We start from the raw sequence: 57,671 nt of genomic DNA, 5'->3' as shown, positions 1-57,671 counted from the left end.
CTGCCGACAGCGATCAACACAGCATCTGTTTCGACCTCTCTGCTTTCGCCATCGTGATTCCCAACCACAGTAACGATCACTTTATTTCCTTTTTTCCCCAGCTTCGTAGCTCGGGACTGCGTCAAAAATGTAACGCCGTCAGCAACCATGCGATCGACGAGAAACTTTACCATTTCCGGTTCCTCGCGCGACAAAATCTGATCGGTCATTTCCACCTGGGTCACTTTCACGCCGAGTCGGCTCAGGGCAGAAGCCATTTCCGTGCCGATGGGTCCGCCGCCGATGACGACCATCGAGTCCGGTAATTTTTCCAGTTCAAAAATATTTTCATTAGTGAGATAGGGCACGTTCTCTATTCCCTCGATCGGCGGAACAAACGGACTTGAGCCGGTGGAAATAATGAATTTATTTGCCGAAACAACTTCATTGCCAATTTGCACGCGATGGTTGTCCAAAAATTTCGGTGGGCCGATGAAAACTTTAATGCCCATTTTTTCAAAGACTTCAGGTTTTTCTTCCTGATATACATTCTCGCGAATTTTTCGCACATGAGCCATGACGTTATCAGTATTCAACTCGAAATTTCCGTTTGCTCGCAAACCATATTTTTCCATTGTTTTCACAAAATGAGCGATTTCGCTGGATTTGATCAACGCCTTGCTGGGCACGCAGCCGTACCAGGTACAATCCCCGCCGATTTTTTCTTTTTCCACCAACGCCACTTTTTTGCCCAATTGGTTGCCCAGATTTGCCGCGCTGATACCGCCGGAACCGGCGCCGATTACCATTAAATCAAAATCATAATTCGCCATAATAGCCTCTCTTTTTTCCTCCGAAAACTCGAAGTTATTTTTTCAATTTTTATCTTTGAGCGCTGAAGTTTTTGCGGTCAAAAAACTTTTTTATTTTTCTGCTTTATTAAATTTCCAGATGCGCGGCACAATCATCATGATTGTCAGCGCCGCCATCGTGCTGATGAAAAAGCTCAGCGGCAACGATATTTTTGAAACCAACATCCAGTGCAGTAATCTCTCGGCGCCGACGAACAGAACAATCAGCGTACCAGCCGCAAAAAACCAACTGCGAAATTTTATCGTTTTCCCGCACTCGGGACAGGCAAATTTGCCAAATTTGTCCCACGCATTTAATATCGAAACAGGTCCGATTTCTGCGCCACATTCCGGGCAAATCCCGGATTTATTTTCATTTACCATTCTCTCACCTAAAAGTTAATTTCCCACAGTCTCGTTCGCTAAATCTGCGGTTTGTTTATTGCTTTTCAATTTTTTGTAGATTGTCGGAACAAACATGAGCAGAAAGAAGAATCCCAGCGCAGCAAAAAATTGCACCGAAATCACATTGTCCAACGAACTGCCCAACACCGCGTTAATGAATCCGCCCGGCGCCATGCCGATGAACGAGGCCCAGAAAAAGTCGCGAAACTTCATCTTCGACAGACCGCCGCCAAAATTCACGGCATCGTACTGAAAAAGCGGGATCAGGCGCATGAACAGCATCATGCGAAAGCCGTTTTTTTCAATGTTGCTGTCAAATTTTTTGATTTTTCCCTTGTGTAGCCACGCAAAATTCTCAATAAATTTTCTCCCGAAATACCGCGCAATAAAAAATGACAGTGATGCCCCCAGAGTCGCACCAATTAAAATATAAAGAGTTCCCATCCATTTACCGAATGTCAAACCGCCGGCGAGGGACATCATTCCGACAGGAATAATCAAAACCGCGCCGCGGAGTGCATAGATTAAAATAAATATCACCGGCGCCCAGATGCCAAAATGGAGAATAAAATTGCGAATTTTTTCAGGTTTGAAATCAGATACTTCCAGCGGCGTGAAGCGAAACAGCGCCACAATCGCTACAACAATTCCGACGAGAACGAGCGGCCGCAGCCATTTTGCATTCGATTTTTTTTCATTTGTTACCATTTAAAGCTCCCTTTTTTCGCCATTTCAAAAGTTTCAAACCTTTGAAATGGTTCTCTTATTAATCTATTGTTTTTCACAAATTAAGGCTTCATAAATTTCGTGTTCGGATGCGCCTGTTTCCACTGACTCCAGGGCACTTTCGACGACGTAATTTCGTCCAGCACAACATCCGCGTATTTGCCGCTGATGCAGAGCAGAGAAAAAAAGAACGACAACTTTTTAGTCATCATTTTGCTCCTCCAATTGTTTGGTGGGAACAAACTGTTCTTCAAAAATTGTTTTCAAAAAATCGAACAACTTTTGCCGGTAATAATAGTGCTCTCTGATATTTCTTTTCTTCAAAAATTTCCACAACTGCACCAGATCGTCGTAAGTATCGATGTCGTTTTTCACTTCAATTTGCGAAAGCGAAAGTTCGTTTTGTTGAATGCGTGCGATGGTCTGACGCAATACCTTGTCGGTGCTCCAAATAATATTTTCGAACAAAACTTTTCTCGGTTTCTTCATTCCGATTAAATAATAGCCACCGTCCAGGGACGGTCCTAAAGTCACGTCGGAATTTTCCAACACCGAAAACGCTCGAATGATCGTCGTCAAATCGATGGTGGGAATGTCGCTGCCGATGAGAACAACTTTTTCAAATCCTTTCTTGAGAATTTGCTTGATCGCATTGTGCATTTTCTCACCAAGATCGTCGCCCTGTTGCGCATAATATGCCATGTCATTGCCCAGCCAATCTCTAAATTGACCAACCGCGCTTGGGGGAGCGCAAAATATCTTTACCTGGCAAAAATCGACGTTCCTGAATTGGTCGACGAGTTCTTCGACCATCACACGGTACAATTTCAAAATCTGCTCTTCGCGCAAAGGCGGATTGAGACGGGTTTTAACCTTGCCCGATTGAGGTGCTTTGACGAAAATTAGCAGCGCATTATTTCTTTTCATTTAAAGACCAATCGTAATTTAGAAATTTAATTTTCGGTTGATTTTTTAAAATGTATTCCTGATCTAATTTAGGCAAATATTTGAAAATAAAAGCCAGTACGAATTTTTCTTCTTTCGAGTAATCAACATTTTGAAGTTTTTCGCTTTGATAATTGGAAAAATCCCCGCGATACCAGTCAAAAATAGACGACAAAAACAGTTGATTTTTGTTTTTATTCAATCTCACTTTTTCCGCATCCATAATAAATTTCTTCGCCGCGGCATCGAGTCTTTGATCCAGATTTTCTGCCTGGAACGCGCGATTTTCCAATTTGGGACAGCCGACAGACGCACAAACCAGAACAAAATGAATGCGCGGATCAGCAAATTTTTTGCGCAAGATTTCGTGCTCAATCTGATTCAGCGTCAAATCTTTTCCCATGACTTTGTGCCAGGCGCGATCCCAGACATTTCTGATCTGGCGAATACTGCTCTTCGGGAAACGCGCGCGAGCGAGCAATCCGCCGTATTGAATGGGATAATTTTGCAGGATCGCCTCCAGCGTCAACGCGTTGTAGGCGTTGATCCAGAATGCTTTTTGTTCATTTGTCGCCCAGTTTTTAAATTCGTTTGCGTCAACGCGCTCCAATTTAGTCAAATATTCTGTGAGCGGATCGTGATTTTTCTGCAGTGCGGCGTAATCCACCCATCCCTGCGAAACATACTTTTGCAGAATGGCGTCAAACAACGAGTGATCAAATTTTTCCGCAGCAGCAATAATATTCCACATTATCATTGTCATGATTCCCATGATTAATGTTCGTTTTTTCATTTTCTCTCCGAATGTTGAGAATTCTTTTTTTCTATTGCTGCTCAAAGATAACTAAATCCCACCGCGAAAACTGTAACCTGCTTCACAAAATGGGCAAAAAAATCTCTTTGATGAATTTTTCTGTCACATAAATTTTAATTTTTTGAAAAGCGAAATCATTTTTCAAAAATCTGTCCGGCTGAAGATACTCCACAAACGCCATGCTGCACCAACTCACGCCGCGCAAACAGGTCAAATACCAAAAGACATCGACCTCACGGCGCAATTCACGATAATCCGCGCCGCTCATTTCAGCATACTTTTTTAAAAATTTTTCAATCTGTTCCGCTGAAAAACGAAAATTGGTCTTCCAGAATGTCGTCGTGGGCACAAGAAAATGGCTCAAATCCTGCGCCGGAATGGAAAACAGCGCCTTTTCCCAATCCACCAATTTGATTTGTCCCGAATTGTCATCGATCAAAAAATTACTCGAATTCACTTCGGTATTCGTGAGCGCTAATCTTTGCCAAGGCACTGGTTCATGATATTCGTCAATAATCTTCTGCACAGAACCAAAAACATCTCGCAATAATTTTTTGATTTTCAAATCGCCAAGTGGACTGTGCAAATAAACCGTCGCCATACTCTGACACTCGCGAAAAATTTCCCGCGCCGGCTGGTCCGCGACGATGAGCGGGCTATTTTCCGAATAGCCGATCTGATGAATTCTGGCAAACACATCCACGGCTTTCAGGTAATCTTTCTCGTATTCCAGCCATCGTCCGGGTACAAATTCCATCAGCAACATACCGAAAGGAGATAATGCAAACGAATCATCGCAAAAATAAGGTTTCGCCGTGACGCCGGTTTGTTCGAGCAATTTCAGCGTCTCAAACTCGTAGCGAATCTGATTTTTCAAATGCATCTGACTACCGGTGTTCAGCCGCAACACGGTTTTTTTTCCCGGCGATTTGAGCAGGAAATTGACGTTGTATTCCCCCTGCGCCAGAAATTCCACCGCAATTTCGCGCGCGTCACTGACGCCCATTATTTCCTGAACCCGTGAGATTTCCAAATATTTTTTCGCGATTGACAAAAAAGAGTGGGACATTGCATTTCTCCGCTGATAAAATCGGTTTCGAGTTTCAGCTTTTTAGTCAACTGAAAACTCCGATCTCTGAACTCTAAAACTTATACCATTTCGCCAGCGATTCCGCCGACGCGCCTAATTTCCAGGCAATTTGCAGCATCCAATTGCGCACAAGGTTTTTGATTATTCCTTCCTCGATCCAGCGTCTCGCTGATGTGCGGATGCGCAGGGGCAAAATGGCGATTTTCCCTTCTTTTTTTAACCGAGTACAAAAATCCATGTCTTCCATTAGCGGAATTTCTTTGTAGCCGCCCATGCGTTGGAAAACATTCCGCCGCACGAAAATGCCCATATCGCCGTAAAAAGTCTGCAAAACGTGATTCTTGTGATTAGACACAAACTCCGCGAAACGAAAAAACCAGCCGTCGGCGTCCAGGCTGTACTCGAAAGCGCCGCCGACAACTTCGGGATCAGAAAGAATCTTTTTCAGTGCCGCCACTGAATCCGGATGAGGAAAACAGTCTGCGTGGATGAACCAGAAAATATCTCCATTTGCCCTTTTTGCGCCCGCATTCATTTGCGCACCTCTCCCCCGCCGTTGTGAAGGAACGACTTTTGCCAGCGGCGCGGCTAATTCGGCAGTCCCGTCATGGCTGTCCGCGTCGGCGACGATGAGATCAAGATCAGAATCCAGATTTTTCAAATATGCGAGTAGCGACCGTATATTTTTAGCTTCGTTGAGCGTGGGGATGACCACCGATATTTTCAATATTAGTTCTCTCCTGCGATCAAATAGGCGAAGAAAGTTTCCGCTGGATATTTTCCTTCAGCGCGTGGTAATTCATGGGATGAATATGCAACAATTCTCCGTCCACAACCCACGCCGGGATTATGGTTATTGGTAATTGCTTAAGCGAACCAGATATTTTCGCCGGTGAGACTCGCTTGATTTTCACATCCAGTTCCTTTGACAATCTTTTTTCTATCTCCGTCATGATTTTAAACGAAATACAATTTTTATCAATAATTAGCTCAATAGTCATTGCTTCCTCAATATTAGCAGCTTCCATCCGCAATGGCAAAATTAATCGTCAAGGAACGAACTGTCGCTTAAAATAGTGAAATTCGCCCGAAAAAGCAACAATATTTTTTGCACGGATTTGCTTATTCTCAAATCTATTAAAATCGACCCATCTGCGCTTTGATAGCCGACTTCAATTTTATCTTTCAAAAGATAAACAATTCCGACGAAAATATCTGTAAACCAGTTCACAAAATTGACAATAGTTGTCACGCGTAGCTTGTCTTCCGGCTGATTGAAAGTAATGAACTTTGTCATCTGAGAAATAATTGGCGGGTTCATTTCAAATCAAGACGGTGACTTACTGAGAAAGCTGAAAAGTCGGAAGCGGATTGACAAAAATGGCGAGAATAACTGTACTGGATTTAACTTTTTATTTTTAAAACGGAAATAATCCTTGAAAATATCCGGTGTAGAGATGCTGCAATTCTTCCAAATCGTCCTCAATAGACCAGGGTAGTTCTTTGGCAAAGGCATCTAACGAAATTACAGCGTTCGCCAGCGCGTCCTTCATGATTGCCGGGCGCAAACGACGAACAATGCCGCTATTCACTTTTTGAATTTCCAAATACAATGTGCGTAATTCTCGCAACTCGAAATCTCCTTTGCGTCCGCTTTTTTCCAGAAAATACTGGCCGATGAGATAAGAACCGACGGAACGAAACACAGTCTCGTCAATAGAAGCAAAAGGCAGATGAAAACGAACCATCGGTTTGAGGACTTCCATGACCGGGCAACCGCTCGTTACCATAAAAATTCCCAGCATGGACCCCAGACCGCGCTGCACCGTTGTCATTTTAAAGTAAGTGCGTTGCGGAGTCTCAATTTCGACTCCGGCTTCATCGTAAGAATCCACCGACTTGAAAAATTCAAACAGATCGACAATACTGACAGCGATGGGGCATCGTGGCTGAACTTCTGGCTTCAGCGGGCAATTCTCGCATTGTGAGAATTGGAGCTTGGTCCAGGCCGGAAGCTCTTTCTGCGGCGAAGACGGGATGTAATCGAGAGTCTGGGCGTCTAATAAAATGGTGAACCGTTTTTCTGAATCATCTTCAAATGTGAATCGGTAGCGGAATGCTATGACGTCGGACATGGATGCCTCGTATTTTTTTTGAATTCAGAGCGGAAGCTTTACTCATAATATTAAAAATAACGCCCCATTTCAAGCGCTATTTCATCTGGAGTCTCTTTTTTTTGATTTTCTTCGCTGATAACAAATCTCATTTCTCTGCTTGTTTAATATAAACTTGCCCCCAGATTTCTCAAAATCCGCGATATTCTTCAATTACATTATCGTATTTTTAATTGAAGAATGCAACATTCAACGTTTCCAAATGCAAAAAAACGGTTAAAAAACGGGCATAGCGATTCACGCATTTTATCTAATGCAAAATTTGTACCGCTGCCGTCACTATTCCTGTGAAAAATGGATAAAGCCAAATTGAAGGTTTATTTTCGGAATGATAAAAAGCATTTTTTCGTTGACGTTTGGAAAATTGCCATTGGTTGTACATTCAAAGGAGATGTCTCGCTGTAATTTTTTCGATGTAATTAATTGATTTTTAATATCATTAACCTTTCCGACAACAGTTCATTAAGAATGACTTAATCTCACTGAGTTTAATTCCATATTTGCAATTTCCGGAAAATCGGCAAAATTTTTTTTTGATAGAAAACTGTCACCTCGCAATTTTTTGCAACGCTTTTCGATTTGTAAGGTAAATATATTTCGATTCGAAATTGATATAGCCCAATTTTTTAAAATTATTGAGCACTGAACTGGTCATTTCTCGTGTCGCCCCTATTAGATTCGCCAATTCCTGCTGAGTAAGCTTGATATTAATCCGTTCCCCATGTTTGGTTTCCAGCAAATGTTTTTCCGCTAACCTGAGCAAGAGCCGCGCCAGCCGCGAAGGCACATCGCGGAACAGCAACTCTTCCAACCTGTTTTCAATTTGGCGAAAACGGAAACCAATCAATTTATTCAATCGGAGAGATAGTTCCGGTTTATTTTGCAGCAAATCCTCAAAATCCCGACGTCGCATGGTACAAATCAAGCTGTCTTCCATAGCTACCGCCGTAGTCTCTCGCGGCGTTTCATTGAATAAACCCAATTCACCAAAAATCTCCCCAGGCTCCAGCAAAATTATCGTGTATTCTTTTCCTGACTCGTCGATGCGCGAAACTTTCACTCTTCCCTTTTTCAAAAAATAAAGCGACTCGTTGGGGTCGCCTGCCAAATAAACCGGTTGCTTCTTCTTTACCAGTGTATCGATGACTATATTGCTGAGCGATTCCATTTCTTGCTGGTTCAGAGATTGCAGAAGATTAAATTTTTTTAAATACCAAATGCGTTCGTGTTCCATAATCCCTCCCTATTTTATCCTCACAGAGCGAAATACCTTAACTTTGGACAAAATTTTTTCACTCACTCCTGCACTCTTTGAAATTTCAAAAACTTTCAGAAAAATTTTTTTCTTTTTTTAATTATCCCTCTGATCTGAGCACTTAATGACTTCCCTCAAACTCAGTTACTTCAGAGCCATAAACAAAATATCCCCGATGAGTGTCGAGGATATTTTGTTATTGTACGTTTTCATTTTTACAGTTGTTATTCACGTTTTCCCAATTGTACATCGAGCATCACCATGCCGTGCCCAGTGTCGCCCATTCTTTCGAACCATTGAACGACCTGAGAAGCGTTGGCTTCTTCTTCCACCTGCTCGGTGATAAACCATTGCAACATGATAGACGAGGCATAGTCTTTTTCGCTCTCCGCTAATGCAGCCAGATCATGAATTTTTCGGGTGATAAATTTTTCATGTTCGTACGCCGCCTTGAAAGCTTCCTTGGGAGATTTCCACTCTTTTTGTGGCCGGGCCAGTTCGAACAATTCGATTCTGCCGTCTCGCTCCTGCAAATGCTGGAAAAATTTCATCGCATGTCCGAGTTCTTCCTGCGCCTGAGATTTCATCCACTTCGCCATTCCGTCGTAACTTTCGTCATGGAAATAAGCCGCCATTGACAAATAAAGATAGGATGATTCCAATTCATGCTTTATCTGCTCATTGATCGCTTTGACCATTTTTTCACTAATCATAAATCTACCTCTTCAATTAACCGTTAAATTTCGTTATTTACCTAATCAATTTGATTAGCCAAATCAAAAAAAGATTCGCTAATCAGCGCATTAAAACTTAACAAATTTGTCGCTGGACACGCCACAAACAGGGCAGTTGTCAGGCACGTCATCGTCGATATGGGTGTAGCCGCAAATCGGGCAGACGTACACAGATTGGACATCCATGTCTTTGTCTTTTTTCGCTGATTCTTTGGCATCCTGATAAAATTTGGAGTGAATTTTCTCCGCTTCTACGGCGTAGCGGATGGATCTTTCAGCATCTTTTTCACCTTGCAATTTGGCAATGGCATCGTAAGCCGGATACATCTCCTCTACCTCAAAATTTTCGCCGTCGATTCCTGTTTGCAAATTTTCAATTGTGCCCTTGACGTAGCCCAAATTTTTCGCATGATTCTTCGCATGGACAAACTCTGCATAAGCAATGGCTTCGAACAACTTAGCGATGTTGGGGTAGCCATCTTTTCGGGCGACTTCGGCGAAAATCGTGTATTTCATGTGCGCCATGGATTCGCCGGCAAACGCTTCGCTCAATGATTTTTCAGTCATTTTTTTCATAACAATCCTCCAATAAGTTTTGTCATTAGTTGTAATAAAAAATTAAATTTTTCAAAAATAATTCCAGTTGCCATCGAGGGATCACATCGGCCAAAATTGATTATTGCTCCAGATTTGCTCTTTAAGTTCGCGATCGAGATCGCTCAAAAACTGCAAATGAGTCCGTTCCCAATTCGCCAGCCAACGGAAAAGAGCAACTTCATTTTCGTCGTTAGATGTCTCGGCTCGCTCACTGTAATATTGGACGGCTTTCTCTTCCATCGCCATTGCCGCGGAAATCGCCGCCGCTTCAAAATCAGCGCCGCTAATCTCATTGCAAATTTTCTCAATGAGCACTGCTGAGCTCGCGCTATCCGGCGTGTCCTGATATTTTTTTGGTTCAATGGTTCCGTTTTTGACAAGTTTGGTGTAATGATCAGAAAGAATGGCAATGTGCTTTTGCTCTTCAGCGGCCATCGTATCAAAAATATCTTTGACGCTCTCGCTTCCGGTTTGTTTTGCTACTGATTCATAAAATGTTTTGCCATTAATCTCCAGCAAAATAGCACCTTTCAGTATGTCGATCATATTTTCACTCATAACTTCCTCCGATTCTTGCTCTATTTTTTAGATATTTTTGCCATGCAATCTTTGCAAATGCCGATAAAATTTCCGTGCACCTCCTCGACTTTATGCCCCCGTTCTTCGACAAATTCACGAAAAGTACAAGGTACGTCGATATCGATGATTCGATGGCAAACTTTACAAATAAAATGGTGATGAGAGTCAAAATTATATTCGTAATGGGCCTCGGAATCCAAAGTGGACAAAACTGACGCCAGCCCATGTTTGCTCAAAACACCGAGGGTGTTGTACACTGTTGTTTTTGACAGAGTGGGCACTTTTTTGTAGAGCGCGCTATAGATCATGTCCACAGTCGGATGGTTATGATGTTTTTCCAGGTACTCCAGAATTTTGATCCGCTGGAATGTAGGTTTAATTCCTTTCTCGACGAGCATTTTTTTGTATCGTTCCATAGGCCTGCATTTTAAATTAAGAATGACTATCAATTTAAAATGAATATAAATTAAATTAATTTCAAAAGCAAGTATTTTTTTTATCTGTGGGAAAAAAACTTCAACTCGAAAATGCCATTAGTCGGCATCTTCAAAATAGACTGCATGTTCAATAAAATTTAAAGTCACTGAAGAAAATTTGCGTTTGACTATTGACATTCTTGACTTATTTTATTAAATTGAAAATCATTTCGAATTGCATGAGCCTATTTTTCGCTATCAATTAGTCCAATGAAAGGGAATCCGAATGATTTGCGCTGCTTCGCCGATGTTTCCGTTACTGGTTTTCATTTTGAGCGCACTTTTTTTGACGTTTTCAGTTATTCCCAAGCCTTCAGATAATAAAAATCGCCTCGTTATTTTGAACGCTCGCGTGTGGACTGGCGCTCCGGAAAAACCTTTCGCACAAGCCATTGCCATTGAAAATACAACGATCATCGCCGTGGGAAGCAATGCTGAAATACAGCCCTTCGTGGACGAAAATACCCGCATCATCGACGCTGAGGGCAAAATGATCGCGCCCGGTTTCATTGATTCTCACCTCCATCTTTTGGAAGGCGGCTGTCGTTTAGCTTCGGTGCAATTGCGAGATGCAAATTCCAAAAAAGTTTTTGTCGAGCGAGTCGCCGAATTTGCCAAAACATTGCCTTCAGGCGTCTGGATTACCGGCGGCGACTGGGATCACTCGCTCTGGGGCGGCCAATTGCCAGCAGCGGAATGGATCGATAGCGTGACGCGGCACAATCCGGTGTGGCTCAGTCGGCTCGACGGACACATGGCGCTGGCGAATAGCAAAGCGATGGAAATTGCCGGCATTTGTGCCGCGACAGAAGATGTTTCAGGGGGAACAATTGCCCGCGATAGTCAGGGAAATCCCACCGGCATTTTCAAAGACAACGCCATGACGCTCATTGAAAAATTTGTCGCCGAGCCGAGCGAAAAAATGAAAAATCGCGCTCTGCAAAATGCCCAGGCATATCTTGCACAAAATGGCGTCACTTCAGTTCATCACATGGGAACGTGGGAAGATGTGCACGTTTTTCAACACGCGCTCAAGAGAGATCTGCTCACGACAAGAATTTACGCTGCTGTTCCCATTTCTTCGTTCAAAAAATTGCACCAATTCATTCAAAAAAATGGCGCCGGCAATCCGTGGCTCAAAAGCGGCGGATTGAAGGGATTTGCTGACGGCTCCCTGGGTTCGCACACTGCCGCATTTTTCGAACCCTTTCTGGACGCGCCGGACAACAACGGTCTTCTGCTAAATTCACCGGATTCGCTCTACCATTGGATTAGTCAGGCGGATAAATTGGGCTTGCAACCCATTGTTCACGCCATCGGCGATCGCGCCAATCATATTTTGCTGGACATCTACGAACGTGTAATCTCTGAAAACGGAGAACGAGATCGCCGCTTTCGCATCGAGCACGCGCAGCATTTGCGCAGCGAAGATATTCCCAGATTCGGGAAATTGGGAATTATCGCCAGCACCCAACCCTATCATCTCATCGACGACGGCAGGTGGGCGGAAAAAGTCATCGGACACGAGCGGGCAAAAACAACTCACGCGCTCAAATCGCTGCTGGACAGCGGCACAAAATTAACGTTTGGCAGCGACTGGTACGTGGCGCCCCCGAATCCGATCATGGGCATTTATGCCGCAGTGACGAGGCGGACGCTTGATGGAAAACATTCGGATGGCTGGATTGCGGAGCAAAAAATTTCCGTCGAACAAGCCCTCCGCGCCTACACGATCAATGCGGCTTATGCTTCTTTCGATGAAAAAATCAAAGGCTCGCTCGAACCCGGAAAATTAGCCGATCTTGTAATACTGGATCAGGATATTTTTGCTATTCCGCCGGAACAAATTCGCAATGTGCAGGTTGTGATGACTATTGTTGGGGGGAAAATTGTATTTCAAAAATAATGGCAAAAAATTAAAACAAAAAAATCGACACAAATTCACTGAACCCAAACCCAGACCTCAAACGCGTTTTACCCATCGGAGGTGAAAATGAAAGTCAAAATCGACGATGTGATAATTACTGACCGCATTCGTCAAGAACTGCACGATCTCTCTGAGCTCAAAAGCTCCATTCGTCAGGTCGGTCTGCTGAATCCCATCATCATTAATGAAGAGTATGAACTTTTGAGCGGATTCCGCCGTCTGAACGCCTGCCGTCAATTAGACTGGAAAGAAATCGACGCCATCATGGTGCACACCGGCGACGACGAATTGAAAAAAATCGAAGTGGAATACCACGAAAATATCGGGCGAAAAGACTTGACTGAAGTCGATATCCAGGCCTACGAAAGAAAGCGTCAGACACTTTTGAATCCACCTAAGAGATTTCGCTTTTTCAATATTTTTAAATTTATTGTGGAATTTTTCCGCCATTTATTTCATGGAAGAAAAAATCTGAAAACAAAAAATTAGCGGATTCCAGGTAAAAAAAGATTACCTGTCTCGATTTATCAAAAATTTATTTTCTCACCGCCGGCAATGAGAAAATCTACCGATTCTTTTTCGGGATAAGTGTCCGGACAAAATAGCTGGTTAGCAGCGCAAATTTTCAAAAAAATATTTGAACTAAATTTCTGGAAAAAAAATGAATTGGATCACTTCACCGGAAGCGTGGATTGCCTTATTTACACTAACCGCGCTGGAAATTGTTTTAGGAATAGACAATATCATCTTTATCTCAATCATCGTGGGGAAATTACCCCTTCAGGTCAGAAATAAAGCCCGCTCCATCGGGCTGGCGCTGGCAATGATAACGAGAATTTTACTGCTGCTGGTACTGAGCTGGATCATGACCCTTTCTCAGCCGCTGTTTTTTCTCTGGCGTTGGGAATTTTCCGGGAGAGATCTCATTCTGATTGCCGGTGGATTGTTTTTGCTGGCAAAGAGTACTCACGAAATTCACACCGCTCTCGAGGGAGACGAAACCGAATCAGAAGCCACCAAATCAGCCAGTTTCTTCAGCGTCGTCATGCAAATTTCCCTGTTAGACATCATTTTTTCTCTCGATTCCGTGATTACAGCCGTAGGTCTGGCGGAGCAGTTGGCAGTGATGATCATTGCCATTGTGCTCGCTGTGGGAGTTATGATGCTTGCAGCGCGCGCGATCGGCAATTTCGTGGACGCGCATCCAACAATAAAAATGCTCGCACTGAGTTTTTTGATTTTAGTGGGCGTCTCGCTCTTGGGAGAAGGGCTCAATTTTCACATTCCCAAAGGCTACATCTATTTTGCCATGGCATTCTCTTTTCTGGTGGAAATGCTCAATTTGCGCGTCCGAAAAAAAGTCCGGCGGAAACCGGTTAAATTGCACAAAGCTATTGAAAGCGCTTAGTTTTTGTTGTTTGCAGCAATGGGCGCATGGGATTTTAATCGCAACTTTCTTCATTTTTTTCTTGACATTTTCACAAAATTTTGTTATTTTTAATTGCAAAAAATGTCAAAATCGCAAAATTTTGATAATTTTGCAATTGCGGTTAAATTTCTTTGTGCCATGCTCATTCAATGAAGGAGGTGAAACTTTCGGTGGCAGAGCGAGTAACCGGTACGGTCAAATGGTTCAACAAACTGAAAGGCTTCGGTTTCATTACGCGCGAAGACGGAGATGACATTTTTGTTCATTACACTGCGATCCGCGGCGCCGGCTTTCGTGCGCTCGAAGCTGACGAAAAAGTTGAATTTTCTATTGAGGAAACTGAAAAGGGGCCTCAGGCTCAAGATGTTGTGCCGCTTTCTTGAGAGCGACAAAAGAAAAACTTGAAGCGACGTGAACCCCAACAGTGGCAACGTCGCTTTGCTTTTTTTAATGACGCGCTCCATCCTAAAATTCTGCAAAAAATTTGCTAAATTATCAATAAATCGGAGTTCCGCCATGAAAAAACAACCCTATCGATCCATGCCAAATTTTTCAATCATGACCAGACGAACATTTTTGCGAACAGGCAGCGCCATCGGCACGGGCATTGTGCTGGGTACACCGGCGATTTGGGCAAAGGAACAGACCAAAAACCCGGCGCGTCCGAAAACAAATGTGGAAGAGGCGCTGGCGATTCCCAAAACTCCATTTTCGCTACCCGGCAAATTCCCCGGAAAAGTCGTAAAAACTCAAAATGATAGTGCCACCAAAGATGAAAAATTTGACCAGCAAGTTGTCCGAGAAATGGTTTTCAACGGCATTGAAAAATTGACAGGGAAAAGCGCGGCAGAGGGCTTCGGTTTATTTTTCGACAAAAAGGACATCGTCGGCATCAAAGTCAATCCTGTGGGCGCCGGTCTCATCAGCACGCGGCTGGAAGTTGTCCGCGCGGTCATCGACTGGCTTACCGAAAACGGCCTTTCCCGAAAAAATATCGTCATTTGGGATCGTTTCGATTACATGCTGGCGGACGCCGGCTTCACAGCAGAAAATTTTCCTGGCGTCAAAATTGAAGGGCTGCAAACCATGGACGAGGAAGCTGCCATGGGCAAAACGAGCGACAACAGCCGCTGGCTGCGAAAAGACGGCAAACATGTCAGCCTCGACAATTTCGACCAGAAAGTTTACTACTGGGTCGATGTCGAAGGTCCTAAAGATCTCGCCTATTTGAACCAACACGTTGTCAATGGCAAATATTCCTATTTCGGAAAATTACTCACGCAGAAGCTGACAAAAATCATCAATATTCCGGTGTTCAAAAATACGGGAAACGGCATTTCCATGGCGACGAAAAATTTGGGCTACGGCTCCGTTTGCAACACCAATCGTTTGCACCGGCCGTTATTTTTTGACGTCTGCACCGAAGTGCTGGCATTTCCGGTGATCCGCGACAAACTGGTACTGAACATCACCGATGGTTTGCGCGCCCAGTACGATGGCGGCCCCGGCCCTAACGCGAAATTCACTTACACGTACAACACGCTCTTTTTTGCCACGGACCCTTTCGCGCTGGACATGACCTGTCACAATTTGCTGGTGCAAAAAAGAAAAGAAATGGGCGTTAAAGTGAACGAACATCCGCGATTCACCGAATATTTGCGTTACGCAGAGAGGCTGGGAATAGGAGTTGCAGATCCGGCCAAAATTGAAGTTATTTCAGCTTAATTCTGTTTGATTCTTTAAATTTGTTCAAGGAAAAAATAATGAGAAAACCGCTGGTCGCAATTTTTGCTAATATCCTTTTTTTGAAAATTCTCATTTGCTCAGCAACGCCAGCGGACTCGACGATTTTTTTGCAGAAAAAAATCAACGGCTGGGAACGGCAGAATCCGCCGCAAATTTTTGCCGGTACCGCTCTTTTCAATCACATCGACGGCGGCGCCGAGCTATTTCACGAGTTCGGTTTCCGGCAACTTTTCGTTTTGGATTTTAAAAAAGATTCGCTCCAGCTTTCACTGGAAATTTACCAAATGGAAAACCCCACAGCAGCGCTGGGGATTTATTTGCTGAAATGCGGTAAAGAAACGCCAATCGCCGCAGTTCAGGCTCGAAACTCCGGCAACTACCTGCAAATAATCGCCGTGAAAAACAACGACTTCTTTCAGCTAAATAATTTTTCAGGGACAAAAAACGGGCTGAACGAATTGCCGTCTTTGCTCAATCCCATTCTTGATTCCATCGCTGAAACACCGGAGATTCCACTGCTGAAATACTTACCGCAAAAAAATCTCGTCACGGGAAGTATTTTCATTTTTCGAGGTCCCTATGCCCTGGAGCCGATTTTCACTTTTGGCGAGGGCGACATCTTTCAACTCAATGGGAAAATTTTTGGCATTGGTGCCGATTTTGATTCTGCCGGAGTAAAGTTCACCCGTTTGATAATCCCCTACCCTGATTCACTGGCAGCAAAAAAAGCCTACCAAAATTTTTTGACCTTTCACGATCCGTATTTGCAAATCATTCACAACTCCGCTCGAAAAACAGTGTTCAAAGATTTTCGCGGCAAATTCGGCAGCGTGGCGCTGATCAAAGAAAAAATTTTAATCAAAATAAATCTGTCAGCGGAACCTTGATCACATCACCCATGTTAAATATTTTTTTTGCAAACTGATTCGCGACTGAATTTCACACTGATTTTGGAAAAGAAAATTTGAAAGAGAAAATCGGATGACAGAACTGATTAAAATTTCGCTGCTTTTTCTGTTGGGAATTGTCGCCGGGTTCATCAATGTGATGGCTGGCGGCGGCTCCACACTCACTTTACCCATGCTGATATTTTTGGGACTGGACGGCGCAGTCGCCAACGGAACCAATCGCGTGGCAATTTTAGTACAAAATTTATCGGCTGTGCTTTCCTTCAAACAGGAAAATTTCTCCCAGTTCAAAACAAGCCTCAAATTGGCGGCTTTCACGCTGCCGGGAGCGATCATCGGCGCGCTGGTCGCGGTTTCCATCAGCAATGATTTGTTCAAAAAAATATTGGGCATGATCATCATCGGCGTCGTGATCACCATGGTTGTTCCCAGAGCGAAAAAAGATTTCGGCAGTGAAACTGGCAATTACAAGCCATATTTGCTCTACCCGGCGCTGTTCGGCGTTGGTTTTTACGGCGGGTTCATCCAAGCCGGCGTCGGATTTTTGATCATGGCAACGCTGCACTATTTGATGAAATTGAATCTCGTCCGCGTGAACATGCACAAAGTTTTCATCATTTTCATTTACACCATCCCAGCGCTGCTCATTTTCATTTTGACAAAAAATATTGATTGGATTTTCGGAATAGTGCTCGCCGGCGGCATGGCTTTTGGCGGTTGGTGGTCGGCAAAATTAGCGGTAAAACGCGGCGAAAAAGTGGTGCGCATTGTTCTCATGCTTGCCATGCTGATTATGGCATTAAAACTTTTGAAAATTATTTAACCGCTAAAATAATAAAGATTTTTGATTCGTCCCTTTCATTTTTCCCTGAAAAAAATATCAGTTCAAACCCGAGCAATTGACAAAAAAGGGTTCATTTCACCATATTGAAACAAACCCTTTTTTAATGTTAATTTTCCCAAAAATTAGTAAACTAATTGGCCGCCGTGATAGCCGATGGACGCGAATATCGGCAAATCCAGGAACACCAAAATGGGTAAAATTATTTCTATTCCCTGGGGCGATGCCAAAACATTTACGTCATGCAACATGGCTATCAAAACAATAATACTAAACACCGTGCCCAGTACGCTGAGGCCAATCTTCCACCTGATATGAGCCATTGGCTTTCCCAGATAATTTACTTTCCAGGACAGCCAGCCGGTGAGAAACGCAAAAGGGAGAGAAATAGTGCCCAGAACGTGAAGATACAAAATAGAATGTAAAAATGAGATATCGTCATTCAGCAAATAATACCACAAGAGAAAAAGTGTACAGGTTCCGTAAAAAGTCATGGGAAAATGAACAATCGCCGGATGGGGATGGCGTTTGAAAAAAGGGAATTTGTGCAAAAATTTTGCGATAAACTTTGGCAACGGCAGTTCGACCTCCGTGTCCTCGGATTTCGTTTCACCGACTTGTTGGAAACGATGCAGCATTTCCGCGCCGTGCGGCGCCGCCGCAAGCGCTTCCGTCAAATCAGCGCCAGCTTCGTGACGCCCCATGTGTTTGCCGTTTTTCCACAATTTACTTTCCGACACATCGTACACTCTGCCATGCGCCGCGACATAAGCCGTATTGCCATCTTTGCCATTATTTTTCTCTAACTCTTCTTTAGAAAATTCCAAATTGTCCTCCGAAATTTTTGTTGTTTTTTTTTATCAAACAGGGCAAAAAATACATCGTTTACTTTTTCCCCGCTGGTTTCAAAGGCATTACATTGAAAAATACTGTCAACGCCACCGGAAAATAGAGCACAACCAACAAAATGATGGGCACAATCATCGGCGCGAGTTGCGCTTGGCGCTGATATCCTTCGATCAAATAAGCGATAATCAGCAAAATTCCGGTCAAATTGTGAATTCGAATCGTCAACAGATTTGCCGGAGCTAATTTTTGCGGATCACGAAAATTCTTCGTTGCCACGGCGATCGCCTTTGTCAGCCACGGGAGTGTCACCAGACTGAGATAAATCCAGAAACTGGCTATTTTGAAAAGCGGGATAAGAATGATGATCAAATAAGCAATGATCATGTTCAAAGCGTAGAGGAAAACACCGGTTTTAGCGCCGAAAATGACTACCAGCGTTCTCTTTCTGCCGTCGCGATCCTGTGCCTCGTCGGGAATTTCGTTGATGGTGATCATGGAGAACATCATAAATCCCAGCGGCAAAACGACCAGCGCCGCTTCCGGAGAAAAAGAGTGCGCTTGCACAAAATAGGCGCCCAGACCGATGGTCAGAGAAAAATTTATCAATTGGGAAATTTCTCCGAGTCCGTGGTAGCCGTAGCGGATCGGCGGCGCTGTGTAAAAATACGCGCACGCCATGCCAAAAGCACCAATAGCGAAAACAATCCATCCGCGCTCTGCAGATAGAAACAAGCCAATGAGAATAGTGAGAAAATAGCCGAGAGAAAAAGCCTGCTTCATCTGCTCCGGCGTAATCACCCCACCCGTCAACGTGCCGCTGCCGCCGGAATAGGGATTTTTTTCGCGTTTTTTGGCGTCATCAATGGAGTGTTTGTAATCAAAATAGTCATCAGTCATGTTAAGCGCAATATGATTGAAAGTGACGCCCGTGACGACGAGGAAAAAATAGAAAGGAAAAAATTCGCCGGTAATCGCCCATGCTAAAACGCCGCCCAAAATCGCCGGCAGAATACTCGGCGGGACAAAATGGTAGCGAAACGCTTGCCACCACGCTCGGATGCTACTTGCCATAAAATAACGACTCCCGACTTTGTTTTGACACATTTTCCCGCTTTGTAATTATTCCAAATTTCAATATAGAAAATCAAACTTTAAAAATCAATAGCTTTTTCAAGCTCAATTTTTTGAATTGGCAATTGTTTTTGTATATCCTCTATTAAAGCACTTTTCCTTTTGACTAAAATTAGCACAATTTGCCAAAAATATTCTGCCGCGGAACTGACATTGAACCCTTTGCTAATGGCAAACATCAAGTAGAGTATGAAAGTAGCTACAATTTTTTTGCTGAAAATTTTTCTTTGTTGATGAGAATATATCGGTTCTTTTTTTGCCTTTTGAGTTTTGGAGACTTCGCGGCTGAATAATTACGAATATTTAAAAACCCTAAAACTGGAGTATATAATGAAAACGAAAAAATGGAATAAAAATAACATCCCCGATCAAACAGGTCGGGTAATCATCGTCACCGGAGCCAGCAGCGGCATTGGCTTTGAGACAGCGAAAGCGTTGGCTGAAAAAGGCGGAACAGTGGTACTGGCTGTCCGCAATACGGACAAAGGCAACGAAGCTTACGAAAAAATCAGGTCTGCCTTTCCCGTTAAATTAGTTCTGATGCCATTAGATTTGGCTGACCTGAAATCTGTGAAAAAATTTGCCGCAGAGTTCAAGGCAAATTTTGACCGATTGGATTTACTGATCAACAACGCCGGGGTGATGATACCGCCCTACTCAAAAACAAAGGACGGCTTTGAACTGCAAATGGGAACGAATCATTTGGGACATTTTGCGTTAACTGCCCTGCTGTTTGATTTGATCAAAAAAACGCCGAACAGCCGCATCGTAAATGTCAGCAGCGTAGCGCATAAATGGGGAAAAATCGATTTTTCGGACATCAATTGGGAAAAACGAAAGTACAAACCCATGCAGGCGTATGGAGACAGCAAGCTTGCCAATCTCTATTTCACATCTGAACTGAAACGAAATGCAGAAAAAGTAAATCAAAGCGTAATCGTCGCCGCGGCTCATCCGGGCTGGTCAGCGACAGCGCTCCAGAGACACTCCAGTGTTTTTTCGTTCTTCAACAACTTTCTTGCGCAAAGTCCGAAAATGGGCGCCTTACCCACATTGTACGCCGCGATCGCCAACGATGTGAACAGCGGTGATTTTTTCGGCCCGTCGGGACTGCTGGAATGGCGCGGCTATCCGCAAAAGGTTCAATCGAATGAACTTTCCCGTGATGCTTCAGTCGCTGAAAAATTGTGGGAAGTTTCCGAAAATTTAACCAAAATCAAATTTGTGATTGGCAAAAAATAACTGTTACGGATTTTCAGCGCAAATTTTCTCAAACATCAATTACTAAATTTTAGCCGGATTTTGCCGTAAATCTGGCTTTTTTTTGCCGTTCAAATTCTCGCCACCCCTAAAAAAACCGCGTGCAAACTCACGATGATCACCAGAAAAATAATTCTTGCCCGATTTGCCTCAATTTTGCCAAAACGATATTCGATGGAATTCTCATGGCAGGAACCTACGCAGTCGCCGCACAAAGTGCAGGTAAAACTTGGCTTTCTATTTTTGACATCGTTCATCGATAACGCTTGATAGCGGCAGACTCGCGTGCAGGCGCCGCATTCAGTACAGGAATCATTGATCCGAATGCGAAACGGATTAATTTTGCCCAATGCATTTGCCAGCAAACCGATGGGACAATAAACCGTGCAATGAATCATGGAGCCCTTTTTTCGTGAAAGAATGCCCATGATTCCCACACCCAACAAGCCAAACGCAGCTCCGAGAATCGTGGCATAAAATGAATCGACTCCGGCAAGCCGCAACAGGAGCGAAACAGCGACAATCATCAGCAAAATTCCTAATCGCGCCGCATGACGCCACCGCGGCAGAATAGCCGGTTTTCTGGCGCCATTGCTGGCAAAATTATCCCAAGCGCCGATGTAGCACAGATGGCTGCACCAGGCCGGACCTACCAGCAGAATCGTCGTCAAAAACAAGATGGGCATAAAAAATCCAGAGCCGCGAAAGATCGGCCCGGCAACGATCATCGCCGGAATGGGCAAGTGCAACTTTCCGGTCATGAGAAATTTTTCCGCGCCTAACAAACCGATCAATAGCTGTCCGAAAAAGACGACAGAAAAAAATAACCAGATGCGCAAGCGCCATTTTTGCTGCTCTTGGGGATCAAACATTTTTTCCACCAAAAACCCAGCGTACAGCGCTAAAACAGCAATTTCCAACCAGCCCAAAGAGGGAAAAAATCTCTCAGCCAACAGCATCGGATTGGCGACTTTGATTTGCACAATTGCCAACAAACCAGCGGTCAAAAGAATTGAAGCGACTACTCCGCCGTCAATCTTTTTTTTTTTAAATCTGTCTTTCACTTTTTTATTTTCAAAAACAAGCGCTGAAAGGCCTGAAAACAGCGCCACCACAGCCAAAATTATCGCCAATCTCGTCCAGGATTCGCCCATCGCCTGCCTCATCTGAATCAAACGGATCGCCGTTTCGACCCAGATTATCATGGCAAAAACAAGCAATACTTGAAAAACCCGCACTACCCACTGTCTTTTCACGAACAAAAGAAACGGCAAAAACAACCAAAAAATTGCCAATCCTAAAATTCCTCCGCGAGAGAAATGAGCCGCCATCAACAAGCAAGAAAAAATCACCGGAAGTAATCGCACAAACATCATTGTTTCTTTTCCTTTATCATTATAAGTTGCATTTTGAATTTCTTCTTTGCATTCAAAGCATGAGGAATATTCGCCGGCATAATTACAGTCTCTCCTTCGTTTGCAGTTTCTGTATTTTTGCCAACGCTAATCTCTGCTTCTCCGTCCAAAATCTGTACGACAGCATCAAACGGAGCTGTATGTTCGCTCAGCCCCTGCCCCGCGTCAAAAGCGAAAACCGTCAGTGAGCCGGAGCTGTTTTTCACAATTTCTCTACTGACAATTGAATGCGGCGAATAATCCACCAGACTCGCCAGATTAATCGCTTTGCCGCCTGGTAAGTTCCCCAAATTTTCATTGCTCATGTTTTTTCTCCTTCTACGATTTAACAAAATAAGAATAGTACTTGTTTCCCTTTTTCTCGGTCCAGATTGTGCAGCCGCTATTTTTCACCTTTTCCAGCAGCGGCTCCGGTAAAAATGGAGTAATCAATTGATAAATTTCTTCATCATCGAGCTTTTCTACTTCCTGAAGCACTACCGTTACCGGATGTTCCCCTCTTCCCAGCATATCTGTGGCGTCCAGCGTCTTTGCAATTTTTTCGCGATCCAGCCATGTTGGCGAATTCCCGGCAGAATCCGAATCAACTTCGTCTGGGAAATATTCATGAATGCCGGCGTTGACTCGCAATCTGTTCACTACAGACGCCACGCTGATTTTTTCCGTTTCGGCAATCTGACGCAACGTTGTCACTTGCGCCACAGTTTGTCGCAAAATCGGATTATTCAAATTTTCAAAAATCGCCGTGATTTCCCCTAATTCGCTTTCCAACTGCGGATAGGCCTCCAGCAGATCCGAAACTTTTGTCCCTGGCTCAATCGTAATTTTCTTTTGTTCGTCAGACATTTCTCTTTCCTTCAATTTTGTTTAAAACCTTTTGTCATCTTATTTCAAGGGCTACTTTTCATAATTCAATAATCGTTGTTCGCCTTCCAATTTTCTCTTTTCCGTCAAATCCTGGCTCACTTCAAGGGCACCGAGATATTCGCCGTTTTCATTGCGCATGGCGAAATATTCGATCATGATAAATTTCCCGCCCATCTGAATCCAAAAAGAAGCCACATCCTGAGCGCCGGATTTGAAATCGTCCAAAATTTTTTCCACAATGTGCACGCTTGACGGCGGGTGACATTTTTGCACATCTCGCCCCAAAATTGCACGATTGCGAGCGAAAATTCTTTCTTTTCCGCGAGTAAAAAACTTCACTTTGTCATTTTTGTCCACAAATGTCAAATCAAACGGAATGGTGTTCAGCAACGCAGTTAATTCCTCGACAGTGAAACTGCCGCTGGGCAATTGAATTCGTCCGTCTGAAGGAGTGGAGCCAAATTTTTCGTCAGCGATTCCTTCGGGCTTCCATTCATCAGTCGGATCGTAAAGGCAAAAGCCAATTTCCACGCTCTGTTTGTAAATTTCGTACCATTCCGCGTCAGTGAGCGTGTCCAATGTCATGGGAAAGAGAATCTCTTCCTCCTTGCCGATCATGTCGTCCACAGCTTTGGACGCCGGGCGAAAAATCATATTTGTCACTGTTTTTGCTTCTTCCACAGACATTTTCGCTGTCTGTTTGAATGCCTCAAACGCCGCCTTCAGCAAAACGCGGGTTTCGTCATGTTTGCCCCACATCACTTGCGGCGGACCTGTTACGCCATGTTTTTCTAAATAGGGGAACAACAAATTTTCTTTTCGCAGATAATGTTTGTCCACATCAGCCAGTTCATTAAAATGTCCCTGAATCTGCCGCAATAATTCAGCAACGTCATCCGCCGAGTCGAGCTTCTCAACCTGTTCGTACAATTTTTCCAGCTCTGCAATTTTCAGTTGCAGCGCAATATTTTCCTGCTGAAAAGTATGCACCGGATGCCCCGGTTCTGCCTTTTTTGCGCCGGACTGATCAATGGCGCCCTCCAGAGCCGCCGTGTGAATGTCGCACAAACGCAGCACTTCTTCCTGCGGCAGGCCTTCGGAAATCAGTTCCTGTTCCACCTCCACAACTTCATTGTACGGCACTTGCCCCATCAACCGAATCAACTGTTTTCTGACGACTTCCGGCGCCTCGCCTTTGTGCAGTTGCAAAATCATGTGTTTCAATAGCTCTTTTCTTTTCTTTGAATTATTTATTAGTTCGCTCATTTTTCTTTTCCTTAAATTTAATGGCTGGTATTCAAATTATTAAAATCAAATGTTTTATTGTATTACCAATTAATCTCCGTTTTTTTTGCAAAAGAATTTAAACTACGAAGTGCACGAAAATCTTTTTACATTTTTTTCTTTGTGCTCTTCGCGTACTTCGTGGTTAATTATTATCGATGCGGCTTGCCGCGCGTAGGAGCAGCAATCAAATGGTTTTCACTTCTTTCAATTTTCCTTCAACGCTTAATATGTGTTCTTCAACGATTAAATCCGACCTCCCCGACGAAGCTACCGCCTGTTCGACAATCATCGTTAATCCGCCACAGCAGGGAACTTCCATGCGCACGACAATCACCTTTGGAATGGACACTTCGCTAAATATTGCGGCTAATTTCTGGGCGTAAGGTCTGGTGTCATCTAATTTGGGGCAGCCAACCACCACACTCCTGCCGCGCAAATATCGAGAATGCACATCTGCAACCGCCAAAGGGCCGCAAGTGCTCATAACGACCAATTCCCTGTCGCGGAAAAATGGCGCTCCGGGGCGAACGAGATGCAATTGCACAGGCCAGTGCGCTAATTCTGACGTCGCTCCCGAATCCGCGGAATCTTCTTGAACACGCGCTTCTCTGTCCGGTTGTTCAACAATTCGCTGTCTGGCGCCGGGGCAACCCAAGTGCATTTTTTCTTCTGCTGCGCTGATTTTATGCTTTTTCTGCGCTTCTTCCATGCGCCAGACGGCTTCTGCGCCTTGAGTTTGCAGCAAATGTTGACGCACGCCAGCTTCGTCAAACGCCGGCACTTCTTTTTCTTCAATTTTCAATGCTCCGGTGGGACAGGCGCCAATGCAATCGCCAAATCCGTCACAAAAATCTTCTTTGACCAATTTCGCTTTGCCGTCAATAATTTGCAGCGCCCCTTCAGAACAGCCAATCACGCAGTTGCCGCAGCCGTCGCACAAGTCTTCGTCGATGGTAATTATTTTTCGTATCATCTTTTCTCCGGGAAATTCTAATTTTTATTGCCCATAATTTTTCTGTCACCCTTTTATTTCATTTTGAAGATACGGAAAATTTCATCCAATCGCCTTGACTAAAGTCAAGAGAGCACATTTTTTCCTTGACATTTTCATAATTTTTTGCTAAAGTTTATTAGAAAAGCAAAAAACTCGCTCCCTGCCAGATAAATGCTAAAAATCGTCTGACAGCAACATCGTTTATTTTTTAAAATAAAAGCTTCCCCCAAATTAAACCTTTCCCAATTAAGGAGAGAAAAATGCGTAGCTCAAATTTCCGGTTCAAAAACTTTGTACTTGCCATTTTTGTCATCTTGCTTCCTTTGACACCTCTTTTAGGAAGCAATCAAGAAGATTTTGACGTCATCTATTACAGAATAGACGTCAAGATCGACATAGACCAGGAATCCGTCGCAGGAACTGTCGAGACCAGAGCCGTTAGTTTGATCGACGGACTCACTCAATTGAATCTGGATTTGTTTGACAACATGACAGTCAGCGCCGTCTCGGGTGATGCGTCCGGATTTCAGCACGGGAACAATATTCTGGCGATCGACCTGGACAAAAGTTACAATCAGGGCGACACCGTATCCGTGATTGTCAATTACAGCGGCAAACCATCCGCCGGATCAAATTTCAATCCCATGACTTTCGACCGCTCCCGTGACGTGGTAACCATTTCCTCCGAGAGCTGCCCTTTTTACGCCCGAACCTGGTGGCCCTGCAAGGACCGGCCCGACGACAAGCCCGACTCGGTGGATTTTTACATCACAGTCCCTGCCAATTTGACCGTCGCCGCCAACGGCGTGCTGATTAATGTGATTGACAACAGAGACGGCACAGAAACTTTCTACTGGCAAATTCGCAATCCGATCGCGACCTACTTGATCGCCTTTTCCGCTTCGAACTACCAGATTATCGAAGATCAATTTGTCTCGGCAGAAAATGACACTCTGCCCATCAGGATTTACACTTTCCCGGAACATTACAGCAAAGCGCTGGTGGATTTCGACAACGTCAGCGAAATGATTGAGATTTTGTCTTCATATTACGGCCCCTATCCTTACATGAATGAGAAATACGGCATTGTGGAATACGTCGGCTACTGGGGAGGCATGGAATATCAGACAATCACTTCGCTGCAGCCTTATTTAATCCAAGGAAATCACAGTTACGAATCAACCTTTTTGCACGAATTAGCACACCAGTGGTGGGGTGACTGCGTTTCGCCGAAAGATTTCCACCACACCTGGTTGAGCGAAGGATTTGCCGTATTTTCCGAAGCGCTTTATTACGGACATTTGCAGGGAGAGCAGCGCTACCACGATTATATGAATAACGAAAACAATGCGCTCAATTTGTCCGGCAGAATTTACCGCGACGACGTCACAGACCCTAACGCCGTGTATGGCTACATTGTTTACAACAAGGGCGCCTGGGTGATCCACATGCTGCGACACGTGATGGGTGAAGAAAATTTCTGGGAAGCGCTGCACCAGTATCGCCAGCAGTACGAATACAGCTCTGCCACAACCGAAGATTTTCAGCACGTATTTGAAAATGTCGCTGGCGAATCTCTGGATTGGTTTTTTCACGAGTGGATTTACGAGCCCGGCTATCCGTTTTATTACTACGGCTGGTCTCAGAGAGAAAATAACGGACAGTACGAGTTGAAAGCGTTCATCGACCAGATTCAGCAAGACGCGCCGCTGTTCAAAATGCCCGTGGATGTGACAATTACTACCGCGACCAAGGAAACAACGCTTGTGGTGACCGTGGAAGATAGCAGCCAGACCTTTGAATATATTTCTGACGAACCAATTACTGATTTTAAACTGGACAAAAATGACTGGATTTTGAAAAAGACAAAAGTCACCACTCAGCCGATTCTGAAATGTTACGACTACTTTGTAGTGGATTCTCTCGGAAATAACAACGGCCTTGCCGAGCCGGGAGAAACGATATGGCTAAACATCACAGTCGTCAACGAAGGCACCGGGGCCTCGAAAATGGTAGCTGTTCTTGTGAGCGATGACCCGGATCTTGAAATTCCGCGCGTACATAGTGAATTCATTGTTTCGGGTGGAAGCTACGGCCATTTAGAACGCGACTGGGTGGCAATGCTTCCCTTCACAATCAAGGAAAGCGCAGTGCCGCACATTTCCAGTCTGGCCATCCAATTCAATGCCGATGACACCTACACAATGTACGACACCATTGACGTGAAAATCGGCACGCCAAATATCATGCTGGTGGATGATGATGACGGTGAAAATTTTGAGCAATATTTGTCGCAACCATTGTCGCTGGCAAAAGTTTACTACGAAACCTGGGACGTAAAGCAAAACGGCGTTCCGGACTATGATGATATTCTGAAAAATTACCAGACCGTCATCTGGATCACCGGCAATGACCGTACAACGACGCTCACTGCTGAAGAGCAGGATGCGGTGGGAAAATTTCTCGACAACGGCGGCTGGCTGCTGCTTTCGGGACAGGACATCGGCTACGACCTTGTCGCGGACGGCAGTGAGCAAGACTCGCTTTTTTACTCCAATTATTTGCACGCCCAATTTCTGAGCGATTCGGTGAATTCGACAAAACTCATCGGCGTTCCCAATGATCCGATCGCCGGCGGGATGTTTGTTTACATCGAAGATAAGCCGGAGGCTGCCAGCAATCAGCACTCGCCCAGCGCCATCGCGGCTCTGAATGGCGCCGAGACGATTCTCAAATACATTCCTCAAATGACAGCCGGCGGAATTCGCTATTCCGATCCTGCCAGCGGGGCCAAATTGGTTTATCTGGCTTTCGGACTGGAAGGGATCTCCGGACCCTATGAGGACACGGGACAGCAATTGCTGGAAAAAATCATGGCCTGGTTTTCCGGAACCAGCGGAGTGAATCATTTTGAGCAGGGAAAAACACCGGTGAAATATTCCCTGGAGCAAAATTACCCCAACCCTTTCAACTCAGTGACGAAAATCAGATTCAATTTGCCCGACGCCGGCAATGCCAAATTAATCATCTACAATCTGGCAGGTCAGAGAATCCGGGAATTGACCAAACCAGACTCAGCCAATGAATTCATCTGGGATGGCACAGATCAAAACGGAGAGTCGGTTGCTTCGGGAATTTATATCTATGAATTGAAAGGGAAGAAATTTTCGGCTTCGCGAAAGTTAGTGCTGGTGAAGTGAATTTTGAAGCGCCTAAAGTGTGCTACACCTGCAAGGTGTAGTACACTTATCTTTGCCAGCTTATTTACTTCCAAAATTGCACATTTTTGCACGACATTCTTTTGCATTTCCGGTCTGCCGATTTTTTCGTGTTAAACCCCAATTGTTTCATGATAATCTTGCAAAGACTTTCTTTTAATTCAGGGTAACGGGGAAGCGGATCAACCCCACTAATCGCCTGATGAAATTCTTGCGTTAAATATCATTCCCCCACAACCCGCCGCAATTCCTTCTCTTTGAGAACAACAATCCCCTCGCTCACCTCGCGAATGAGTCCTTCTCGCTTAAAAAACTGCAACGCCCGGGAAAGCGTCTCCGGGATGGTTCCCAGTGTGGACGCAAGGTCTTTTTTGGAAATATTTAATTGGCAAAGATGTTGTTCGTTTCGTTGAATGCAGTTTTGCAGCAGGAAATTTGCCAGACGTGCTCTGACATCGTGCAGGGAAATCTCTTCGATTTTTGCCACTAATTGCCGGATGCGGCGCGAGTAAGCGCGCATGATTTGAAAAGAAATTTCAGGGAAGCAGCGCAAGGCTTCTAAAAATTCCTGTTTCGGGAAACGCACCAGAGCGCTGTCTGCAATAGCCTGGCAGTAGGCGGGGAATTCATCGAAGTCAAAAATCACGGCCTCGGCGATCAAATCGCCGGTTTTGTGGATGTGCAAAATTTGTTCGGCGCCATCGGAAGAGAGTTTGTAAATTTTCAACATGCCAAAAAAAACGATGAAAAATGCGGAAGCAGGCTGACCCTCGTGAAAAACATGACTACCGCGCGGCACTTCTTTGATGCTTGCCAGATCAGAAAAAATCTTCAATTGCTCGGGCGTCAGCGATTCAAAAAGGAAAACATCGCTGAGAAATAATTGCAATGTTTCTCCAACATTTTCATCGTTCATCTTTTTTCCCTAAAAAAAAGACGATTCCCACCGCAATGAAGCCGATGCGCAGAAATCGTCTCTTTGCTGTTTTCACAAAATTTTATTTTCCACCGGAGATGGCTTTCATATATTGGGCGCGCACAAAAGCCTGCGACAGCGGATTGTTCTTCTGGTTCAGTTTGCCACGGAAATCAGACAGACTGGAGAACTCGTGCTCGCGCATCCAGTTCTGTACATTTTCCAGCAGCTCTTTGATTTTTCCGGCCCCTTCTTTGTAAAAAAGAGAAACGATTTGAACTGCAGCAGCGCCCGCCAGAATTTGCTTGATCATATCATCCGCAGATTTGATATTTCCGCTGGCGGCGATGTCAATATCCACGGTTTCCGACAACATCGCGACCCAGCGCAGCGCGTAGCTGAAACCGATGGGGTCGTTAAACATGGCTCTGACTTTTGTGGCAATATTTTTCAAATCGATATCCGGCTGCACAAAACGATTGAACAGCACCAGTCCGTTTGCGCCGCGGTTCGCCAGTCCCTTTGCCAGATAGCCGAAAGAAGTGAAATAAGGCGATAGTTTCATGGCAACGGGAATTTTGATTTCCGCTCTCACTTTTTCCATGACGTCGAGATAGACCGCTTCTAAATCGTCGCTGCTCTGGGAAAAATCGTAGGGCAAAATGTAAACGTTTAATTCGAGCGCATCGGCGCCGGCGGCTTCGATTTGCTTGGCATAACTCACCCACCATTTGGACGTGGCGCAGTTCACCGACGCAATGACCGGAATCGAAGTCTGTTTTTTAGCTTGCCGAATAGTCTCCAGATAATCGCGCGGGCCATAGCTCATGTCAATTTCCGCGCGCAAATAGTCCAGCACCTCGGTGTGCATGCCCAGACTGTCTGACACGTCAGATTCTTCAGCACGAATCTGTTCCTCAAACAAAGATTTCAACACAACAGCTCCGGCGCCGGCTTCTTCCAATCGTTTCACCTGATCAGCGGTTTTCGACAGACCGGAACTTCCGACAATTAATGGATTTTTCAGAGATAAACCAAGATATTGAGTCGCGAGATCCATGCGTTTCTCTCTCCTGAAATGAGTGAAAAGTCTATTTTTATTCGTCTGCAAATTCTTTTCAAAATATAACCGTTGCAGTGCAAAAAGTCAAGCTAATTTTAATATTTTAACCTTTTGCGCGCCAAAATGGAAAAATAATTTCACGTTCATTCATTTTGATTATTTTCTAAAGCGAAAGATTCTATGAAAGATGAGAAAAAATCGCTTCCTAATGTTGCAAAGTTGTGAATTATTCCGTATATTCGAAAAAATAATTTTCGAACGCAGATCGTCTCACTGGTAAATTTCGCCAATCATCACGGATAAAAAATCCGCGTCGCTCCGTGTGCATCTGCGTCCTATTTTTCCGTTGATTTAACAGAGCAAAAATAATAATGAAAAGAATCAGCGCGGACATCACAAATTATTTGCAAAATTTGCTCGGCGACTCGTACGAATCTTTCATTCAGGCGAAATCCGAACCGACGGCGATGCGCGTCAATGAATTAAAATCGAACAAAAAGGAAGTTTGCGAGCAATTGGACCGCTGGGGCGTGAATTACTCGCCTCATCCCGTCAATCCGAACGGTTTGATTCTGCTTGAGGACAAAATTCACGTCAGCCATACGCTGCTCTATTTCACCGGCGCTGTGGCGTATCAGGGTGTGGCATCGCAATTGCCAGTGTTGGCGCTGCAGCCACAGCCGGGGGAAACGGTGCTGGAAATGGCGGCTTCTCCCGGCTCCAAGGCGACACAAATCGCCGCGCTGATGGAAAATCGAGGAAAATTAGTCCTGAATGACGTCTCCACTAACAGGCTACAGGCATTGGTCGCTAATTGTCTGCGCTGCGGCGTGATGAATGATGTGACGCTCAATCTCGCAGGCCAGCGGTTGGGCGCGCTGCTGCCGGAATTTTTCGACCGTGTGCTGCTCGACGCGCCCTGTTCCGCGTTGGGCACACTGGCAGAAAATGTCAACGAACTCAATCACTGGTGGTCGCCGCGCGCGATGAAAAAATTTGCCAATGTACAGCAGTTGCTGTTAGTTTCCGCCATCAAAGCCGCGAAAGTCGGCGGGACAATTGTCTATTCCACCTGTTCGGTCGCGCCTGAGGAAAATGAAATGTTGATTCAAAAAATGCTGGAAAATTATCCCGTGGAATTGACGCCGATCTCCTTTGCTGACGCCGGGGCAATTTTCCCGGGATTTTCCGAATATCAGGGGCGCAAATTTTCCGCGGCAATGAAACTGACCTGTCGCACTTTTCCTCAGCGCAACGGCATGGAGGGCTTTTTCATCGCCAGATTGCGCAAAACCGGTGCCATGAAAAAGAAAACTTTACCGCCGCAGACCGAGTGGGTCGAAACAGAACCTTTTGACAGTCCGAACATTTTGCCGGTGCTGGAGCAGCTCTCCGGTTACTGGGGTCTCGACATCGAGCAATTTCAGAAATTTCGATTTCTCATCAATAAAAAACGCCTCTGGATCATCTCTGCGGATTGGGAGCAAATTCCGACGAACAATTTTGTCAAAACCGGGCTGGCGCTGGCGGAAAAACGAGTCCCGGTTTGGAAACTGACCAATGCCAGCGCGCAAATTTTTCAGCCGGCTCGGGTCGCGCGTTTTCTGGAATTACCGAAAGAACTAATGCGAGAATTGTTTCGCAGCGGAAAAATTGACGGAACAGACTACCCCATCGGCTATTTTGCGCTTCGTTTTCAAAGCCGAACGATCGGTATTATTTCCAATTTTCGCGGAGCGCTGCAAATTCATTTGCCCCATCGGTTTAATTTAGTGTTGTGAGTTTTGAGTTTCCGGCTTGCGGAATTGGTGAAGTAATTGTACTTTGTCATTAGACATCGGAAACTTTAGGATTCGCGCCTGTCTTTGGGAGGGGTGAAAACATCAACTTTTGGTGTTGGTTTCATTTTTGCCGGATCGGTTTATTTTGCGCAATAAAATCCTGACGGATTAATTCCAAACAAAATACCGCTGGTCATAGAACTTGAAACTTTAGACCCAAACTCTGAACTCGAAACTAGAAACCCGAAACTAAAGAAAAAAGGAAATCAAAACCATGAACGAGGGACTCGTCAATTGGGTGTTGCTGCCGCTGTTGATTTTTCTCGCCAGAATCATGGATGTTTCCATCGGCACCATGCGCATCATTTTCGTGTCGCGCGGTCGGCGAGAAATTTCGGCGGTACTCGGTTTTTTTGAAGTTTTGATCTGGCTCATTGCCATCAGACAAATTTTCAACAATCTGGATAATCCGGCTTGTTTTCTGGGTTACGCGCTGGGATTTGCCACGGGAAATTACATCGGCATGTTCATCGAAAACAAGCTTGCTATTGGCATTCAGGTCGTGCGCATCATCACGCGCCGCGACGCCACGCCGCTGATAAATCGATTTCGCAAACTGGGGTTCGGCGTGACCATTGTCCACGGCGAAGGCGCGCGCGGACATGTGAAACTCATTTTCATGGTCGTTCCCAGAAAAGAGATCGCCCAAATTGTGCACGATATTCAATCGTTTAATCCCAAAGCCTTCTTTTCAATAGAAGACATCCGGAGCGCCGAAGAAGGAATTTTCCCAAACAATCCGGGCGACAGATTCTTTACCCGTGTCTGGCGGCGACTGAAATGGGAAAAGAAGAAGTAGCCTTATCCGACTATTTCAAAAAAATTGAAAATGCAAAATATGAATCGAAAAGGTTTTCATCCTTAATCAGATCAGGCCGGCTGATTTACACATTGAAAAAATGCAGACGATAATTCTCTTGTCCTGGCAGGGGCAACAATATTTTCGTTACGAAATTGCAACTTATTTGTTTTCATAGAAACTTCCGACTTTTTCCATCGCTAATTATCGCTAAAACAATGATTAAAAATTTGAAATATTTAAAAAAGCGCTTGACTTTCTTGTTTTCTTTTATTATAATGAGAAAATTAGAGGGGGAAATTGCTAACTGCAATAAACATCTTTTTTTTACAAGGGGCGTTGTGAAGTCGTGATTTCAGCATCATTTATTTCAAGGTTATAATTTATTTTAAATTATAAAGAGCTGAAATTCAGGTGGAAGTTTGGGAGAGGAAAAGCGCCGGCGTGAGAAAATGCCTCCGCGATGTCAACCATCAAGATGCTTTCTTCCTAAACAAGCCAATTCGAGAAAAAATGACAAAATTTTTTTTGAATCTAAATTTAATTTTGTACATCATATTGTTTAATTCAATTTTATTTTTTATCTAAATTGGCTTTTTTTAATTTGCCATAAAATTAATTTCAAAAATATGCACTTGAATTCAAGAATTATTTTATTATGATGGAAAAAACTTCTTTTCTCTTTTTCTTTTTATTTTTCACCCGAATCGCTCTCTGCCAAAACAACGAACCTGTTTTGCAACAAAATCAATACCAGATAGGTCCGGACCAGCGATTGCTTATTACCGTTCACATTTTCGGTGAAGTAAAAAACCCGGGCGAATATTTGGTGCCGGACGATACCAATGTCCTGGAATTGATTTCCAAAGCAGGCGGACCAACAGAATTTTCCGATTTGGGCAAGATTAAAATCACCCGCGGATTGTTAGATGTTGCAGAAGTGAAAAATCTCATAAAAACTCGTTCGCAAAACAGGAACGACAAGCGTATATATTATAAGAAGCAAATAATTAAGATAAATTTAAAAAAATTGCTCGACAAAGAAGATTATAACATCGCTTTGCCGACCATGAAACCCGGCGATGTTGTTCGCGTGGGACGGAACAAAATGTTCGCTTGGCAGACAATTATTCAGGTGATTTCTCAAATCGCTCTTGTGGCGCAAGTATGGTATTGGTACAGCCGAAGCAACTAAAGAGGTGCTAATTTCATGAATACAAATAATCAGGTGTACCAATTTGATTTTGAAAATTTGATCAGCATTTTAAAAAGAAAAAGATGGCTGGTCATCGTCAGCGTCATTATCGCGCTGGCGCTGGGCGCGCTTTATATCTGGAAAACGAAACCTGCCTATCGTGCGCAGGCAACGATTGTTTTTGAGCAGCATCAGGGGCCAGTTTCCCTGATTAGCCCGTTTCAGACAACTTTACCGGCAACATTTATCACTAATCAGATTGAAGAAATCAAAAGCCGCGCCATGGCAGAGGAAGTAACGCGCAAACTGCCGCCGGGAATTTTAATGACTATTCCCCTGCCGGAAAAACGGGACAAACTGTTTGACCGAAACGAATATCTGGCATCGGAAATTCAGCGGCACATTTCAGCGACGCCGGTTCCCAATTCCGAAGTCATAAAAATTACGGCTGAAGCAAATTCTTCGATCGCGGCAAAAGTTATCGCCAATACCGTTGCCGATGTATTCCAGAAAAGGAATCTGCAAGTTCGCCGAGAGGAAACTTCTAATGTACGCCAGATCATCGAAGATCAATTAGCAATGTTCAAGAATCGCCTCGATAGCGCTGAAATTGCGCTAAAACAGTTCAAAGAAAGAAGCAACGTCACTGTCATTGACAAAGAAGCGGAAGAAATTTTTAAAAGAATCACTGAGGCGGAAATTTTATACAATAAAACAAAAGCGAATTTAGACGCAACGCAGAGGCGTTTCTCTTTCATCAAAACCAAATTGGCTCAGGAAAGAAAAGATTTGGTTCCGTCCATCACTGAAATTTCGAGCCCGTGGGCGAAGAAACTGAAAGAACAATTAGTTGATTTGCAATCGCAATACACCAAGCTGAAGTTGCAAAATTACGATGAAAATCATCCGAAAATACTGGATTTGAAGAGGCAAATTGAACAAACCAAGAAAAATCTAAAGGCCGAAAGCCTCAAAATCGCTTCCGGCGAAAATATAGTGGACCCGATCACGCAAATCCAGCGCTATCTGGAAGAGCTGGTTTCGCTGGAGGTGGAAATCCAAGCATATCAAGCGCAGGTGCACACGCTGCAGTCGGTGATCGCCTCCTACAAAAGGAACCTGAACACGATACCAGACAAGGAATTGCGGCTGGCGAAATTGTTACGCGACAAAGAGGTCAATGAAAAAATTTACACCATGCTGTTGAATAAGCGGGAAGAAGCGCGCATCGCTGAAGCTGAGAAAGTGGGTAATATTCGCATTCTGGATCCGGCGAAGACGCCGCGTTCGCCCTACAAGCCGCAGAAAAAACTGATCGCCTTTGTCGCGCTCGTTTTCGGCTTGACCTTTGGCATCGGCATGGCTTTTTTGCTGGAAGCTCTGGATACTACGCTCAAAACGCCGGAAGAGACCGAACGCGCTATCGGGCTGAAAGTTTTGGCGGAAATACCGGAAATCGAGCCGGACGCTGCACTTTCTCGGGATAAATATTACAAAGCAAAAGAACGGCGCAGTTCTTTCGAAATAGTTCGCCGCTTGATAACCTCGCAGGCACCGGAATCATTCGACGCTGACGCCTTTCGTGGTTTGACGGTAAACTTGCGGCTGGTGAACATGGATTCGCCGTTAAAAACCATTCTCATTACCAGTTCCATTCCCAAAGAAGGCAAGTCGCTCATCGCGGCAAATCTGAGTATTAACGCCGCGAACATGGGGATGAAAACGCTGCTGATCGACGCCGATGTCATGAGCCCGGTGCAGCATCAGATTTTCAAACAAAAAAAATCACCGGGGTTAATTAATTTGATTGCTGTGATTAAAACAAACATGGTTAACCAAACCAATCCGGAAATGGCGAAAACGTCACCGAATAATGGGAAACAAACAAAAGTCATCGATACTGTGGAAGATTTTGGTCCTTTCAACGAGCGGCTTGGCGCATTGGATTATATTTTTAGCCATAATTCTGAATTTATTAGAGCTCAAAACAAAAAAATTATTTCCAGCACCGGCATGCCGAATCTGGATTTGCTGTCGAGCGGATCATCGTCGTATCATTTCTCAGACTTTTTGGCATCGCGCATTCTGCGAAATATCTTTTTTGAACTGGAAAAACAATACGACGCGATTTTCATCGACACGGCTCCCATTTGCGTTTCCACAATCGCGAGGCTCATGAGTTCGGTCGCTGACGGCGTGCTTCTCATCGCCAGAGCAGGAAAAACGCCTCGCAAAGAAATCATTACCGCGCAAAAAACATTAGAGCGCGTTGACGCAAATGTGATCGGCGTGGTTCTGAACGACACCGAAAGAAATGAACAGTTTAGAAAATATCAACGATATTATCAAAAAGCCACCACCATTTAGTTCGCACCATATATCTTTTTTGACTTTCTGAGGTTTTTAGGGTATTTTTTGGCGAAGACGACGGGTTGAAGGGTAAAAAAATAGGAGAAAGCACCATGGGAGTTCTATTTTGGAAAAAAGGGAGAAGTGCATCCAGTCAAGATTTTTCCTGCACAGAAATAAATTATGTTCCAATCGAACAATTCAAACATCGACTGCTTCTGGAGCGCCGACGAGCCGAACGACTCAAAGCGACCTCTTCCATCATGATAGTTTCCATTTTAGATGGCAAAGCAGACGACTTGGTTCTGAGAGAAATCAAGATGAAAAATCTTGTCTCGCAGTTCTGCAAAAATCTGCGCGAAACCGACGCCGTCAGCCTGTTCAACAAGGAGCGCATTGTCATTTTGCTGCCGGAGACGGACCTCGAAGGCGCTCAATATGTCAATAAAATACTGCATCAGCAAATAAATCAATTCATCCAGGAGAATTCTGGCAGAAAAATATTTACACCCGATGAGTTCACCGTTGAAATCATTCCCTTCCCGGACAGTTCATTGGATGATGATATCGATGAGCGCAAAAACAGCGTCAAACTGCCAAATCAGGGGACGAATGATTATGTTTCCGGTTTGTTTTCAAAAAACAAATTTCATTATCAAAACAGTTTGCCAACTTTTATTAATGCCTGCGTCGGCCGCAACGACGGAAGCGCCCTCATCATGGAAATTGCCAATAGAAATTTCATTAATACAGATATTCTGGAAAAAACAATTTACGACCTTCAGTTGGGAATAAAACGGGTGTTCGATTTCCTTGCGGCTCTTCTGCTTCTGATTATTTTGGCGCCGGTTTTTGCCACAATTGCTCTCGTTATTAAATTGACGTCAGAAGGTCCGGTGATTTTCACGCAGAAAAGAGTCGGCTTCAACGGCAAACTTTTTAAATTTTACAAATTTCGTACAATGTACAACAATAACGACGAACACATTCATAAAAAATATATTCAAAATTTAATCAGCGGTAAGTACGATTCCATCAATAACGGCTCTAATGATGACCCGCTATTTAAACTGAAAAATGATCCGCGAATCACGGCGATAGGCCGCTTTTTGAGAAAAACCAGCCTCGACGAACTGCCTCAATTGTGGAATGTTCTGAAGGGCGAAATGAGTTTGATTGGTCCCAGACCGCCAATCCCCTACGAAGTTGAAGCCTACGAGCCGTGGCATTTACGCCGCGTGCAGGAAGTAAAACCGGGCATCACCGGATTATGGCAAGTATCGGGGAGAAACAAACTCACTTTCGACGATCAAGTCAGACTGGACATCAAGTACGTCAAATCCTGGTCATTTTTTCTTGATTTAAAAATTTTATTGAAAACCATTCCGGTATTGATCTTCTTTACTGGCAATTAATTGCTCAAGTGAACCACGCGCAAAATTGCGGAGGCTTATGAACAGGCACAATTCGATTGCGGATGATGTTAAACTCGGAAAAGATGTAAAAATCTACAATTTTGTCAATCTCTACGGCTGCCGAATCGGCGATGGCTCCAAAATCGGTACTTTTGTTGAAATTCAAAAAGGAGCAAAAATCGGCAAAAATTGCAAGATTTCCAGCCATACTTTCATTTGCGAAGGCGTGACTATTGAAGATAATGTTTTTGTCGGACACAATGTGACATTTATCAACGACATGTATCCCAGGGCCACAACTGCCGATGGTGAAATGCAGACCGAAGAAGATTGGGTTTGCATCCCGACTTTGGTCAAAAAAAGCGCATCTATTGGATCCAGTGCCACAATTTTGGCCGGCGTGACCATCGGTGAAAATGCCATCGTTGGTGCCGGAGCGGTGGTCACGAAAGATGTTCCGGCGGACACGATTGTTGTCGGGAATCCGGCGCGCGTTTTGCGCAAAACTAATGAATAGAACCGGCCTTAATTCGTCAAAATAGCGAAAAAACGAAAAATGACCAAGCCGGTCGTGAATCAGGCTAATTTTAAAAAATAGAAACGTTTTGGAAATAGTCAATCCATTTATCCATAAAAATTGGAATGAAAATATTTCTCAGCTTCCGGAAGCATCAATTTTTTTTACTCGCAACTGGGCTCAAGTGTTAGCCGAGTCGTACGGCTACGCTCCTGCCTTTTTTTTGTCTCGCGTCGGCGTCGGCCGGGAAATCGATTTTTTGCTTCCCGTGATGGAAGTGAGGAGCCGATTAACCGGCAGACGCGGAATCGCTCTCCCTTTTACTGATTTCTGCGCCCCTTTTGCTGTTGATCAAAAAACATTTAAAGGGGCGTTTCAGGAAATCATCGCTCACGGAAAAAATCGCGGATGGAAATTTCTGGAAATTCGCGGCGGGAAAAAGTTTCTCACTTCAGAACAGCCCTCTCTGACCTATTTCAATCATCGCCTTCATCTCAGCAGTGAAGAAGAGATGTACAAAAAATTCAGTCAGGGACACCGGCGCAATATCAAAAAAGCAAAAAAAAATAGTCTCGAGATTTGTTTTGAAAACTCGCTAACGAGCGTGGAAGAATTTTATCGGCTCAATTGCCTGACGCGGCGGAAACACGGTTTACCACCGCAGCCAAAAATGTTTTTTGAAAATTTTTATCAATTTTTGGTCGCCGAAAATCTGGCGACTATTGTTAGCGCCAGGAAAGAGAACAAAACTATTGCCGCCTCTGTTTTTTTGCATTTCAATGGAAAGGTAACCTACAAATACGGCGCATCGGATCCAAGATATCTAAATTTGCGCGCCAATCATCTGGTGATGTGGGAAGCGATCAAATATTTTGCCGAGCGCGGCTTTCGGACGTTTGGGTTTGGCAAGACGGAAAACACAAATCAGGGCTTGCGTCGTTTCAAATTGGGATTCGGCACTGAGGAAGAAGAAATAAGTTATTACAAATTTTCGTTTTCTCAAAATAAATTTATCGTGGAAGAAAATCCGGAATCTGGTTGGCACACCGTTGTTTTTCGCAAGTCGCCGCTGCCATTGTTAAAATTAATCGGAAAAATTTTATATCGCCATGTCGCATGATAACAACAAATTACTGCGTTCGATTTTTTACGCGGTGAAACCGTTAGTGCCGCGCACTCTGCAGATTTTTCTGCGCCGCAGATTAATCGCCGGGCAAAGCAAAAAATACAGCGCTATCTGGCCCATTTTACCGGGATCGGAAAAAAAACCGCCGAATTGGAAAGGCTGGCCTGATGGCAAGAAATTTGCTCTCATTCTCACGCATGATGTCGAGAGCGCAACTGGCGTTGAAAAATGCCTGCCCGTCACGGAATTAGAGGCAAAATTAGGTTTCCGCTCATCGTTTAATTTCGTGCCTGAGCGCTATTTCGTTCCCGAATTGCTGCGCAGGGATTTGACTCAAAAGGGATTCGAAGTCGGAGTTCACGGACTCAACCACGACGGGAAACTGTTCGCATCGCACAAAATTTTTTCTGAGCGCGCCAAAAAGATCAACCGTTACCTGCGTGAATGGAACGCTGTCGGCTTCCGCGCGCCTGCCATGCATCACCGGCTGGAATGGTTGCGCGAGCTGGACATCGAATACGATCTGTCCACTTTCGACACGGATCCATTTGAACCGCAGGCTGACGGCGTGGGGACAATTTTTCCATTTCTGCTTTCGTACAAAAATTCCGAAAAAACGATCGTGGAAATGCCCTACACGTTGGTGCAGGATTTCACGCTTTTCGTTCTGATGAAAAAAAATATTCACATTTGGACAGAAAAGTTACAATGGCTCGTCAAGAACGGCGGTATGGTACTTGTAAATGTTCATCCGGATTATATGAGTTTTTCCGACGGAAAAACTAGGTTTGACCAATATTCGGCGCAATTTTATGAAAATTTTTTGCAGTACGTGTCCGAGAAATACAGCGGCGAATTCTGGCACGGGCTGCCGCGAGAAACAGCGATTTGGTTAAAAGGAAATAGTTCGAAAATGTAGTCGCAGAGCGTTCAGAAAGTTTCAATAGGGAATGCTGACATTTTCATCTGTAAAATATTATCCAAAAAATTGTCCGCGAGGAATGTGAGTCGATGTCTGAAAATTACTATAGGAAATAACGATGGGAGAAAATGAGGCTCTCATACAATCCCGTCTATCTACTTCATTAGAGGATCCAAATTGGGATGATTTTCTACAAAATACTCGCAATGGTCACTATGAACAGACCAGTCTCTGGGCACGAATAAAATTAGTAGAAGGCTGGCATCCCATTAGGGTCATTTTTTTGAAGAACAAACAAATTATAGCTGGTTTTCAAATTTTGAAAAGGTGCAAATTCCCTTTTGGAAATATCGGCTATATTAGCAAAGGGCCGGTTGTTAAATCAAATGACGCTCAGTTAAAGAAATTAGTAATAGAAAGATTGCAAGAAATCACAAAAGAGAATCGGATAAGGATGCTTATCATACAACCTCCGGACAATAGTGCAGATTTATCATCGGTGCTCTTTAAATTGGGATTTTTGCCCAATTGTTTAATTGATTTGATTAATGCAACTGTTATTTTGGATGTTAGAAAAAATCTGGATGTACTCGAAAAATCTTTAAAAAGACAGAAGAGACAAAATATCCGAAGAGGATTGCGTTCGGGATTAACAATGAAGGAAGGTAACAAAAATGAATTGAGCCTTTTTTTCGAGTTTATGTTAGAAACTTGCAAAAGACAAGGCGTTTCGCCACATCCGGCAAAGAAAGAATCTTTAACTAAAATGTGGGAACTTTTATATCCAAGAGGTCTCTTAAAATTATTTATGGTAGAATTGTGTGGGGAGGAAATTTCAGGTATTTTGGCGATACCTTTTAGAGACTCTCTATTTCTTTGGAAGTTTGGTTGGTCAGGGAAATATGGAAAACTTAGACCAAATGACTTTCTCTTTTGGGAAACAATAAAATGGGCTAAAAATCATGGTTATAGTTACGTTAATTTTTTGGGTGTTGATTCAGAAGCTAAACAAGTACTTAAAGAATCAGGAAATGTTGCTGACCACTTCAGAAAAACATCAACGTTTTTTAAATTGGCGTTTGGCGGAGAATTGGTTTTCCTTCCCGAAGCTCGTGTTTACATATATAATCCTATTATAAAATGGGCATATAAAAATATATTGCCTATAATTAATTCTAATTCATGGCTCAGCAAAAAAATAACTAGCTGTCAACTGCAATAGTAAAAACATTAACAGGGAAACTTTATTTATGGATACATTAAACAAAAATATTTTCGCAACAAAACAATCACAAAGCTATTGCCAGTTATGCTATTTAGATAATGCAGCGAACCCAATATCAAGAAAAGAAATACTTCTTCAAAGACGAAAACAAGTTAATAGAAGTATTCGACGACGGTGGAAGGAATTACGTAATAGTTACGCTAAAAAAATTAGTTAATGTCAAAAAAAAAGAAGAGTTGGTCCCCATTCAAAAGCACAGTCCAAGTAAGAAATTACAACAGGGCGATTTAGTTAAAGTTCTGGCAGAAGAAGAAATCAGAATAACTTTGGACCAAAAAAACCAACTCAAAGGATGTGTTTTTATGGACGGCATGTGGGATTACTGCGGAACAACCCAACGAGTATTTAAGCGTGTAGAAAAATTCATGGATGAGCGTGATTACTTAATGAAAAAAAGCAATGGCATAGTATTGCTCGAAGGAGCAATTTGTAATGGTACCAAAGCGTTTGGCCCTTGTGACCGCTCTTGTTTCTTTTTCTGGAGAGAGGAGTGGTTGGAAAAGGTTGAGGAATAAATTTATACCGAATAAAATTTTTGAAACTTAAAAAATTTTAAAAAATGATCATTTTGAAAAAAAATAAGGAAGCGGTTGAAAATCGAAGTTGGTGAATCACTTTTGCAAAATAGTGTCTAAAAAATCGGGCGCTGGGAACGAGAACTTACTAAAGCTGCAAAAAGATATTCTTAATTGAAATTGACTACCAACAATAAAGTGAATGAATAAGGAGTGTGGATGATGAAAGTGCGGGCGGAAATCAGTCATTTTATTCAAACCGATTTACTGAACGGCAGCGATAACATTTTATTAAATGCGAACATTGAACTCATTGAAACCGGGATCGTTGATTCTCTGGGAATTATGAAATTACTTTCTTTTTTAGAAGAAAAATTTTCCATCCGCATCAGCGGTGAATATTTGATGCCGGAAAATTTTCAAACCATTGAAAAAATCAGTCAGTTAGTGGAAAAAGTGATGAGCACAACTGAGGTACTGGATGAATTTTGAGCTTTCCGAGCAGCAAAAATTGCTCAAGGAACAAATCACAAAATTTGCGCGCAACGAATTGGATGACAATTTTTCCCAGCGAGAACAGACTGGGGTGTTTTCCCTTTCGCTGTGGAAAAAATGCGCGGATTACGGCATTATCGGACTGGGCTTCCCCGAAGCCGATGGCGGGTCCGGCGCTGACGCGCTCACTTCCCTGTTGGCATTCGAAGCGCTCAGTTACGGCAGTCGCGACAGCGGGCTGGTGAAATCAATGATTACACAGGTGTGCAGCGGTTTGCAGCTTTTGCATTTTGCCGATGAAAAAACGAAGCGTAAATTTCTTCCTGATATCGTTCACGGAAAAAAAATCGCGGCGCAGGCAATCACTGAGAGCGACGCGGGCTCGGACGTAGCTGCCATGAAAACCAGCGCCCAAAAAAAAGGCGATCATTTTCTCCTCAATGGCACAAAAATGTACATCACCAACGGCCCCATTGCCGATGTTGTTTTTGTGATGGCGAAAACTGATGACAATACGCTTGCATTTGCCAATTTTAGCTGGCTGATTGTGGAACAGAATTTCCCGGGATTTTCCGCCGGAAAAAATATGGAAAAAATGGGATTGCGCACTTTGCTCAACAGCGAAGTTATTTTTGCAAATTGCCCGGTTCCGGAAACGAACATTGTTGGCAAAAGAGGACAGGGCATGTTTATTTTCAATGAAATCATGGAATGGGAACGATTGCTCATGTCTGCCAGTCACCTGGGAACCCTGGAAAGATTGCTGGAGAAAACCATTGAATATGCCAACACGCGACAGCAGTTCGGGAAAGCCATTTCAAATTATCAATCGGTCTCACAAAAAATCGTGCAAATGAAGATGAACGTGGAATTGGGCCGCCTGATGCTGTACAAAGCCGGCTGGCTGAAAAGCAATGGCAAACGGGCTGCGCTGGAAACGACAATCGCCAAACTTTTCATCAGCGAAACATTAAAACAAGCCGCCGTTGATGCCCTGCAGGTTCACGGCGCCTTTGGTTACATGAAAGAGAGCGAAATTGAACAGGATGTGCGCGACAGTTTTGCCGCGTCCATCATCTCCGGGACTTCGGAAATCCATGAAAATATTATTGCTCAATTATCCGGACTAAAAATTAAATGAACCGTTTTTTGTTACAGCATGATCTGAAAATGTCTGCTGAACGCTTCCCTGAAAAAACTGCTTTGAAAAAACAAAATTTTCAAATAAATTACCGCCAGTTGGATAAAATCACCGATAATCTGGCGGCGGCATTTTTGCGGGCAGGCGTTCGTCGCGGCGACAGAATCGCCATCGTCGGCAACCACTCCATCGAAGGAGTCAGCGGCATGTTGGCAACGCTCAAAAGTGACGCCGCTTTCGTCATGATCGATCCGGATAATTTGTGTCAGCGCGCCATTGACGTAATTGAAAATTGTGATCCGAAATTAGTGTTGTGCGAAAGTCAGCCAATCCAGGAGCACAAATCATTTTTTTCTCAACTTCCGACAGCACGAAAAATCTGGACTTTTGAATTTATTAAAGAGTTAAAAATTCGCGATTTTGACAGGGAGAAACAAGAATTTACTCCGTTAAATTTATCGCCGGGGAACAAGCCGGCAAGCCAGAACATCGACGCTGATCTGGCGAGTATCGTTTACACTTCCGGCTCCACCGGCACGCCGAAGGGAGTCATGATTTCCCACCGCAACATCATCGACTACGTCAACTGGGCAGTGGACGCGTTTCAGTTGAGCAGCGAAGAAATTATTCTCAACACAGCGCCTTTTCATTTTGACATGTCCACTTTCGATATTTTTGTCACGCTGCGGCTCGGCGCCACGCTGATTATTTCCGACCGCAATCAGCGGCTTTTTCCCGGGAAACTTGTGGAATTGATTGAAAAAGAGAAAGTCACGCTCTGGAAAGGCATCTCCTCCCTGCTCATGTACATGGCTCAATCCGGCGTACTGAAATCTGGCACAATGAAATCGCTGCGACAGGTGCTTTTCGGCGGCGAGGCGCTGGCGCCAAAATTTCTCGTCCAATGGATGAACGCATTTCCGGAAAAACGTTTTTTCAACGTTTACGGGCCCACAGAGGCGACGGGCGTTTCCTGCTTTCATCCAATTGAAAAAATTCCCGATTCGCGCGAGCCATTGCCCATCGGGAAAGCCTGTTCAAACACTGAAATAATCATTTTGAATGAGGCAAATCAGGAGTCAAATACCAGCGAAATCGGTGAAATTTGCATTCGCGGCGCTGGCGTGGCTTGCGGCTACTGGCGGGATGCGGAAGCCACGACAAATTCCTTTGTGCAAAACCCCAAAACGAAGTTGCCGAACGATGTAATTTTTCGCAGCGGCGATTTCGGTTACCGCACCGCAGACGGAATGATTGTACTTATTGGTAGGAAAGATTTGCAAGTTAAATACATGGGCTACCGCATTGATCTGGGAGAAATCGAGAACGCCATTTTGGGACACCCATCTGCGAAAGACGCTGCCGCGGCGCTCACTGAGGTGCCCGGACTGGGAGTAAATGAATTAGGCGCCTTGATTGCAAAGAAGAACGAACTCAGCGGCGAAGAAATCGTTGAATTTTTACAGGAAAAATTACCGCTTTACATGATGCCCAAAAAAGTTCTGTTTGTGACTGCAATCCCCCGCAACAATCGCGGAAAAATCGATCGCATCGCAGTGCAAAATCTTTTGAACGAATCGCTTTAGAAAAGAGAGACAAAAATGGGGCAATTGAATTCTTTAAAGAGATACTTTTTTGAATCCAAGCTAACAAAAACGCTTTCCGATTACCTCCGTGCCATCTGGACAAAAATCAATGAGCGAGCCCTCAACATTCAGAGCGTCGATCCGGATTTGAATCTGCGCCAATTCGCTCACAAAGGCAGCCGCGAAAAAACCGACGGAAAAGCGGTCTCACGAAATCGCGACATTGGCGATTACGAAAGCCCCGATTATTGGTATTTGCGCAAAATCGCGCGTTTGATCAGAAAAGAAGTTTCTTCCGATGACGTTTTTGTGGACATCGGTTCCGGCAAAGGACGCATTTTGTGCCTCATGGCGCAATTACCGTTTAAAAAAGTAATTGGCATTGAAATCCGACCCGACTTGTGCGAAGTAGCGCGCAGCAATGCTGAAAGATCCAGAGGGAAAAAGTGCCCCATCGAAATCGTATGTGGCGATGCTTCAGTCATGGATTATTCTGAGGGGACTTATTTCTTCATGTTCAATCCTTTCGGCGAAAAGACCATGTCTGACGTTCTGCTTTCCATTAAAAATTCTCTCAAATCTCATCCCCGACAAATTCGACTGATTTATTACAACGCTGTGCACGAATCTTTGTTTGAAAAAAGTGAATGGCTTGTTCACTATCACCATTTTTTCACAGCGACAGACAGAAAAGTCAGCTTTTGGCGCAATACAGCACTGCCGAATTGAGTACATCCGAAAAAGTTGAAAAAACCATGCCGGACAAAGAGACGATAAAAAAATATCTGACAATGGTCAGAGAGTTGAAGCAGGATTATCAATTTTATGATTTTCACACTCATCCGTTTGAGTTTTTTTTCGGCGATTTGAAATATCAGCATCAGCCGGGGAATAGCACTATTTTTTGCCGGTCTGGCAAATCATTTTCGCCTCCGAAGATTCGTGAAATTGATCGGGAAAATCATTTTGCTCAGGCATTGCGTTCCATGAAAAATCTGCGCAGTGATTTCTTTCGTCTGCCTTTGGAAAAGCAATACCAATGTACCGGGAGCGGCGTTTTTCGGACATTTTCCAAACTAAGCGGCGTGGAAAACCTGGCGCTGCTGCCAGTCGCTGCGACAAAAAACGATTTGCAGCGGCAAATGGATTTGATGAAAAGATTTTTTGGAAATGAAACAAATTTCATTTTCGGCGGAAACGTCCCCAACGATATGGCGAACGAAGAAATTACTTCCTATTTGAAAAAACTTGTGCAAAATTACCACATTCAAATTGTCAAAAGTCATCCCAATGTGAGCGGGATAGATTTGCGCTCTCCGGCTGGTATCGCGCGGCTGGAAGCAATTTTGGACGGCTGCAATCAGCTTCGGCTACCGCTTATGGTTCACGGCGGCGGGAATCTGATTTTGAAAGAAAAAGGACTAGACTCGCTGGCAAGGATTGAAAACCTGGCAAAGATAAACTGGAACCTGACACGATCTACCCACAGTGATCATCGCTCATGCGGCAGCGTACGATTTGAGTGTTACTGAAGTAAAAAATGACGTTTTCCCGAAATTGAAAATCTTGCTCCGTCGATTCGATAACTTGATGATCGATCTCTCAGGGCTGGAGACGGAAATTATCTCCGCAGCCATCGCCAATTTCGGACTGGAACGCATCATTTTCGGATCAGACGCGTTGTATCATGAACAGTGGAAAGCGGTGGCAATGTTTTTGCAATGTATTGAAAAATCGGCCTTAAGTCCGGAAAAAAGTTTCATTCAAATCGCCCATCAAAATCCCAAAAGATACGCGCTGCGGGGAGAAGACGATGTCAGATTTACGGATCAAGATTTGCCAGTTGCTTGAAAATATCAAGTCCGGAGATTTTTCATCTTTGTGCAAAAGTGTCAGGGAGTCTCTTTTCTGGTGTTCCGAAATAGTCGTTTGCGCCAAAAATTTAAACAATGTTAATTCTTTCAGTAACAATATATTAAACCATGATTTCAAACTGGCAGATTTACCAAATTCTGACCGGGAAAATAACAATTTTCAATTCTCTTGCAAAATCAGGAAACTGAAAGCGAAGCAATATTTCGCCAAAGGTTACAGTTGTTTTGCGGCGGTGAACGGCTCGCAAATCATCGCCGATGTCTGGTATTTGATACCGAAAAAAGGGAACCGACAAATCAAACACGAACATTTCCCTTGGTTCGGATTTCAAATTGAAAACAATGATGCCTACATGTTTGACATGTACATCACAGACCAATCGCGCGGCGGCGGATTGGTCAATGCATTGCTGAATTTTTCATTTTCGCAACTAAAAAATTACGGCTATCGACGCGTTTACGGCACCTATCGCAAGGACAATCTGCCGGCGCTGTGGATGCATCGCACTGCGGGTTACGAGGAACTTTTTCAAGTAAAGGTCTATCGTTTGCTCTTTTTCCGCTGGTCAAAAAAAATAGGAAATTAACTTTAATGGACAAACTCAAATGGGCGATTCCGATTCGGAAAAATATTCGATTGAAATAATAGGTGAAAAAGATTTTCAACTCTGGGATGATTTTGTTAAAGAGCATGCTTTCGGTTGGATAACCCACTCGAGCGCGTGGAAAGATTGCGTGGAAAAAAGTTTTCCTCACGTCGAAGGTCACCTTTTTGCGCTGAAGAAAAATGATAAAATCGTCGCCGGATTGTCGATTTTCACAGTGAAAAGTTGGCTGCTGGGAAATCGACTCATCAGCGTTCCTTTTGCGACCATCTGTGACCCACTAATTTCTGACGCGAAAGAAGCCGAATTGCTCTTAGCACAGGCGATCAAACTTGCCGAGACACAGAGAATGGAAAACATTCAAATCCGCTCCCTGGAAACAGGGGCAATTTTAAACAAAATCGAGATTCCCGCCGCTATTGATGACAGTTTTAAGCAACATTATCTTTTTTTGGACAAGAGTCCCGATGAATTAAAATTGAGTTTCAACAAGCGAAATGTGAGGAAACGGATTCGTCAGGCAGGCGAAAAAGGACTCGCTGCCAGAATTGCGAGCGACAAATCAGATGTGGAAGAATTTTACCACATTTATTTGAAAACAAAAAAACGACTGGGACTGCCGCCGCTTCCATTGAAATTTCTGTTCAACTTGTGGGACAAATTTGCAGCGAACGGGAATTTGTATCTCATTTTGGTTGAATTGGAAAACCGCGTTTTAGGGGGTATCTTATTTTTCAAATACAAAGACCGTGTGAACGCGGAAATAATTGCGTACGAGCAAATGTACCGCGATCTCTATTTGAGTCAATTTTTGTACTGGCAGGCAATCCTTTTCGCCAGGGAACACAATTGCCGCATTTTCGATTTTGGCAGAACTTCTGTTTTCAACGAGGGATTGATGAATTACAAAAATCACTGGGGCACAGAAATCAGGGATTTGCCTACTTATTATTTTTCATTGTCGGGCAAGCCGGAAGCCGAAACGCGGGAAAGTTCTACCATGTACAATTTAGTTCGCGCGATTGGGAGACGACTACCGACTCCGTTATTTCAATTGTACGGAAATTTCTTTTATCACCACTCGGCTTGAAATCAATATTCCAGCGCCAAAAAAAAAGAAACTGCCGGAAGCGGAATTGGTGAAATAGACTTTCAAACGCATTTTTCGGCATTTGCCGGCCAATATTTTGGGAAAAATTACAGATATTTATTCAAAAATAGCTTACTGAAAAAATGAAAAAACAAAAAACTTGCATGGTCTTCATTGGAAAATATCCGCACGACGTTCGCGTGCGTCGCGAAGCAGAAGCGCTGCACGCTGCCGGCTATCAGGTTGATGCCGTTTGTCTGCAATACCCGGAACAGCCGCAGACGGAAACAGTGAACGGCGTGAACGTTCACCGGCTGAAAATTCGCCGGCAGCGGGAGAGCAAACTCGGTTATTTGAAGACCTATTTTCTGTTCACGATTTTAGCCCTGGTGAAAATTCTTCATCTGCACCGGCAGGAACACTTTTCGGTGATTCACGCTCACAATGTGCCGGACATTCTCGTCTTCAGCGCACTGGGAGCGAAAATATTCGGCGCGAAAATCGTTCTGGACATGCACGAAATCATGCCGGAATTTTTTCAGCGAAAATACGCTGTTCGGGACTTTGGCGTGATTATTGGAGTGTTGAAATTTCTGGAAAGATTAATGATCCGTTTCACCGACCATGTCATTGTGGCGACGCCCTTTCTGAAAAAAATTGTAGAAAATCGCTCTGCTCCGCGCGGTAAAGTGACGACAATTTTGAATTTGACTGATCCTAAATATTTCAACAGCAAAAGAGTTGTCATTAAAAAAATGCCACGTCCGTTTAAATTAATTTATCCTGGCACTTTCAGCCACATCCACGGCGTGGATCTGGCAATTCGCGCCGTAAAAAAACTTATTGACGGAGCCGATGTGCCGGTGGAATTGCATCTTTACGGCACCGGCGACGAGGAAGAGAATTTGCAACAGATGATCAGACATTTGCAATTAGAAAAAAACGTCTATCTGCAAAAAGAAGTCCGCATCGATGAAATCGCGGATATATTGCAAGAAATGGACTGCGGTCTGGTGCCCAAACGCGACGGCGTTTTCATCGGTGAAGCCATCAGCACAAAAATGTTCGATTTTGCAGCAGTGGGTTTGCCCACCATCTGCTCGCGCACCAGCGGCGATTCGCTTTATTTCGATGATTCCAGGGTTCTGTTTTTTGAGCCGGAAGACGTTGACGAATTGGCGGCGTGCATCAAGAAATTGTACGAAGATTATCCGCTTCGGCTTTCACTGGCGAAAAACATTTCCGCCCTGTTCCAGAGAATGAATTGGACAACGGAACAAAAAAAATTAGTAAAAATTTATTCCCAGCTCACGGAGAAAAAATAATCATGGCGCAAACTAATATCCGCTATAAAATTTTCACTGATTTGCAAAAATTGGATGACATTGAATCTTTCTGGAAAAAAAATCAGATTCATCCCTATCATGATTTTCAATATTATCAGTTGTGCGCATCCGTGGAAAAAGATTTCATCTCGCCCTATATGGTGGCAATTTATAAAAATGATGTAATTGAGGCACTGCTCGTCGGGACAATTCGAAATAAGAAAATCAGTTACCGTTTTGGCTACAAAAAAATATTTTCCCATCAGGTGCCAACGCTCGCTGTGGCCTATCGCGGCTATTTCGGAAATCTTTCAGACGAAATCATTGAAACAATGCTCCGCGCACTGAATCGGGGCATGAAAGACAAAATGTTCGATCAAATCGCTTTTGATCATTTGAATCGCGAAAGCCGCTTTTTTCACGCCGTACAGCGCTTCTCCCCTATCTGGCGCCGCGATTGGACGCCGTACAAAAATCCGCACTGGTATGCGCAAATTCCTGATTCCTACGACGAATTTTATCAAAAACTATCAAAAAACACCAAAGGAACTGTGCGGCAGTACAGAAACAGGCTCGTGCGCGAGTTTGGCGATAAAATCGATTTCCGCGTTTATTCCCAAAAATCCGAAGTAAAAGCGGCGATGGATGACATCGAATCGGTGGCGCAACTCACTTATCATCGCCGCTTGGGCGCCGGATTTATGAACGATGAAGAAACGGGAATCAAATGGGCGCACTGGGCGGAACGCAAAAATTTGCAGATGGCGGTTTTGTATCTGGAAAACAAGCCGGCAGCTTTCTGGAATTGGATCATTTATCGCGGTTCGTGTTTGTCCGTGAATACCGGTTATCGTCCTGAACTGGCATATTATCACGCCGGATTTTATGTGATGATGGAAATGATCCGCCGCTTTTGCGAAATGCCAGACTGCAAGACGCTGGACTTCGGTTTCGGCGATGCCCAGTACAAACGAAAATTAGGCGATGAAAAAATCACGGAAACGAGTATTTCCCTGTTCGCGCCGAATTTTAGCGGGTTTAAATTACAGCTTTTGAAAAATTCCACGGACAATTCTTCCCAGCAACTAAAACTCTTGTTGGAAAAGATGGCGCTGGATCAAAAGATTAAGCGTCTGTGGAGAAAAAAATTAGTACAAAAAAAAGATTAGGTTTCGACAAGTGAAAAGATGTAGTCCACCTCCAAGGCGGACTACATCTGACGAACAAACTTAGAGGAAAAATTTTTGAACAATCGCTTCAGACTAAATATTTTCAAAGGATCAGCCGCCGCGTCCATCGGTACGACTTCGCAGATGGTGCTCTATTTTCTCACCATCATGCTGCTAACGCGATTTTTGCCAAAATCGGATTTTGGAATCTATGTGCTGATTATTGCCATTGCCAATATCACCAACGTGCTGACCGGATTGGGATTGAATCTGACGCTGGTCAAATACGTCGCCAGCGAGAAAAAATCAGAACGCGATTTTGTGGTGTTGCCCGTGTTGACCACGCGCATCATCATTTTGCTGGTTGTCGCAATTCTGTTTTTCTTTTTTCGCAGTTTCATCTCTCATCTTTTCAAGGTAAATGTCGACGAATTCATTCAGTTCGTTCCTATTATTTTCATTTTAGGCAGTTTCCGCGATTTATTTTTTAATTTGCTACAAGGGCTCAATTTATTCCGCAGGTACGCCCAAGTGCAGATAGCATCTTCTTCCATCAGATTTGGCAGCATCGGCGCGGCGTATTTGCTGCACAAATTAAATTTGCCCAATTTGATCTATCTGGAGATGTTCATTATCGGTTCCACGATGCTGCTGCAAATTCTGTCGGTTCCGCTGAAAATGATCAGTTTCAAATTTCCGGATTGGAACTATTATCGGAAAATCATCAGCTTCAGTTTCCCGCTGTATTTGAACAATATTTGTAACTTCGTGGTGGAGCGCGCCAACGTCATGCTCATCGGCGCATTTCTGACACCGGTCAGCATCGCTTATTACGATGTCGCCGGAAAATTCCCCACCGCTTTCAAAAGAATTTTCAACTCGTTCATCGTCGTCTTTTTCCCGAACATTTCCAATCTCTTCTCGCGCGGCGAGAACGAAGAAGCGGAAAAATTGATGAACCAATATTTGATTCTCTTCTCCACAGCGCTGAGCGCTTTGATTTTTGCCGGATTCTTATTCAGGAACGAAGTCATTACCCTTGTTTTTTCTCCGAAATATCAGGCCTCGGCTTTAGCGTTTGCCATGATGCTAATTCCTTTCTACATTCGCGCGATGACAAGTATTGTGGGTCATTCTCTTGTTGCCGCCGGTCATCCCTCGATACCGGTTAAAGCGAATTCAGTTTCCAGCGTCGTAGGTCTGGGCTTCAGTTTCGTGGCCATTCCCAAATTCGATTTTATGGGCGCCGTCTATTCAGTCATTTTCATGAGTCTGGTTTCGTTGACGATTCACTATTATTTTGCCTTTCGTGTGAATGTGAAACCTTATGTGTTAAAATTCGTGGCACCTTTTCTGCTGGCGTTGGTTTTGAGCGGACTGTTTGTGCTATTGCAGAATAGTTTTATTGGGATAAGAATCATTGCTCTGATCGCGTACTTTGCCATTTGTTATTTGATTATTCCTCAGTTCAGAGATTTTCTCAGAATATTCAAAGAATTTGCCAAGAGCTTTTTGCCAGGCAATGCAAGAATTTAACTGATTTAAAAATTTTATTGGAGAAAATGAAAATAATGTCTCGCACGAGGGATTTAAAAATACTCATGCTCGACGGACTTGTCGGCAGCGAATATGCGGAACTTTTGAGCGCCGGCTTGCACGCGGCAGGCGTCGATGTGCGACTGGTTGTGCCGGAAAACAGGCCTATTTATGCCGCACGCGATTTTCCGGTTTTGAAATGGTCGCCTTCGAAAGACCCAAAAGTCAAACGGATCAGAAAAGTAACACAGTACTTGAAATATTTAGCGAACATTTTCAAATATGTCAATGACGAAAAAATTGATGTTATTCATTATCAGTTTTTTCGGCGCAAGAGCGAACTGCTGTTTTTCCTGCTGCTTCGCGCTCTCGGGAAAAAGGTCATCTTGACGGCGCACAATGTGCTGCCGCACGAATATCATTGGAGCAATTTCTATTATCAAAGAACGCTTTTCCATTCAGCGTCGGGCATCATTGCGCACAGCGACTTTATTAAAAATAAAATTTTCAAGCAGTTGCATATCTCCCCACAACGCATCGTTGTAATTCCTCACGGCAGTTACGAGCAATTCGGACAATACAATTCCATCAGCCAAGTAGCGGCGAGAAAAAAATTGGGTTTGCAAAAAAAAGACCAGGTGTTATTATTTTTCGGCTACATTAAGCCGTACAAAGGATTGGATCTGTTGCTGGACGCTTTCGATCTGGCCAAAGACGAGATGCCGGATTTGAAACTGATCATCGCTGGTGGTGTGGAGTCAAGTGAATTGAAAAAATATTATCAAGACAAAATTGATCGCATGAACGTCGGGAGTAAAATTCTTCCGGCGATGGAATACATTCCCGCTCCGGACGTAGCAGGTTATTTCATGGCAGCGGATATTGTCGCTCTCCCCTATCGTCACATTTACCACAGCGGTGTGGTGCACACGGCTTTTGCCTTTGGCAGGCCAATCATTGCCACGGACGTCGGCGATTTCCGCGAGGTTGCTGAAAACGGCGCCTGTGGATTTATTTCTGAAAAAAATACGGCAGAGAGTTTCGCGACTGAGGTGATCCGCGCTTTTTCCGATCAGGGTAAACTAAAAAAGATGGGAAATTTCTGCCGGGAATTGAGTCAGACAAAATACAACTGGGACAGCATCGCGCAAAAGACGAAAGAATTTTATTTAACTGTGATAAATTACAATGAGACCGGAAACTCAAAATAAACTTGTTGAAAAGACTGAATTGATCACGCCGGAAGCACCGCCTTTTTTTCGTTTTCTGGCGAACTTCTCCTTTGCGGTATTCATGTTTTTCACATTTTTCAACACGCAAATGCCGTTCCAGCAGCGCGTGTACGATGTCGCCAGTATCGGAACAACCAACATCGTCAATCAGATCGTTTACACGTTGCTGTTTTTCACTGCCTTCATTTCTCTGCTTCCGAAAAAAGAAGGCATTGTGCTGTTCATTCAACGCGAGATTTTTCTCACACTTTTTCTCATCTGGTGTACATTGAGTATTTTTTGGTCGGACTACAGCTTCATTGCTTTCAAGCGATTGTTTCAATTCTACACCATGGGGCTGATTTTTCTTGCTGTATTTTTGTACAACGGGACAGTGGAAAAGCTGTTGATTTATTTCAAAATAATTCTTTCAGCATTTTTATTGATTTCTTTTGTGTCGGTTTTCACAGTTCCCGGCGCAATCGATCCCTCTGCCGGAACCTGGCGCGGTCTGGCGTTATCGAAAAATTTGCTCGGTCAAAATGCATCGATTGCCATAATTTTCTGGTTCAATATGATGAAACGAGGATCGTTTTTATCGAAAAGTTTTTCCTTTTTCATGCTCATCATCAGCATTGTCTTGCTAATCGGTTCCATGAGCATGACTTCGATCATGGTGCTGCTAATGATTGTTTCGCTGGCAATTTTGTTCAGTTTTGAAAAAGCGCTCTTTTACCGCCTCGGTGTGAAAAATACTTATTCAATTTTATTGATCGCGTCTGCGATTATTGTGCTGGGGACGACCTATGTCGCGGCACCGGAAATTGTGGCTGCGTTGCCCCAAACTGTGGGGAAGGATGCCACCTTTACGGGCCGAACAGATTTATGGAAGGACATTTACCGAGAGGCACAATCCCATTTTTTCATTGGCTGCGGCTTCAAGAGTTTCTGGGGAATTAGTAATCCCAACCTTTTTTACCTTTACCAAAAATATATCTGGCTGCCCAATCAGGCGCACAACGGTTTTTTGGACATGTTCAATGAATTGGGCGCCATCGGTATTTTGCTGTTTTTTCTGGTCATTGTTTTTTATTTCAAAAATATTACGCTTCTTAACCGCAGCCACTTCTGGAGATGGCTTTTCGTGGCCGGGCTGATCATAAATTTGCAGGAGACAACATTTTTCAGCGTCAAACACCCTTCCGGAGTGCTGTTGATTTTTGCCTATTTCGCCCTGTACGCGGAATTGCTGAAACAGGAAGCCAACAGTTCTGCGGTATCACAACAAGCTAAAATTTAAAGAAGAATATGTCAGAAAATGACAAAAAACCTGTTGTATTGCACCTCACTTACGAGCTGCGGCGCAGAAAAAAAGAGGAAGTTACCAGCGCTGTGAGGAATCTCATTGCGCAGAGTGAATATTTTTCAACGCCATACGTCGTGAGCTTGTTGAGAGTACCGACATTTCGCGAGCGGGGAATTCGCAAAAAGGAGCCGAATACGCTCGAAGTCAACTCTTTCGGCTTGCCGTTTGGCATTTTGCTGCACTATCATCTCAAATGCGCGCACAAACTGATTCAAAAAGCAAAAAACGAATTGAATATTGCAGCGCTTCCTATTGAAGTGATTCATGCACACAAATTGACATTTGAGGGCGTTATCGGCTACGAAATTGCAAAAAAACGCAACATTCCCCTGATCCTCACTATTCGCCAGACCGATTTCGGAGTGCTGAAACACAAAAAGTTTTATCGCCCAATGTATCGAGAAATCGTAGAATACAGCTCTGCAATTATTTATCTAGTACCTTACGTGATAAAAGCTTTTCGAAAGTATTGGGATGAGGACTTTTTTGAGAATCACATTAAAAACAAACTTGTCTTTTTGCCCAATATTGTAGATAAAGAAATCCATCCCCCGGAAACAGATTTTGAGCAAGGATCGCTGTTGACCATTGTGCGTATGACAAAAGAATCTGTCCGGCGGAAAAAATTGAAAAATTTGTTGCAGGCATTAAAAAACATTGCGGACAAATCTTTCAAATTGAAAATAATTGGCGATGGACCATATTTGAAAAAAGTGAAACAGTGGGTACAAACATTTGAACTGCCTGGACAGGTCGAATTTCTTGGCAAAGTTGACAACAAACTGATCGACTCTTATTACCGAAAGGCGCAAGCATTTGTTTTGCCCAGCAAAAGCGAAAGTTTCGGCATGGTGTACGCGGAATCGCTGTTGAATGGAACGCCGATTTTGTACGCCAAAAACACAGGATTCGATGGGCTTTTTGAAGGAGTCGGTGTTGCTGTCGATCCTTTTGACATTCAATCGATTCAATCTGGTCTGGCAAAAATAATCAAAGAAAATGAATACCTTCGAAATCAAATCAGAAACCTCCAACGGGAAGGAGCGTTTGAAATCTTTCACCCGGAAAAAGTGCGGGAACAATATCGGAAAATAATAAATCAAATCATATCTGGTGGCTAAAATGCAAAAGCGAAAACTGACAGGCCAATGCAGAAATAGCAGTTTGTGCATGCCAAGCGAAAATATCGATGTGGTGCTGTTTAATGAACGCGGAAAAGTGGTAGCAAAAACGCGCACAGACAAAAAAGGACACTGGAAAATAGAGACGAGTCTGGCGTCCGGGAAGATTTCCTTCTCCGGGGATGGCTTCGTGCCAAAAGTCATCGACATTTCCGAAGCAAGTGAAATCATCCGTCTATTAGAAAATGATTTGATTGGCTATAGCGACAAACTCTGGTATCAGCCTGGTGAAATCGTTCATTTTTACGTGCATTCGCCCGGAGAATTTTCTGCTGAGTTGGTGAGATATGGCAAACTCCGAAAAGCCATTAAAAATTTAGGGACTTTTCCGACAACAACACAGCAAGCGCCCGACGGTTTTTTTGTGGAGGCAGGTCCCAAATGGCGGGAGTCTTTTCAATTTGTCATTCCGCGCGACATAGAACCGGGGCTTTACGGCATTCTTTTGCAGCCGCGAGACAAAGCTTTTTCTCCTTATCACGCGACCATTCTCATCTCCACTTCGCCGAAAAATTACGGCAAAAAATCGAAATTGCTTGTATTAGCGAGCACCACCACGTGGCAAACTTACAATGTCTGGGGAGGCCGCAGCCGTTACCGTAACTTTGAAAATTACAAAAGATTTTTTCTGAAAAGCTGGATTCATCTTTTT

59 protein-coding genes (1 of these 59 running past the window's edge) are annotated in these 57,671 nt (G+C 43.8%); 34 read left to right on the top strand and 25 right to left on the bottom strand.

Annotated elements, in window-relative coordinates; all coding sequences use genetic code 11:
- From GXO74_06780 to GXO74_06705, 16 genes are all read right to left on the bottom strand, one after another.
- Positions 1 to 812, bottom strand: the 5' portion of a protein-coding gene (locus tag GXO74_06780; protein ID NOZ61370.1) for an FAD-dependent oxidoreductase. Its footprint begins 628 nt before the window's first position; 812 of the gene's 1,440 nt are visible here — the first part of the coding sequence; its start codon is at positions 810 to 812; the stop codon falls past the left edge of the window.
- Between the two features lie 90 nt (positions 813 to 902).
- Positions 903 to 1,214 carry a hypothetical protein gene (locus GXO74_06775; protein ID NOZ61369.1) on the bottom strand — a complete coding sequence of 104 codons (312 nt, stop codon included), beginning with the start codon at positions 1,212 to 1,214 and terminating at the stop codon, positions 903 to 905.
- A gap of 15 nt (positions 1,215 to 1,229) precedes the next feature.
- A complete protein-coding gene (locus GXO74_06770) occupies positions 1,230 to 1,943 on the bottom strand; it encodes a TVP38/TMEM64 family protein (GenBank protein ID NOZ61368.1) in 714 nt (237 codons plus the stop codon).
- Between the two features lie 80 nt (positions 1,944 to 2,023).
- Complete coding sequence (locus tag GXO74_06765) at positions 2,024 to 2,173, bottom strand: DUF3179 domain-containing protein (protein NOZ61367.1); 150 nt, start codon at positions 2,171 to 2,173, stop codon at positions 2,024 to 2,026.
- A complete protein-coding gene (locus tag GXO74_06760) occupies positions 2,163 to 2,888 on the bottom strand; it encodes a glycosyltransferase (GenBank protein ID NOZ61366.1) in 726 nt (241 codons plus the stop codon). Before GXO74_06760 ends, GXO74_06765 begins: the two co-directional genes overlap by 11 nt.
- Positions 2,875 to 3,699: a DUF547 domain-containing protein gene (locus GXO74_06755; protein ID NOZ61365.1), complete on the bottom strand. Its 825-nt coding sequence runs from the start codon at positions 3,697 to 3,699 to the stop codon at positions 2,875 to 2,877. The genes GXO74_06760 and GXO74_06755 overlap by 14 nt, the downstream gene beginning before the upstream one ends.
- An 82-nt stretch (positions 3,700 to 3,781) precedes the next feature.
- The gene (locus GXO74_06750; protein NOZ61364.1) at positions 3,782 to 4,789 is read right to left on the bottom strand and encodes an aminoglycoside phosphotransferase family protein; all 1,008 of its coding nucleotides are present in this window, start codon (positions 4,787 to 4,789) and stop codon (positions 3,782 to 3,784) included.
- 73 nt (positions 4,790 to 4,862) lie between these two features.
- Positions 4,863 to 5,537 (bottom strand): glycosyltransferase family 2 protein, encoded by a 675-nt coding sequence (locus GXO74_06745; GenBank protein ID NOZ61363.1) that lies wholly within the window; start codon positions 5,535 to 5,537, stop codon positions 4,863 to 4,865.
- Between the two features lie 19 nt (positions 5,538 to 5,556).
- Complete coding sequence (locus GXO74_06740; protein ID NOZ61362.1) at positions 5,557 to 5,811, bottom strand: hypothetical protein; 255 nt, start codon at positions 5,809 to 5,811, stop codon at positions 5,557 to 5,559.
- 41 nt (positions 5,812 to 5,852) lie between these two features.
- On the bottom strand, positions 5,853 to 6,131 hold the full coding sequence (locus tag GXO74_06735; protein ID NOZ61361.1) for a hypothetical protein: 279 nt from the start codon (positions 6,129 to 6,131) through the stop codon (positions 5,853 to 5,855).
- A gap of 97 nt (positions 6,132 to 6,228) precedes the next feature.
- Complete coding sequence (locus GXO74_06730) at positions 6,229 to 6,945, bottom strand: hypothetical protein (protein NOZ61360.1); 717 nt, start codon at positions 6,943 to 6,945, stop codon at positions 6,229 to 6,231.
- A gap of 586 nt (positions 6,946 to 7,531) precedes the next feature.
- A complete protein-coding gene (locus tag GXO74_06725) occupies positions 7,532 to 8,218 on the bottom strand; it encodes a Crp/Fnr family transcriptional regulator (GenBank protein ID NOZ61359.1) in 687 nt (228 codons plus the stop codon).
- Positions 8,219 to 8,463: 245 nt separating this feature from the next.
- Complete coding sequence (locus GXO74_06720; protein ID NOZ61358.1) at positions 8,464 to 8,952, bottom strand: ferritin; 489 nt, start codon at positions 8,950 to 8,952, stop codon at positions 8,464 to 8,466.
- 90 nt (positions 8,953 to 9,042) lie between these two features.
- Entirely contained in the window at positions 9,043 to 9,549 is a 507-nt protein-coding gene (locus tag GXO74_06715; protein ID NOZ61357.1) for a rubrerythrin family protein, read from the bottom strand.
- An 81-nt stretch (positions 9,550 to 9,630) separates the two neighbouring features.
- Complete coding sequence (locus tag GXO74_06710) at positions 9,631 to 10,128, bottom strand: ferritin family protein (GenBank protein ID NOZ61356.1); 498 nt, start codon at positions 10,126 to 10,128, stop codon at positions 9,631 to 9,633.
- Positions 10,129 to 10,148: 20 nt separating this feature from the next.
- Complete coding sequence (locus GXO74_06705; GenBank protein ID NOZ61355.1) at positions 10,149 to 10,565, bottom strand: transcriptional repressor; 417 nt, start codon at positions 10,563 to 10,565, stop codon at positions 10,149 to 10,151.
- Positions 10,566 to 10,872: 307 nt separating this feature from the next.
- On the opposite strand from GXO74_06705, the gene GXO74_06700 reads away from it, so the two are divergent.
- The 7 genes from GXO74_06700 to GXO74_06670 all read left to right on the top strand — a co-directional run bounded on the left by GXO74_06700 (position 10,873) and on the right by GXO74_06670 (position 17,458).
- On the top strand, positions 10,873 to 12,531 hold the full coding sequence (locus GXO74_06700; protein NOZ61354.1) for an amidohydrolase family protein: 1,659 nt from the start codon (positions 10,873 to 10,875) through the stop codon (positions 12,529 to 12,531).
- A gap of 87 nt (positions 12,532 to 12,618) precedes the next feature.
- A complete protein-coding gene (locus GXO74_06695; protein NOZ61353.1) occupies positions 12,619 to 13,041 on the top strand; it encodes a ParB N-terminal domain-containing protein in 423 nt (140 codons plus the stop codon).
- Positions 13,042 to 13,213: 172 nt separating this feature from the next.
- Positions 13,214 to 13,960: a TerC family protein gene (locus tag GXO74_06690; protein NOZ61352.1), complete on the top strand. Its 747-nt coding sequence runs from the start codon at positions 13,214 to 13,216 to the stop codon at positions 13,958 to 13,960.
- Positions 13,961 to 14,130: 170 nt separating this feature from the next.
- Positions 14,131 to 14,364, top strand: coding sequence for a cold-shock protein (locus tag GXO74_06685; GenBank protein ID NOZ61351.1), 234 nt, complete (start codon positions 14,131 to 14,133; stop codon positions 14,362 to 14,364).
- A 157-nt stretch (positions 14,365 to 14,521) separates the two neighbouring features.
- The gene (locus GXO74_06680) at positions 14,522 to 15,706 is read left to right on the top strand and encodes a DUF362 domain-containing protein (GenBank protein ID NOZ61350.1); all 1,185 of its coding nucleotides are present in this window, start codon (positions 14,522 to 14,524) and stop codon (positions 15,704 to 15,706) included.
- A gap of 38 nt (positions 15,707 to 15,744) precedes the next feature.
- A complete protein-coding gene (locus GXO74_06675; GenBank protein ID NOZ61349.1) occupies positions 15,745 to 16,614 on the top strand; it encodes a hypothetical protein in 870 nt (289 codons plus the stop codon).
- Positions 16,615 to 16,708: 94 nt separating this feature from the next.
- Positions 16,709 to 17,458: a sulfite exporter TauE/SafE family protein gene (locus GXO74_06670; GenBank protein ID NOZ61348.1), complete on the top strand. Its 750-nt coding sequence runs from the start codon at positions 16,709 to 16,711 to the stop codon at positions 17,456 to 17,458.
- 143 nt (positions 17,459 to 17,601) lie between these two features.
- Here GXO74_06670 and GXO74_06665 read toward each other — a convergent pair whose 3' ends face one another.
- Positions 17,602 to 18,303: a hypothetical protein gene (locus GXO74_06665; GenBank protein NOZ61347.1), complete on the bottom strand. Its 702-nt coding sequence runs from the start codon at positions 18,301 to 18,303 to the stop codon at positions 17,602 to 17,604.
- Between the two features lie 58 nt (positions 18,304 to 18,361).
- The gene (menA, locus tag GXO74_06660) at positions 18,362 to 19,396 is read right to left on the bottom strand and encodes a 1,4-dihydroxy-2-naphthoate octaprenyltransferase (protein NOZ61346.1); all 1,035 of its coding nucleotides are present in this window, start codon (positions 19,394 to 19,396) and stop codon (positions 18,362 to 18,364) included.
- Positions 19,397 to 19,786: 390 nt separating this feature from the next.
- Between menA and GXO74_06655 the strand changes: the two genes are divergently transcribed.
- The gene (locus GXO74_06655; GenBank protein NOZ61345.1) at positions 19,787 to 20,698 is read left to right on the top strand and encodes an SDR family NAD(P)-dependent oxidoreductase; all 912 of its coding nucleotides are present in this window, start codon (positions 19,787 to 19,789) and stop codon (positions 20,696 to 20,698) included.
- 89 nt (positions 20,699 to 20,787) lie between these two features.
- Here the strand turns inward: GXO74_06655 and GXO74_06650 are convergent, their stop codons facing one another.
- The 5 genes from GXO74_06650 to GXO74_06630 all read right to left on the bottom strand — a co-directional run bounded on the left by GXO74_06650 (position 20,788) and on the right by GXO74_06630 (position 25,258).
- Entirely contained in the window at positions 20,788 to 22,092 is a 1,305-nt protein-coding gene (locus GXO74_06650; GenBank protein ID NOZ61344.1) for a 4Fe-4S binding protein, read from the bottom strand.
- Entirely contained in the window at positions 22,089 to 22,436 is a 348-nt protein-coding gene (locus GXO74_06645; GenBank protein NOZ61343.1) for a cupin domain-containing protein, read from the bottom strand. Before GXO74_06645 ends, GXO74_06650 begins: the two co-directional genes overlap by 4 nt.
- A gap of 13 nt (positions 22,437 to 22,449) precedes the next feature.
- Complete coding sequence (locus GXO74_06640; protein NOZ61342.1) at positions 22,450 to 22,977, bottom strand: DUF1858 domain-containing protein; 528 nt, start codon at positions 22,975 to 22,977, stop codon at positions 22,450 to 22,452.
- A gap of 51 nt (positions 22,978 to 23,028) precedes the next feature.
- On the bottom strand, positions 23,029 to 24,264 hold the full coding sequence (locus GXO74_06635) for a DUF438 domain-containing protein (GenBank protein ID NOZ61341.1): 1,236 nt from the start codon (positions 24,262 to 24,264) through the stop codon (positions 23,029 to 23,031).
- Positions 24,265 to 24,469: 205 nt separating this feature from the next.
- The gene (locus GXO74_06630) at positions 24,470 to 25,258 is read right to left on the bottom strand and encodes a 4Fe-4S ferredoxin (protein ID NOZ61340.1); all 789 of its coding nucleotides are present in this window, start codon (positions 25,256 to 25,258) and stop codon (positions 24,470 to 24,472) included.
- A gap of 281 nt (positions 25,259 to 25,539) precedes the next feature.
- Between GXO74_06630 and GXO74_06625 the strand changes: the two genes are divergently transcribed.
- The gene (locus GXO74_06625; GenBank protein ID NOZ61339.1) at positions 25,540 to 28,479 is read left to right on the top strand and encodes a T9SS type A sorting domain-containing protein; all 2,940 of its coding nucleotides are present in this window, start codon (positions 25,540 to 25,542) and stop codon (positions 28,477 to 28,479) included.
- A 241-nt stretch (positions 28,480 to 28,720) separates the two neighbouring features.
- Here GXO74_06625 and GXO74_06620 read toward each other — a convergent pair whose 3' ends face one another.
- Positions 28,721 to 29,413, bottom strand: coding sequence for a Crp/Fnr family transcriptional regulator (locus GXO74_06620; GenBank protein ID NOZ61338.1), 693 nt, complete (start codon positions 29,411 to 29,413; stop codon positions 28,721 to 28,723).
- 82 nt (positions 29,414 to 29,495) lie between these two features.
- Positions 29,496 to 30,473, bottom strand: a complete 978-nt coding sequence (locus GXO74_06615; protein NOZ61337.1) for a dihydroorotate dehydrogenase-like protein — start codon at positions 30,471 to 30,473, stop codon at positions 29,496 to 29,498.
- A gap of 374 nt (positions 30,474 to 30,847) precedes the next feature.
- Here GXO74_06615 and GXO74_06610 point away from each other — a divergent pair, with 374 nt between their 5' ends.
- The 25 genes from GXO74_06610 to GXO74_06490 form a co-directional block, all read left to right on the top strand.
- On the top strand, positions 30,848 to 32,257 hold the full coding sequence (locus tag GXO74_06610; GenBank protein NOZ61336.1) for an RsmB/NOP family class I SAM-dependent RNA methyltransferase: 1,410 nt from the start codon (positions 30,848 to 30,850) through the stop codon (positions 32,255 to 32,257).
- A 274-nt stretch (positions 32,258 to 32,531) separates the two neighbouring features.
- Positions 32,532 to 33,116: a DUF2179 domain-containing protein gene (locus tag GXO74_06605; GenBank protein NOZ61335.1), complete on the top strand. Its 585-nt coding sequence runs from the start codon at positions 32,532 to 32,534 to the stop codon at positions 33,114 to 33,116.
- Between the two features lie 658 nt (positions 33,117 to 33,774).
- Positions 33,775 to 34,311, top strand: a complete 537-nt coding sequence (locus GXO74_06600; protein NOZ61334.1) for a hypothetical protein — start codon at positions 33,775 to 33,777, stop codon at positions 34,309 to 34,311.
- A gap of 15 nt (positions 34,312 to 34,326) precedes the next feature.
- Positions 34,327 to 36,678: an AAA family ATPase gene (locus tag GXO74_06595; protein NOZ61333.1), complete on the top strand. Its 2,352-nt coding sequence runs from the start codon at positions 34,327 to 34,329 to the stop codon at positions 36,676 to 36,678.
- A 302-nt stretch (positions 36,679 to 36,980) separates the two neighbouring features.
- Positions 36,981 to 38,075: a sugar transferase gene (locus tag GXO74_06590; protein NOZ61332.1), complete on the top strand. Its 1,095-nt coding sequence runs from the start codon at positions 36,981 to 36,983 to the stop codon at positions 38,073 to 38,075.
- A gap of 37 nt (positions 38,076 to 38,112) precedes the next feature.
- The gene (locus GXO74_06585; GenBank protein ID NOZ61331.1) at positions 38,113 to 38,592 is read left to right on the top strand and encodes an N-acetyltransferase; all 480 of its coding nucleotides are present in this window, start codon (positions 38,113 to 38,115) and stop codon (positions 38,590 to 38,592) included.
- A 184-nt stretch (positions 38,593 to 38,776) separates the two neighbouring features.
- A complete protein-coding gene (locus tag GXO74_06580; GenBank protein ID NOZ61330.1) occupies positions 38,777 to 39,712 on the top strand; it encodes a peptidoglycan bridge formation glycyltransferase FemA/FemB family protein in 936 nt (311 codons plus the stop codon).
- Complete coding sequence (locus tag GXO74_06575; GenBank protein NOZ61329.1) at positions 39,702 to 40,637, top strand: hypothetical protein; 936 nt, start codon at positions 39,702 to 39,704, stop codon at positions 40,635 to 40,637. The genes GXO74_06580 and GXO74_06575 overlap by 11 nt, the downstream gene beginning before the upstream one ends.
- A 121-nt stretch (positions 40,638 to 40,758) precedes the next feature.
- A complete protein-coding gene (locus GXO74_06570) occupies positions 40,759 to 41,862 on the top strand; it encodes a peptidoglycan bridge formation glycyltransferase FemA/FemB family protein (GenBank protein NOZ61328.1) in 1,104 nt (367 codons plus the stop codon).
- A 101-nt stretch (positions 41,863 to 41,963) separates the two neighbouring features.
- Entirely contained in the window at positions 41,964 to 42,440 is a 477-nt protein-coding gene (locus GXO74_06565; GenBank protein NOZ61327.1) for a hypothetical protein, read from the top strand.
- 219 nt (positions 42,441 to 42,659) lie between these two features.
- Positions 42,660 to 42,932 (top strand): acyl carrier protein, encoded by a 273-nt coding sequence (locus GXO74_06560; protein NOZ61326.1) that lies wholly within the window; start codon positions 42,660 to 42,662, stop codon positions 42,930 to 42,932.
- Positions 42,922 to 44,076, top strand: coding sequence for an acyl-CoA/acyl-ACP dehydrogenase (locus tag GXO74_06555; GenBank protein ID NOZ61325.1), 1,155 nt, complete (start codon positions 42,922 to 42,924; stop codon positions 44,074 to 44,076). The genes GXO74_06560 and GXO74_06555 overlap by 11 nt, the downstream gene beginning before the upstream one ends.
- Positions 44,073 to 45,662 carry an amino acid adenylation domain-containing protein gene (locus GXO74_06550; GenBank protein ID NOZ61324.1) on the top strand — a complete coding sequence of 530 codons (1,590 nt, stop codon included), beginning with the start codon at positions 44,073 to 44,075 and terminating at the stop codon, positions 45,660 to 45,662. Before GXO74_06555 ends, GXO74_06550 begins: the two co-directional genes overlap by 4 nt.
- Before the next feature lie 15 nt (positions 45,663 to 45,677).
- On the top strand, positions 45,678 to 46,391 hold the full coding sequence (locus GXO74_06545; GenBank protein NOZ61323.1) for a class I SAM-dependent methyltransferase: 714 nt from the start codon (positions 45,678 to 45,680) through the stop codon (positions 46,389 to 46,391).
- On the top strand, positions 46,310 to 47,194 hold the full coding sequence (locus GXO74_06540; GenBank protein ID NOZ61322.1) for a hypothetical protein: 885 nt from the start codon (positions 46,310 to 46,312) through the stop codon (positions 47,192 to 47,194). The genes GXO74_06545 and GXO74_06540 overlap by 82 nt, the downstream gene beginning before the upstream one ends.
- The gene (locus tag GXO74_06535; protein NOZ61321.1) at positions 47,181 to 47,513 is read left to right on the top strand and encodes an amidohydrolase family protein; all 333 of its coding nucleotides are present in this window, start codon (positions 47,181 to 47,183) and stop codon (positions 47,511 to 47,513) included. The genes GXO74_06540 and GXO74_06535 overlap by 14 nt, the downstream gene beginning before the upstream one ends.
- Positions 47,476 to 48,123: a hypothetical protein gene (locus tag GXO74_06530; protein NOZ61320.1), complete on the top strand. Its 648-nt coding sequence runs from the start codon at positions 47,476 to 47,478 to the stop codon at positions 48,121 to 48,123. Before GXO74_06535 ends, GXO74_06530 begins: the two co-directional genes overlap by 38 nt.
- A gap of 19 nt (positions 48,124 to 48,142) precedes the next feature.
- Positions 48,143 to 49,231 carry a GNAT family N-acetyltransferase gene (locus GXO74_06525; protein ID NOZ61319.1) on the top strand — a complete coding sequence of 363 codons (1,089 nt, stop codon included), beginning with the start codon at positions 48,143 to 48,145 and terminating at the stop codon, positions 49,229 to 49,231.
- 143 nt (positions 49,232 to 49,374) lie between these two features.
- Entirely contained in the window at positions 49,375 to 50,556 is a 1,182-nt protein-coding gene (locus GXO74_06520; GenBank protein NOZ61318.1) for a glycosyltransferase family 4 protein, read from the top strand.
- 2 nt (positions 50,557 to 50,558) lie between these two features.
- A complete protein-coding gene (locus GXO74_06515) occupies positions 50,559 to 51,725 on the top strand; it encodes a GNAT family N-acetyltransferase (GenBank protein ID NOZ61317.1) in 1,167 nt (388 codons plus the stop codon).
- A 75-nt stretch (positions 51,726 to 51,800) separates the two neighbouring features.
- Entirely contained in the window at positions 51,801 to 53,261 is a 1,461-nt protein-coding gene (locus GXO74_06510; protein NOZ61316.1) for an oligosaccharide flippase family protein, read from the top strand.
- A gap of 26 nt (positions 53,262 to 53,287) precedes the next feature.
- Positions 53,288 to 54,472, top strand: coding sequence for a glycosyltransferase family 4 protein (locus GXO74_06505; protein NOZ61315.1), 1,185 nt, complete (start codon positions 53,288 to 53,290; stop codon positions 54,470 to 54,472).
- Positions 54,450 to 55,772 carry an O-antigen ligase family protein gene (locus GXO74_06500; protein NOZ61314.1) on the top strand — a complete coding sequence of 441 codons (1,323 nt, stop codon included), beginning with the start codon at positions 54,450 to 54,452 and terminating at the stop codon, positions 55,770 to 55,772. Before GXO74_06505 ends, GXO74_06500 begins: the two co-directional genes overlap by 23 nt.
- A gap of 8 nt (positions 55,773 to 55,780) precedes the next feature.
- Positions 55,781 to 56,959, top strand: a complete 1,179-nt coding sequence (locus tag GXO74_06495) for a glycosyltransferase family 4 protein (GenBank protein ID NOZ61313.1) — start codon at positions 55,781 to 55,783, stop codon at positions 56,957 to 56,959.
- A 1-nt stretch (position 56,960) separates the two neighbouring features.
- Positions 56,961 to 57,671 (top strand): hypothetical protein (locus GXO74_06490; protein NOZ61312.1); only part of this gene is annotated, 711 nt, incomplete at its 3' end.

The sequence above is a fragment of the Calditrichota bacterium genome, from assembly GCA_013152715.1.
Lineage (GTDB): Bacteria > Zhuqueibacterota > Zhuqueibacteria > Thermofontimicrobiales > Thermofontimicrobiaceae > 4484-87.
Note: the sequence above shows the minus strand (reverse complement) of the source record. Positions and strands in the feature narration are given on the sequence as shown.

Bases quoted from the DNA above. Each gene is read 5' to 3' on its own strand.
- GXO74_06775 (NOZ61369.1), bottom strand. From the start codon at position 1,214: ATGGTAAATGAAAATAAATCCGGGATTTGCCCGGAATGTGGCGCAGAA.
- GXO74_06770 (NOZ61368.1), bottom strand. From the start codon at position 1,943: ATGGTAACAAATGAAAAAAAATCGAATGCAAAATGGCTGCGGCCGCTC.
- GXO74_06765 (NOZ61367.1), bottom strand. From the start codon at position 2,173: ATGATGACTAAAAAGTTGTCGTTCTTTTTTTCTCTGCTCTGCATCAGC.
- GXO74_06760 (NOZ61366.1), bottom strand. From the start codon at position 2,888: ATGAAAAGAAATAATGCGCTGCTAATTTTCGTCAAAGCACCTCAATCG.
- GXO74_06755 (NOZ61365.1), bottom strand. From the start codon at position 3,699: ATGAAAAAACGAACATTAATCATGGGAATCATGACAATGATAATGTGG.
- GXO74_06750 (NOZ61364.1), bottom strand. From the start codon at position 4,789: ATGTCCCACTCTTTTTTGTCAATCGCGAAAAAATATTTGGAAATCTCA.
- GXO74_06740 (NOZ61362.1), bottom strand. From the start codon at position 5,811: ATGACTATTGAGCTAATTATTGATAAAAATTGTATTTCGTTTAAAATC.
- GXO74_06735 (NOZ61361.1), bottom strand. From the start codon at position 6,131: ATGAACCCGCCAATTATTTCTCAGATGACAAAGTTCATTACTTTCAAT.
- GXO74_06730 (NOZ61360.1), bottom strand. From the start codon at position 6,945: ATGTCCGACGTCATAGCATTCCGCTACCGATTCACATTTGAAGATGAT.
- GXO74_06725 (NOZ61359.1), bottom strand. From the start codon at position 8,218: ATGGAACACGAACGCATTTGGTATTTAAAAAAATTTAATCTTCTGCAA.
- GXO74_06720 (NOZ61358.1), bottom strand. From the start codon at position 8,952: ATGATTAGTGAAAAAATGGTCAAAGCGATCAATGAGCAGATAAAGCAT.
- GXO74_06715 (NOZ61357.1), bottom strand. From the start codon at position 9,549: ATGAAAAAAATGACTGAAAAATCATTGAGCGAAGCGTTTGCCGGCGAA.
- GXO74_06710 (NOZ61356.1), bottom strand. From the start codon at position 10,128: ATGAGTGAAAATATGATCGACATACTGAAAGGTGCTATTTTGCTGGAG.
- GXO74_06705 (NOZ61355.1), bottom strand. From the start codon at position 10,565: ATGGAACGATACAAAAAAATGCTCGTCGAGAAAGGAATTAAACCTACA.
- GXO74_06700 (NOZ61354.1), top strand. From the start codon at position 10,873: ATGTTTCCGTTACTGGTTTTCATTTTGAGCGCACTTTTTTTGACGTTT.
- GXO74_06695 (NOZ61353.1), top strand. From the start codon at position 12,619: ATGAAAGTCAAAATCGACGATGTGATAATTACTGACCGCATTCGTCAA.
- GXO74_06690 (NOZ61352.1), top strand. From the start codon at position 13,214: ATGAATTGGATCACTTCACCGGAAGCGTGGATTGCCTTATTTACACTA.
- GXO74_06685 (NOZ61351.1), top strand. From the start codon at position 14,131: ATGAAGGAGGTGAAACTTTCGGTGGCAGAGCGAGTAACCGGTACGGTC.
- GXO74_06680 (NOZ61350.1), top strand. From the start codon at position 14,522: ATGCCAAATTTTTCAATCATGACCAGACGAACATTTTTGCGAACAGGC.
- GXO74_06675 (NOZ61349.1), top strand. From the start codon at position 15,745: ATGAGAAAACCGCTGGTCGCAATTTTTGCTAATATCCTTTTTTTGAAA.
- GXO74_06670 (NOZ61348.1), top strand. From the start codon at position 16,709: ATGACAGAACTGATTAAAATTTCGCTGCTTTTTCTGTTGGGAATTGTC.
- menA (NOZ61346.1), bottom strand. From the start codon at position 19,396: ATGGCAAGTAGCATCCGAGCGTGGTGGCAAGCGTTTCGCTACCATTTT.
- GXO74_06655 (NOZ61345.1), top strand. From the start codon at position 19,787: ATGAAAACGAAAAAATGGAATAAAAATAACATCCCCGATCAAACAGGT.
- GXO74_06650 (NOZ61344.1), bottom strand. From the start codon at position 22,092: ATGATGTTTGTGCGATTACTTCCGGTGATTTTTTCTTGCTTGTTGATG.
- GXO74_06645 (NOZ61343.1), bottom strand. From the start codon at position 22,436: ATGAGCAATGAAAATTTGGGGAACTTACCAGGCGGCAAAGCGATTAAT.
- GXO74_06640 (NOZ61342.1), bottom strand. From the start codon at position 22,977: ATGTCTGACGAACAAAAGAAAATTACGATTGAGCCAGGGACAAAAGTT.
- GXO74_06635 (NOZ61341.1), bottom strand. From the start codon at position 24,264: ATGAGCGAACTAATAAATAATTCAAAGAAAAGAAAAGAGCTATTGAAA.
- GXO74_06630 (NOZ61340.1), bottom strand. From the start codon at position 25,258: ATGATACGAAAAATAATTACCATCGACGAAGACTTGTGCGACGGCTGC.
- GXO74_06625 (NOZ61339.1), top strand. From the start codon at position 25,540: ATGCGTAGCTCAAATTTCCGGTTCAAAAACTTTGTACTTGCCATTTTT.
- GXO74_06620 (NOZ61338.1), bottom strand. From the start codon at position 29,413: ATGAACGATGAAAATGTTGGAGAAACATTGCAATTATTTCTCAGCGAT.
- GXO74_06615 (NOZ61337.1), bottom strand. From the start codon at position 30,473: ATGGATCTCGCGACTCAATATCTTGGTTTATCTCTGAAAAATCCATTA.
- GXO74_06610 (NOZ61336.1), top strand. From the start codon at position 30,848: ATGAAAAGAATCAGCGCGGACATCACAAATTATTTGCAAAATTTGCTC.
- GXO74_06605 (NOZ61335.1), top strand. From the start codon at position 32,532: ATGAACGAGGGACTCGTCAATTGGGTGTTGCTGCCGCTGTTGATTTTT.
- GXO74_06600 (NOZ61334.1), top strand. From the start codon at position 33,775: ATGATGGAAAAAACTTCTTTTCTCTTTTTCTTTTTATTTTTCACCCGA.
- GXO74_06595 (NOZ61333.1), top strand. From the start codon at position 34,327: ATGAATACAAATAATCAGGTGTACCAATTTGATTTTGAAAATTTGATC.
- GXO74_06590 (NOZ61332.1), top strand. From the start codon at position 36,981: ATGAAAAATCTTGTCTCGCAGTTCTGCAAAAATCTGCGCGAAACCGAC.
- GXO74_06585 (NOZ61331.1), top strand. From the start codon at position 38,113: ATGAACAGGCACAATTCGATTGCGGATGATGTTAAACTCGGAAAAGAT.
- GXO74_06575 (NOZ61329.1), top strand. From the start codon at position 39,702: ATGTCGCATGATAACAACAAATTACTGCGTTCGATTTTTTACGCGGTG.
- GXO74_06570 (NOZ61328.1), top strand. From the start codon at position 40,759: ATGGGAGAAAATGAGGCTCTCATACAATCCCGTCTATCTACTTCATTA.
- GXO74_06565 (NOZ61327.1), top strand. From the start codon at position 41,964: ATGCAGCGAACCCAATATCAAGAAAAGAAATACTTCTTCAAAGACGAA.
- GXO74_06560 (NOZ61326.1), top strand. From the start codon at position 42,660: ATGATGAAAGTGCGGGCGGAAATCAGTCATTTTATTCAAACCGATTTA.
- GXO74_06555 (NOZ61325.1), top strand. From the start codon at position 42,922: ATGAATTTTGAGCTTTCCGAGCAGCAAAAATTGCTCAAGGAACAAATC.
- GXO74_06550 (NOZ61324.1), top strand. From the start codon at position 44,073: ATGAACCGTTTTTTGTTACAGCATGATCTGAAAATGTCTGCTGAACGC.
- GXO74_06545 (NOZ61323.1), top strand. From the start codon at position 45,678: ATGGGGCAATTGAATTCTTTAAAGAGATACTTTTTTGAATCCAAGCTA.
- GXO74_06540 (NOZ61322.1), top strand. From the start codon at position 46,310: ATGGCTTGTTCACTATCACCATTTTTTCACAGCGACAGACAGAAAAGT.
- GXO74_06530 (NOZ61320.1), top strand. From the start codon at position 47,476: ATGTCAGATTTACGGATCAAGATTTGCCAGTTGCTTGAAAATATCAAG.
- GXO74_06525 (NOZ61319.1), top strand. From the start codon at position 48,143: ATGGGCGATTCCGATTCGGAAAAATATTCGATTGAAATAATAGGTGAA.
- GXO74_06520 (NOZ61318.1), top strand. From the start codon at position 49,375: ATGAAAAAACAAAAAACTTGCATGGTCTTCATTGGAAAATATCCGCAC.
- GXO74_06515 (NOZ61317.1), top strand. From the start codon at position 50,559: ATGGCGCAAACTAATATCCGCTATAAAATTTTCACTGATTTGCAAAAA.
- GXO74_06505 (NOZ61315.1), top strand. From the start codon at position 53,288: ATGAAAATAATGTCTCGCACGAGGGATTTAAAAATACTCATGCTCGAC.
- GXO74_06500 (NOZ61314.1), top strand. From the start codon at position 54,450: ATGAGACCGGAAACTCAAAATAAACTTGTTGAAAAGACTGAATTGATC.
- GXO74_06495 (NOZ61313.1), top strand. From the start codon at position 55,781: ATGTCAGAAAATGACAAAAAACCTGTTGTATTGCACCTCACTTACGAG.